Origin of the sequence: Clavibacter lycopersici (assembly GCF_003576405.1) — a bacterium.
Lineage (GTDB): Bacteria > Actinomycetota > Actinomycetes > Actinomycetales > Microbacteriaceae > Clavibacter > Clavibacter lycopersici.
On the sequence record NZ_QWGT01000001.1, the window covers coordinates 1 to 57,671 of the forward strand.

A 57,671-nucleotide genomic window follows, 5' to 3' on the forward strand; every position below is an offset into this window, starting at 1 on the left:
AGCGCGCTCGCGCTGTCGAGCCTCGCCCTCGCCGGCGCGCTCGCCATCGCGGGCCGCGCGCTCCGCGTCGTGCTCGGGATCCTCCAGGTCCTCATCGGCGCGACGGTCGCGCTCACGGCCCTCGCCGCGATCGCGGGCCCCGTCCAGGCGGGCGAGGCCGCGGTCACGACCGTCACCGGGGTCGCGGGATCCGCCCCCGTCGCGGACCTCGTCGTCGGCTGGACCACGACCCCGTGGGGCGTGGTCACGCTGGCCGCGGGCGTCGCGTCCGCGCTGACGGGGCTGTTCGTCGCGATCACCGGACCGCGCTGGCCCACCGGCCGCTCCCGGTACGACGCGCCCGACCAGGAGCCCGCCCGCAGGATCGTCCCGCGCGAGGATCCCGTCGCCGCCTGGGACAGCCTGAGCGGCGGCGCCGACCCCACCCGCCGCGAGGCCGGCGACGCGGACGACGCCCCGCCGGGCGCAGCCTCGTGAGGGTCGGCTGACGTCCCCGCCGGCCCTCCCCACGCCGACGGCCGCGCAGACGCCGCCCGGTAGACTCGACCCGTCCCGACCGCACGATCCCCGAGGAGCACGCATGTCCACAGAGTCCGCAGAACCCGGCCACGGCAACTCGCCAGCGGCCTGGACGGCTGTCGTCATCATGCTCGTCGCGTTCGCCGTCGGCACCATCGCGTTCTGGTTCGCCATCGAGCCCGTCGTGTGGGCGTCCGCGGTCCTCGCGATCCTCGGCTGGATCACCGGCGGCGTCATGAAGAAGATGGGCTTCGGCGTCGACGGGCACCGCACGGTCTCCACGCACTCGAAGGCACGCTCCTAGATGCTGGGCGACCTCCTCGCCGGCGCCCTCGAGGACGCGGCCGCGCGCCGCGAGTCCCGTCCCCTCGCCCAGGTCGAGGCCGACGCGCTCGCGCGTCCCGCGGCCCTCGACGCGCTCAGCGCCCTCGCCCCGTCCGACCGCGTGAAGATCATCGCCGAGGTCAAGCGCTCCAGCCCCTCGCGCGGCGCCCTCGCCGAGATCCCCGATCCCGCGCTCCTCGCCTCCCGCTACGAGACCGGCGGCGCGAGCGCCATCAGCGTCCTCACCGAGGGCCGCAAGTTCGGCGGCTCGCTGCACGACCTCGAGCAGGTGCGCGACACGGTGTCCATCCCCGTGCTCCGCAAGGACTTCATCGGCGAGCCGTACCAGGTGCTGGAGGCGCGCGCCTCGGGCGCCGACCTCGTGCTGCTCATCGTCGCCGCGCTCGACCAGCGGACGCTCGTCGAGCTGCACGCCCTCGTCGGGGAGCTGGGCATGACCGCGCTCGTCGAGACGCACTCGGCCGACGAGGTCTCCCGTGCGCTCGACCTCGGCGCGCAGGTCGTCGGCGTCAACGCCAGGGACCTCACCACCTTCGAGCTCGACCGCGACCTGTTCGGCCGCCTGGCGGACTCCATCCCCGCGGGCGTCGTGCGCATCGCGGAGTCCGCGGTGAAGACCGCCGACGACGTGGCGCACTACCGCCGCTCGGGCGCCGACGTCGTCCTGGTGGGCGAGGCGCTCGTCACGGGCGACCCCGTCCGCACGCTCTCCGAGTTCCTGGACATCCGCGCATGACCGACCTGCGCAGCGTGACCGGCCCCTACTTCGGCGACTTCGGCGGGCGCTACGTGCCCGAGTCGCTCGTCGCCGCCCTCGACGAGCTCTCCACCGCGTGGGACGAGCTCAAGGTCGACCCGGCGTTCATCGCCGAGCTGCAGGAGCTGCACCGCACCTACACCGGCCGCCCGTCGCTCATCACGGAGGTGCCGCGGTTCGCCGAGCACGCCGGCGGCGCGCGCATCATCCTCAAGCGCGAGGACCTCAACCACACCGGCTCGCACAAGATCAACAACGTGCTCGGCCAGGCGCTGCTCACCAAGAAGATCGGCAAGAAGCGGATCATCGCGGAGACGGGCGCGGGCCAGCACGGCGTCGCGACCGCCACGGCCGCCGCCCTCTTCGGCCTGGACTGCGTCATCTACATGGGCGAGGTCGACACCGAGCGCCAGGCGCTGAACGTGGCCCGCATGCGGCTGCTCGGCGCCGAGGTCATCCCGGTCCGCTCGGGATCCCGCACGCTCAAGGACGCCATCAACGACGCCATGCGCGACTGGGTCACCAACGTCGAGACCACGAACTACGTCTTCGGCACGGTCGCGGGCCCGCATCCGTTCCCGGCCATGGTGCGCGACCTGCAGAAGGTCATCGGCGAGGAGGCGCGCGAGCAGGTCCTCGCGCTCACCGGCCGGCTGCCCGACGCCGTCGCCGCGTGCGTCGGCGGCGGATCCAACGCCATCGGAATCTTCCACGCGTTCCTCGACGACGCCGACGTGGCCCTCTACGGCTTCGAGGCCGGCGGCGACGGCGCGGACACCCCGCGCACCGCCGCCACCATCACGAAGGGCCGCCCCGGCATGCTGCACGGCGCGCGCAGCTACCTCCTGCAGGACGAGGACGGCCAGACCATCGACTCGCACTCCATCTCCGCGGGCCTCGACTACCCGGGCGTCGGCCCGGAGCACTCCTGGCTGTCGGACCTCGGCCGCGCGTCGTACCGTCCCGTCACGGACGACCAGGCCATGAGCGCGCTGCGCCTCCTGAGCCGCACCGAGGGCATCATCCCGGCCATCGAGTCGGCGCACGCCCTGGCCGGCGCGCTCGAGCTCGGACGGGAGCTCGGCCCGGAGTCGATCATCCTGGTCAACCTCAGCGGCCGCGGCGATAAGGACATGGAGACCGCGGGGAAGTACTTCGACCTCATCGACGCCGGGGCGGAGCAGTCGTGACCGCGGCAGCCCACGCGGCCGCGCCCACGGGCAGCCCCGTCGAGCGCGCCATCGCCCTCCGCCGCGAGCAGGGGTCGGGCGCCCTCGTCGGCTACCTCCCCGTCGGCTTCCCGGACGTCGCCACGAGCATCGAGGCCGCCGTCGCGCTCGTCGAGAACGGCGTCGACGTCATCGAGCTCGGCCTCCCGTACAGCGATCCCGTGATGGACGGCCCCGTCATCCAGCGCGCCACGCAGACGGCCCTCGCTCAGGGCTTCCGCCTCCGCGACGGCTTCGACGCCCTGCACGCGATCACGCAGCGCGTGGACGCCCCCGTCCTGCTGATGACCTACTGGAACCCCGTCGTGCAGTACGGCGTGGAGCGCTTCGCGGACGACATCGTCGCCGCGGGCGGCGCCGGCCTCATCACGCCCGACCTCATCCCGGACGAGGGCGCCGATTGGCTGGCCGCGTCCGAGCGCACCGGCCTCGACCGCGTCTTCCTCGCGGCCCCGTCCTCCAGCGAGGCGCGCCTGCACCAGGCGGTCGAGCGCAGCCGCGGGTTCGTCTACGCCGTCTCGACCATGGGCATCACGGGCGCGCGCCAGGACGTCGACCAGGCCGCTCGCGGTCTCGTGTCGCGCCTGCGCGACGCGGGATCCACGAGCGCGTGCGTCGGCATCGGGATCTCCACGGGCGACCAGGTGCGCGAGGTCCTCGGCTACGCCGACGGCGCCATCGTCGGGTCGGCCCTCGTGGCGGCCCTCGCCGACGGCGGGGTGCCCGGCGTCGCCCGCGCCGCGGCCGATCTCGCGCGGGGAACCGCGCTACAGTAGCCCCCGGCCCGCGGTCCCGCCGCGCCCGCCGAATCCCCTGCGAAAGTGAGCGCCATCCGTTGTTCGCCCCGATGAGCATCCCCAGCCCGGATCCGTCCGACACCCGGTTCGACGTCACGGCGTGGCTCCAGGGCCTCGGCATCGACCTGCCGCTCACCTTCGTCATCCACGCCTACGCGGTGTGCATCCTCGTCGGCATCCTCATCGCGGCGTACCTCACGAACCGCCGCCTGGTGGCGCGGGGTGTCGAGTCCGGCACGGTCATCGACTTCACGCTGTGCGCGCTCGTCCTCGGCATCGTCGGAGCGCGCGCGTTCCACGTGCTCACGCACCCCGGCGACTACTTCTACGAGGGCGCGAACCTGTGGCGCGTGCTCTACGTCTGGGAGGGCGGCATCGCCATCTTCGGCGCGCTCATCGGCGGCGCAGTGGGCGTCTGGCTCGGATCCAAGTGGACCGGTGTCCGCTTCTGGACCTTCGCCGACGCGCTGGCCCCCGGCCTCCTCCTGGCGCAGGCCGCCGGCCGCATGGGCAACTACTTCAACCAGGAGCTGTTCGGCACGCCCACCACGCTGCCCTGGGGCCTCGAGGTCGACCCGACCAACGCGGCCTTCCCGGCCGGGCTCCCCGCCGGCACGCTGTTCCACCCGACGTTCCTCTACGAGATCGTCTGGAACGTCGCCGGTGCGCTCCTCATCATCGTGCTCGGCCGCGCCGTGCGCCTGCAGTGGGGCCGCGGCCTCGCCGTCTACCTCATGTGGTACGGACTCGGGCGCATGGTCTTCGAGTCGATCCGCATCGACCCGAGCGAGATCTTCTTCGGCATCCGCACCAACGTCTGGGCCGCGTTCTTCGCCGTCGCGCTCGGCCTCGTCCTCTTCATCGTGCAGACCCGGCGCCACGTCGGCAGCGAGCCGAGCCCGTACCTGCCGGGCCGCACCCCGGATGACGTAAGCGCCCGCGCGAAGGCGGGTCGCGACGGGGAGGTAGCATCGGTGTACACGGATTCGGACTTCACCGACGGCGACGACGATCGGGCTTCCACCGGGTCGGACTCCCACGCTCTCACCGCCACAAGCGGACGCGGCGCCTAGTCCCCAGCGCGGGCACCCCCGCGGTCACCGCCTCCTCCTGCGAGGCGGTCCCCACCACAGGGCCAGCGACGTCCCTCCGCAGTGCATCTAGGACGGTTCCCATGGCGTTCTCCTCCACCTCCCCTCCCGGCGGCTCGTTCCCCGCGAAGCAGGGCCTCTACGACCCGGCGTTCGAGAAGGACGCGTGCGGCCTGGCCATGGTGGCCACCCTGCGCGGCACCCCCGGCCACGACATCATCGTCAACGCGCTCGACGCGCTCCGGAACCTCGAGCACCGCGGCGCCATCGGCTCCGACGCGGGCACGGGCGACGGCGCCGGGATCATGACGCAGATCCCCGACGAGTTCCTCCGCGGCGTCGTGGGCTTCGACCTGCCGCCGATGGGGGAGTACGCCGTCGGCATGGCCTTCCTGCCCACGGACGACGCCGAGCGCGAGGAGCTGCAGGCCGGCGTCGAGCGCATCGCGGGCGACGAGCGCCTGCGCGTCCTCGGCTGGCGCGAGGTCCCCGTGGACCCGTCGCACCTGGGCAACCTGGCGCGCAAGGCCATGCCCGCGTTCCGCCAGCTCTTCCTGGCATCCGACGCCGTGCAGCCGTCCGACCGTCCGTCCGGGCTCGCCCTCGACCGCCTCGCCTTCCGCCTGCGCAAGCGCGCGGAGCGGGAGCTCGGCGCGTACTTCATCTCGCTGTCCTCGCGCACGCTCGTGTACAAGGGCATGGTCACCACGCTCCAGCTGGAGCCGTTCTACCCGGACCTCTCCGACGAGCGCTTCGCCTCCAAGCTCGCCATCGTCCACTCGCGCTACTCCACGAACACGTTCCCGTCGTGGCCCCTCGCGCAGCCGCTGCGGATGATGGCGCACAACGGCGAGATCAACACCGTCGCGGGCAACCGCAACTGGATGCGCGCCCGCCAGTCCCAGCTCGAGTCGGAGCTGCTCGGCGACCTCTCGCCGCTGATGCCGATCGTCACGCCCGGCGCGAGCGACTCCGCGTCCTTCGACGAGGTGCTCGAGCTCCTCAGCCTGAGCGGCCGCAGCCTGCCGCACGCGATGATGATGATGGTCCCCGAGGCGTGGGAGAAGCAGACGGACATCGACCCCGTCCGCCGCGACTTCTACGAGTACCACTCCATGGTCATGGAGCCGTGGGACGGCCCGGCCGCGCTCACCTTCACCGACGGCACGCTCGTCGGCGCGACCCTCGACCGCAACGGGCTGCGCCCGGGCCGCTACCTCGTCACGCACGACGGCCTCGTCGTGCTCGGCAGCGAGATCGGCGTGCTCGAGATCGACCCGGCCCGCATCGCCCGCAAGGGCCGCCTGCGTCCGGGCAAGATGTTCCTCGTCGACACCGAGGCCGGCCGCATCATCGAGGACGACGAGATCAAGTCCGAGCTCGCCGCCAGCGCGCCGTGGGGCGAGTGGCTGGAGAACCGCATCCACCTGGCCGACCTGCCGGAGCGCGAGCACGTCGTGCACACGCCCGCCTCCGTCGTCCGTCGCCAGCGCACCTTCGGCTACACCGAGGAGGAGGTGCGGATGCTCCTCATGCCCATGGCGAAGGTCGGCGCAGAGCCCCTCGGCGCCATGGGGTCGGACACGCCCATCGCGGTGCTCTCGCAGCGCCCGCGCCTGCTGTTCGACTACTTCACGCAGCAGTTCGCGCAGGTCACGAACCCGCCGCTCGACTCCATCCGCGAGGAGGTCGTCACCAGCCTCCGCCTCGGCCTCGGCCCGCAGCGCAACCTCCTCGACGCCGGACCCGAGCACACCAAGCAGGTCGTGCTCGACTTCCCGGTCATCGACAACGACGAGCTCGCGAAGGTCATCCACATCGACCACCGCCCGGGCAGCCGCACCACCACGATCGTGAGCGGCCTCTACCGGGTCGACGACGGTCCGCTCGCCATGCAGAAGCGCATCGACGCCATGTGCGACGAGGTCGACCGCGCGATCGCGCACGGCGCGCAGTTCATCGTCCTGTCGGACCGCGACTCCAACCGCGACCTCGCGCCCATCCCGTCGCTGCTCATGATCGCCGCCGTGCACCACCACCTCATCCGCAAGCAGACCCGCATGAAGGTCGGCATCGTGGTCGAGGCCGGCGACGTGCGCGAGGTGCACCACATCGCGCTGCTGATCGGCTACGGCGCCTCCGCCGTCAACCCGTACCTGGCCATGGAGTCGTGCGAGGACCTCGTCCGCAGCGGCATGCTCACGGGCGTGAGCCCGGAGAAGGCCACGCGCAACCTCATCAAGGGGCTCGGCAAGGGCGTCCTGAAGATCATGTCCAAGATGGGCATCTCCACGGTCTCCTCCTATGCCGGCGCGCAGTGCTTCGAGGCCGTCGGCCTGTCGCAGGACCTCGTCGACCAGTACTTCTCGGGCACCACCACGCGCCTCGGCGGCGTCGGCATCGACGTCATCGCGGCCGAGAACGCCGCGCGCCACCGCAGCGCCTACCCGACCGACGGAGCCGTGCTCTCCCACGAGCGCCTGCAGACGGGCGGCGAGTACCAGTGGCGCCGCGACGGATCCCCGCACCTGTTCAACCCGGACACGATCTTCCGGCTGCAGCACGCCACGCGCACCCGCAGGTACGACATCTTCCGCGAGTACACGTCCATGGTCGACGCGCAGTCCAAGGACCTCATGACCCTCCGCGGCATGTTCACGCTGCGCACGGGCACGCGTCCGCCCGTGCCGCTCGACGAGGTCGAGTCCATCTCCGACATCGTGAAGCGCTTCTCCACCGGCGCGATGAGCTACGGCTCGATCTCCGAGGAGGCGCACGAGACCCTCGCGATCGCGATGAACCGCCTGGGCGCGAAGTCGAACACGGGCGAGGGCGGCGAGAACGTGGAGCGCCTGCTCGACCCCGAGCGCCGCAGCTCCATCAAGCAGGTCGCATCGGGGCGCTTCGGCGTCACGAGCATGTACCTCACGCACGCGGACGACATCCAGATCAAGCTCGCGCAGGGCGCCAAGCCCGGCGAGGGCGGCCAGCTGCCGCCCGGCAAGGTCTACCCGTGGGTCGCCCGCACGCGCCACGCGACCGCGGGCGTCGGCCTCATCTCGCCGCCGCCGCACCACGACATCTACTCGATCGAGGACCTCAAGCAGCTGATCTTCGACCTCAAGCGCGCGAACCCGTCCGCCCGGATCCACACGAAGCTCGTCAGCCAGTCGGGCATCGGCGCGGTCGCGGCGGGCGTGGCGAAGGCGCTGAGCGACGTGATCCTCGTCTCGGGCCACGACGGCGGCACGGGCGCGAGCCCCGTCAACTCGCTCAAGCACGCGGGCACCCCGTGGGAGCTCGGCCTCGCCGAGACGCAGCAGACGCTCCGCCTCAACGGCATGCGCGACCGGGTGGTCGTGCAGGTCGACGGGCAGATGAAGTCCGGCCGCGACGTCATCGTCGGCGCCCTGCTCGGGGCCGAGGAGTTCGGCTTCGCCACGGCGCCGCTCGTGGTGTCGGGCTGCATCATGATGCGCGTCTGCCACCTCGACACCTGCCCGGTCGGCGTCGCCACGCAGAACCCGGAGCTGCGCAAGCGCTTCCCCGGCAAGGCCGACCACGTCGTCAACTTCTTCGAGTTCATCGCGCAGGAGGTGCGCGAGCACCTCGCCGCGCTCGGCTACCGCTCGCTCGACGAGATCGTGGGCCGCAACGACCTGCTCGGCGTCGAGGACGCGGTCGACCACTGGAAGGCGTCGGGCCTCGACCTCTCGCCGATCCTCGTGGGGCCGAACTTCGCGGACGACGAGCCCAGGAAGCACGGCCGGTCCCAGGACCACGAGCTCGAGGCGCACTTCGACAACGAGCTCATCCGCCTCAGCCGCGACGTTCTCGACCACGGGGGCCGGGTCGAGATCGACCTGCCCGTGCGGAACACGGCGCGCGCGGTCGGCACCATGCTCGGCCACCTCGTCACGAAGGCCCACGGCGAGGACGGCCTGCCGACGGGATCCATCGACGTCACGCTGCGCGGGTCAGCCGGCCAGTCCTTCGGGGCGTTCATGCCGTCGGGGATCACGCTGCGCCTCGTCGGCGACAGCAACGACTACCTCGGCAAGGGCCTCTCGGGCGGCGACATCGTCGTGCGGCCCGACGAGAGGGCCGGCTTCCCCGCGGAGGAGAACGTCATCGCGGGCAACGTCATCGGCTACGGCGCCACCCAGGGCACCATGTTCATCCGCGGCATGGTGGGGGAGCGGTTCCTCGTCCGCAACTCCGGCGCGACCGCGGTCGTCGAGGCCGTGGGCGACCACGCGCTCGAGTACATGACCGGCGGGCTCGCGCTCGTCCTCGGCGGCACCGGCCGGAACATCGGCGCGGGCATGTCGGGCGGCACGGCGTACGTGATCGACCTCGACCGCGACCGCATCAACACCGACGCCCTCGCCTCGGGCGAGCTCGAGCTGCACCCGCTCGGGAGCGCCGACGCCGAGATCGTGCTCGACCTCCTCCGCCGGCACCTCGCCGAGACCGGATCCACCGTGGCGGAGCGCCTGCTCGCCGACCCGGAGACCTCCATGGAACGCTTCACCAAGATCCTGCCGCGGGACTACGCGGCCGTCCTCGCCACCCGGCAGACCGCGGTGGACGAGGGACTCGACCCCGACGGCGACGTCGCCTGGAAGCGCATCCTGGAGGTGACCGGTGGCTGACCCCAAGGGCTTCCTCAAGGTGACGGAGCGCGAGCTCCCCAAGCGCCGACCCGTCTCGGTGCGGCTCATGGACTGGAAGGAGGTGTACGAGCAGCAGGAGCGCGGCGAGCTCGTGCGCCAGGCCGGCCGGTGCATGGACTGCGGCATCCCGTTCTGCCACCAGGGGTGCCCGCTGGGCAACCTCATCCCGGAGTGGAACGACCTCACGTGGCGCGGCGAGGGCCGCCAGGCCATCGAGCGCCTGCATGCCACGAACAACTTCCCGGAGTTCACCGGCCGGCTGTGCCCCGCGCCGTGCGAGAGCTCGTGCGTGCTCGGCATCAACCAGCCGCCCGTGACGATCAAGCAGGTCGAGGTGTCGATCATCGACGACGCCTTCCAGAACGGCTGGGTCGAGCCGCACCCGCCCGAGCGCCTCACGGGCAAGACCGTGGCGGTCGTGGGATCCGGCCCCGCCGGCCTCGCGGCTGCCCAGCAGCTCACGCGCGCCGGGCACACGGTCGCCGTCTTCGAGCGCGACGACCGCATCGGCGGCCTGCTGCGCTACGGGATCCCCGACTTCAAGATGGAGAAGCGCCACCTCGAGGCGCGCCTCGCCCAGATGACGGCCGAGGGCACCCGCTTCCGCGCCGGCGTCGACATCGGCAAGGACATCACCTGGTCCGACCTGCGGCTGCGCTACGACGCGGTCGTGGTCTGCACGGGCGCGCTGGTGCCCCGCGACCTCGACATCCCGGGGCGCGACGTCGACGGCGTCCACTTCGCCATGGACTACCTGCGCCAGTCGAACCACGCGACGGCAGGCGACCAGGTGCCCGAGCAGATCCACGCGGAGGGCAAGCACGTCGTCGTCCTCGGCGGCGGCGACACCGGCGCCGACTGCATCGGCACCGCGCACCGCCAGAAGGCGGCGTCCGTCACCAACCTCGCCATCGGCCAGCAGCCGCCGGCGGAGCGCCGCCCCGACCAGCCGTGGCCCACGTACCCGACCCTCTTCGAGGTGTCGAGCGCGCACGAGGAGGGCGGCGAGCGCCACTACCTCGCGACCACGGTCGAGTTCCTGAAGGACGACGACGGGCACGTCCGCGCCGTCCGCGTCGCCGAGACCGAGTTCCGCGACGGCCGACGCGTGCCGAAGTCGGGCACCGAGCGCGAGATCCCCGCCGACCTCGTGCTCCTCGCGCTCGGCTTCACCGGTCCCGAGAAGGACGCCCTGGAGAGCCAGCTCGCGGTCCCCTTCGACGAGCGCGGCAACGTCGCGCGCGGCGAGGACTACCAGACCGACCAGGCCGGCGTCTTCGTCGCCGGCGACGCGGGCCGCGGCCAGTCGCTCATCGTGTGGGCCATCGCGGAGGGACGTTCAGCGGCCTCCGCCGTCGACCGGTACCTTGAGGGGGACACGGAGCTCCCGTTCCCGGTCCGTCCCACGGATCGCGCTCTCTCCATCTGACCCGGCCGCCGCGCCATGCGCGCGCTGCCGCGACCACTCACCCGAACCGCGTCCGTGTGCGACGCAGAAACGCGAGACAGACAGAGCATGACGACCAGACGAGCGAAGATCGTCGCGACCCTCGGGCCCGCGACCAGCTCCTACGAGAGCATCCGCGCCATCATCGACGCGGGCGTCGACGTGGCGCGCATGAACCTCAGCCACGGCACGTACGACGTGCACGAGGGCATCTACTCCATCATCCGGAAGGCCGCCGACGACGCGGGCCGCGCGGTCGCGGTCCTGGTCGACCTGCAGGGCCCCAAGATCCGCCTCGGCAAGTTCTCCGACGGCCCGCACGACCTCGCCTTCGGCGACACCTTCGTCATCACGATCGAGGACATCCTCGGCACGAAGGACATCTGCTCCACCACGTACAAGGGCCTCCCGGGCGACGTGAAGCCGGGCGACCCGCTGCTCATCGACGACGGCAAGGTCACGCTCCGCGTGGTCTCCACCGACGGCACGCGCGTCACGACCACCGTCGAGGTGGCCGGCACCGTCAGCAACAACAAGGGCATCAACCTCCCGGGCGTCGCGGTCAACGTGCCCGCCCTCTCCGAGAAGGACGAGGCGGACCTCCGCTGGGGCCTCCGCCTCGGCGCGGACCTCATCGCGCTGAGCTTCGTCCGCGACGCCAGCGACATCGTGCGCGTGCACGAGATCATGGACGAGGAGGGCCGCCGCGTCCCCGTCGTCGCCAAGGTCGAGAAGCCGCAGGCCGTCGACGCGCTCGAGGAGATCGTCGACGCGTTCGACGCGATCATGGTCGCCCGCGGCGACCTCGGCGTCGAGCTGCCGCTCGAGGCCGTGCCGATCGTGCAGAAGCGCGCGGTCGAGCTCGCCCGCCGGAAGGCCAAGCCCGTCATCGTCGCCACGCAGATGCTCGAGTCGATGATCACCAGCCCGCGCCCCACGCGCGCCGAGGCCTCCGACTGCGCCAACGCCGTGCTCGACGGTGCCGACGCGCTCATGCTGAGCGGCGAGACGAGCGTGGGCGAGTTCCCCGTCGTCACCGTGAAGACCATGGCCCGCATCATCGAGTCCACCGAGGAGCACGGGCTGGAGCGCATCCCGAAGCTCGGCACGCGCCCGTTCACGCAGGGCGGCGCCATCACGCTCGCGGCCGCCGAGGTCGCCGAGTTCGTCGAGGCGAAGTACCTCTGCGTCTTCACCGAGTCGGGCGACTCGGTGCGCCGCATGACGCGTCTGCGCAACGGCATCCCGATCCTCGCCTTCACGCCGAACGAGGGCATCCGCCGTCGTCTGGCGCTGTCGTGGGGCGTGCAGACGTACCTCGTGGATCCCGTCACCCACACCGACCAGATGTTCCACCAGGTCGACGACGTGCTCCTCGCGGAGGGCCTCGCGGAGGTCGGCCAGAAGGTCGTCGTCATCGCCGGATCCCCTCCCGGCATCGCGGGCTCGACCAACGAGCTGCGCGTCCACGTCGTCGGCGACGCCGTGAACGAGGCGGCTCCCGCGTACGAGAAGTAGCGGCACGAAGCGGGGGCCCCGGCCCCCGCGGAGACGCCGGAGGGCGGGCGACCACGTGGTCGCCCGCCCTCTCGCGTTCCCTCGCGGGACGTGGTGCCGGATGTGGGACTCGAACCCACACGCCCTCACGGACAGAGCATTTTGAGTGCTCCGCGTCTGCCATTCCGCCAATCCGGCGCACCCGGTCCGCCCGACGATACAGCAGGCATTCCGCCGATCCGGGGCACCCCGGTGGACGCGCGGATCAGGCGGCGATCCGCCGTCCCGGCGCGCACCGGCCCGCCCGACGATACCGTAGGCTCCTATCCGTGAGTGACCAGGAAACAGCCCCCGCAGCCCCCCGCCGTGTCGTCGTCGCCGAGGACGAGTCGCTCATCCGCCTCGACATCGTGGAGACGCTCCGCGACAACGGCTTCGAGGTCGTGGGCGAGGCCGGGGACGGCGAGACCGCCGTCGCACTGGCCACGGAGCTCCGTCCCGACCTCGTCATCATGGACGTCAAGATGCCCCAGCTCGACGGCATCTCCGCGGCCGAGCGGCTGAACCGCAACCACATCGCGCCCGTCGTCCTCCTCACGGCCTTCAGCCAGAAGGAGCTCGTGGAGCGCGCGGGCGAGGCCGGCGCGCTGGCCTACGTCGTCAAGCCGTTCACGCCGAACGACCTGCTGCCCGCCATCGAGATCGCGCTGGCCCGGTACGCCCAGATCATCACGCTCGAGGCCGAGGTGTCCGACCTCGTCGAGCGCTTCGAGACCCGCAAGCTCGTCGACCGGGCCAAGGGCCTGCTCAACGAGAAGATGGGCCTCACCGAGCCCGAGGCGTTCCGCTGGATCCAGAAGGCGTCCATGGACCGCCGCCTCACCATGCACGACGTGGCGCAGGCCATCATCGAGCAGCTGAGCGCCAAGAAGGCCTAGCCGCCCGGGCGCGCCCGGCGCCGCACGTGCCGCTCAGCGGCGCGAGCGCTCGCGGATGATGTTCGTGATCCGCACGGTCGAGAGCCGGCGTCCCTCGTCGTCGGTGAGCACGATCTCGTGCGTCGTCAGCGTGCCGCCGAGGTGGATCGCCGTGCAGGTGCCGGTGATCGTGCCGGACGAGGCCGACCGGGTGTGGCTCGCGTTGAGCTCGATGCCGAAGGCGACCCGGTCGGGTCCCGCGTGCACGTTCGCCGACATGGATCCGAGCGACTCGGCCAGCACGACGTACGCACCGCCGTGCACCACGCCGTACGGCTGCGTGTTGCCCTCCGCGGGCATCGTCGCGACGGATCGCTCCGGGCTCAGCTCCTGGAAGACGATGCCCATCTTCTCGGCCAGCGCGCCCACGTCCTGGGGCTGGCGGAGGAGCCGGGCGGCGCCGTCGTGCTCGGGTGCGGGCTGGGTCAAGGGGATCCTCCAGGGCCGGGTCCGAGGTCGGCAGCCCTCTATAGGCTGGACGCGTGCCGAACACGGAAAAGCCTACCCTCCTCGTCATCGACGGCCATTCCCTGGCGTTCCGGGCCTTCTACGCCCTGCCGGCGGAGAGCTTCCAGAACCGCGAGGGGCAGCACACGAACGCCGTGCACGGCTTCATCGCGATGCTCATCAACCTCCTGCAGAAGGAGAAGCCCACGCACGTGGGCGTGGCGTTCGACATCTCGCGCTTCTCGTTCCGCACGCGCGAGTACCCGGAGTACAAGGGCACGCGCGGCGAGACGCCCGTGGAGTTCACCGGCCAGGTGCCGCTGCTCGAGCGGGCGCTGAAGACCATGAACATCCCCACCCTCACCAAGGAGGACCACGAGGCGGACGACATCCTCGCGACCCTCGCCACGCAGGGTCGCGAGCAGGGCTTCCGGGTGCTCGTCGTCTCGGGCGACCGGGACGCGATCCAGCTCGTCAACGACGACGTCACGCTGCTCTACCCGTCCACGCAGGGCGTCTCGCAGCTCACGCGCTACGACGCCGAGAAGGTGTTCGAGAAGTACGGCGTGCAGCCGGAGATGTACCCGGACATCGCGGCGCTCGTGGGGGAGACGAGCGACAACCTCATCGGCGTCGACAAGGTCGGCCCGAAGACCGCGGTCAAGTGGCTGAACCAGTACGGATCCCTCGACGCCGTCCTCGAGCACCGCGACGAGATCTCCGGCAAGGTCGGCGACAACCTCCGCGCGCAGTACGAGAACGTCATCCGCAACCGCCGCCTCAACCGGCTGCTCACCGACGTCGAGCTGCCGCTCGGACCGGCCGACCTCGAGCGCAAGCCCATCGACGAGCCGGCCCTCCGCGAGGTGTTCGCGGTGCTGGAGTTCAAGCAGCTGCTCGAGCGCGTCCTGAAGCTCGAGGGATCCGGCGCCTCCGCCTCCAGCGAAGGCACGCCGGTGGGCGCGATCGAGCAGGAGCCGTCCACCGCGCCGCAGGCCCCGAAGCCGCAGCAGCTGCTCGACGAGGAGCTCGAGAAGTGGATCCGGACCCAGGGCGCCGCGTCGCCGCACGGCCTGGGGCTCACGGTCGAGACGCAGGACGGGAAGCCCGTCGGCTTCGGCCTCGCCAGCGCGACCGAGGCGGTGACCCTGCCGTGGCAGGAGGGCCGCGCCGACTACGCGCCGTTCGAGCGGTGGCTCGCCAGCGACGCCCCGAAGGTCATGTCCGACGCCAAGGTGCAGGTGAAGGCCATGCGCCGCGCCGGGCTCCAGGTCTCCGGGCTCGCCTTCGACGTGCTCGTCGCCGGTTGGCTGCTGCGTCCGGGCTTCACCGACAAGACCCTGGCCGCGCTCGTCAGCAGGTACCTCCTGGAGGACCTCCCCGAGCCCGACGCCAACCAGCTCGTGCCCGAGACCGAGGCGCTCACCGCCCCCGTCGAGGCCTGGTACACGCTGCGCGTCGAGCACGCGCTCCGCGAGGTGCTCGACGAGCGCACGCTCGGCGTCATGGTCGACATCGAGATGCCGACGCTCCTCGTGCTCGTCGAGATGGAGCTCCGCGGCGTCGCGACCGACCGCGCGGGTCTCGCCGAGCTGTCGGCGCAGCTGCAGGAGCGCATCACCGACCTCGCCCAGCGCGCCTTCGCGGAGATCGGCAAGGAGATCAACCTCGGCTCGCCCAAGCAGCTGCAGGAGGTGCTCTTCGACCAGCTCGGGATGCCGAAGACGCGCGCCAACAAGACCGGCTTCTCCACCGACGCGGGCGCGCTGGCCGACCTCCAGGCGTCGAACCCCCACCCGTTCCTCGACCTGCTGCTCGAGCACCGCGACGCGAGCAAGCTGCGCCAGATCATCCAGACGCTCGAGCGCGGCATCGGCGACGACGAGCGGATCCACACCACCTACGTGCAGACCGGCACCACCACCGGCCGCATCTCGTCGAACGACCCGAACCTGCAGAACATCCCCGTCCGCACCGAGGAGGGCCGCCGCATCCGCAGCGCCATCCGCGTCGGCGAGGGATACGAGACGCTGCTCACGGCCGACTACTCGCAGATCGAGATGCGGATCATGGCGCACCTCTCCGGCGACGAGGGCCTCATCGAGGCGTTCGCGGCGGGGGAGGACCTGCACCGGTTCGTCGGATCACGCATCTTCGGCGTGGAGCCCGCGGAGGTGAGCGCCGAGATGCGCACCAAGGTCAAGGCCATGAGCTACGGCCTCGCGTACGGCCTCAGCGCGTTCGGCCTGTCGAAGCAGCTGCGCATCCCGTCGTCGGAGGCGAAGCAGCTGATGACCGACTACTTCGCGCGCTTCGGCTCGGTGCGCGACTACCTCCGCCAGGTGGTGGAGGAGGCGCGCGCGGCCGGCTACACGGAGACGATCTTCGGCCGCCGCCGCCCGTTCCCCGACCTCAACAGCCCGAACCGCGTGCTCCGCGACAACGCCGAGCGGGCCGCCCTCAACGCCCCCATCCAGGGCTCTGCGGCCGACATCATGAAGATCGCGATGATCCGCATCGAGGCCGACATGCGCGAGCGCGACATGGCCTCGCGCATGCTGCTGCAGGTGCACGACGAGCTCATCCTCGAGGTCGCCGCGGGGGAGTGGGACGCGCTCGAGGCCATCGTCACGGACCGCATGGCCCACGCGGCGGACCTCCGGGTGCCGCTCGAGGTGCAGGTGGGCCGCGGCGACTCGTGGGCCGCCGCCGCGCACTGACCCGCGGATCCTCTTCCCCATCCACACCAGCACGAGGAGCACAGCGCATGACGAAGGCACGACTCTCCGACCTCCTCGCCGACGGCTCCATCCGCCTCGACGCGCGCGCCGACGACCGCGAGGGCGCGATCCGCCAGGCGGGCGATGCCCTCGTCGCGGCCGGCGCCGTGGAGCCCGGCTACGTGGAGGCCATGGTCGAGCGCGAGCGGTCCGTGTCGACGTTCGTGGGCGAGGGCGTCGCGGTGCCGCACGGCACGCTCGCCGCGGGGCGCGACCTCGTCCGCGCCGACGCCATCAGCGTGGTGCGGCTGCCGGACGGCGTCGACTGGGACGGGCACGACGTCCGCATCGTCATCGGCATCGCAGCCACGGGCGGCGGCCACATCGCCCTGCTGTCGCGGCTCGCGGAGATCCTGCTCGACCCCGTGCGCGCCGAGCAGCTGCGCGGGGCGACCGATCCGGCGACGGTCAGGTCCCTCCTGGGAGCCGCTACGGTCGAGGGATGACGACGACGCCGAAGGCCCCCCGACCGCAGACGGACATCGACCGGATCGCCGAGGGGTGGATCGACACGTCGCTCGACCTCCACCCGGAGGAGCGCGTCTACCTCGGCCGGCCCGGCCGCGAGGGCGAGTACGGCGACACCTCGCCCGCGGGCCATGCAGCTCACGCGGACGCGGCGCGCGCGGTGATCCGCCGGCTGCACGCCGCGCAGCCCGTCGACGCCGTCGACGAGGTCACGCGCATGGACCTCACGCGCGAGCTCGAGCTCGACGTCGAGATGCACGACGCCGGGGTGCACCTCTCCGACCTCAACGTGATCGCCTCGCCCGCGCAGGGCATCCGCGAGGTCTTCGACATCTCGCCCACCGCCACCGAGGGCGACTGGGAACACGTCGCCACCCGGCTCGGCAACGTCGCCGGCGCGGTCGACGGCTACATCGAGACGCTCCGCGAGGGCGTCCGCCGCGGCCAGGCGCCCGCGAGGCGCCAGATCCGCGAGGTCCTCGGACAGGTGGAGCGCCAGGCGGCGCCCGACGGCTTCTTCCGCTCCTTCGCGCAGGAGGCGCGCTCCGACGCCGGCGAGCTGCCCGCGTCGCTGCGTCAGGACCTGGGCACGCGCGCCGAGGACGCCCGGGCCGCCTACGAGCGCCTCGCCGCGTTCCTCGGATCCGAGCTGGAGCCCGCCGGCCGCGACGCCGACGCCGTCGGCCGTGAGCAGTACGCCCTCCGGTCGCGCTCCTTCCTCGGCGCCGAGGTCGACCTCGACGAGACGTACGAGTGGGGCGTCGGGGAGCTCGCCCGGATGGTGGAGGAGCAGGAGGCCATCGCCCGCGAGATCCTCCCCGGCGCGAGCGTGCTCGAGGCCATCGCCCACCTCGACGGCGATGCGTCGCGCAAGCTCCACGGCACCGACGCCCTCCGCGCGTGGATGCAGGAGACGAGCGATCGCGCGGTGGAGGAGCTGGGCCGCACCCACTTCGACATCCCCCAGGAGATCCGCGCGCTCGAGTGCATGATCGCCCCCACGCAGGAGGGCGGCATCTACTACTCCGGCCCCGCCGACGACTTCAGCCGCCCCGGCCGCATGTGGTGGTCGGTGCCCGAGGGCGTCACGGAGTTCGACACCTGGCGCGAGCTGACGACGGTGTACCACGAGGGCGTCCCGGGCCACCACCTGCAGATCGCGCAGGCCACGTACAACAAGGCCGAGCTCAACACGTGGCGCCGCTTCGCGGGTACGTCGGGCCACGCGGAGGGTTGGGCCCTCTACGCCGAGCGCCTGATGCAGGAGCTCGGCTACCTCGACGACCCGGCCGACCGCCTCGGCATGCTCGACGGACAGCGCATGCGCGCGGCCCGCGTGGTGCTCGACATCGGCGTGCACCTCGGCAAGGTCCGCCCCGACGGCGAGGCCGTCTGGGACGCGGACTTCGCGTTCGACTTCATGGGACGCAACGTCAACATGGACCCGTCGTTCGTGCGCTTCGAGGTCAACCGCTACCTCGGGTGGCCCGGCCAGGCGCCCTCCTACAAGGTGGGCCAGCGCATCTGGGAGGACCTCCGCGACGAGACCCGCCGCCGCGAGGGCGACGCCTTCGACATCCGGGAGTTCCACCGCCGCGCGCTCGACGTCGGCGGCGTCGGCCTCGACACGCTGCGGGCCGCGGTCCTCCGCTGAGCACGCGCCGCGCCGGCGGGCGCTCGCCGTCCGCGCGGCGCGGTTGTCCCGCCTCCCGGGCCGGGTCTAAGATCGACTGTCGCTCTTCTGCGACGACCCATCCGTCCGCCGCTCGACCGGTACCCGCGCGGGTCCGCGCCAGCGGCCTTATTCATGCCCATCCTGGAGCACTAACTACATGACAATCGCAACGACCGACAAGGCGCCCAAGCAGGTCGCGATCAACGACATCGGATCTGCTGAGGACTTCCTCGCCGCGGTCGAGAAGACACTGAAGTTCTTCAACGACGGAGACCTCATCGAGGGCACCGTCGTGAAGATCGATCGGGACGAGGTCCTGATCGACGTCGGCTACAAGACCGAGGGCGTCATCCCCTCGCGTGAGCTGTCCATCAAGCACGACGTGGATCCCACGGAGGTCGTCAAGGTCGGCGACACCGTCGAGGCCCTCGTCCTCCAGAAGGAGGACAAGGAAGGCCGTCTGATCCTGTCCAAGAAGCGCGCGCAGTACGAGCGTGCGTGGGGCGACGTGGAGAAGATCAAGGAGTCCGACGGCGTCGTCACCGGCACCGTCATCGAGGTCGTCAAGGGCGGCCTCATCGTGGACATCGGCCTCCGCGGCTTCCTGCCCGCGTCGCTCATCGAGCTGCGCCGCGTCCGCGACCTCACGCCGTACCTCGGCCAGGAGATCGAGGCCAAGATCCTCGAGCTCGACAAGAACCGCAACAACGTGGTCCTGTCGCGCCGTGCCCTGCTCGAGCAGACGCAGTCCGAGAGCCGCAGCACGTTCCTCAACAACCTCCAGAAGGGCCAGGTCCGCAAGGGAGTGGTCTCCTCGATCGTCAACTTCGGTGCGTTCGTGGACCTGGGCGGCGTCGACGGACTCGTGCACGTCTCCGAGCTCAGCTGGAAGCACATCGAGCACGCCAGCGAGGTCGTCGAGGTGGGCCAGGAGGTGACCGTCGAGATCCTCGAGGTCGACCTGGACCGCGAGCGCGTCTCGCTGTCGCTCAAGGCGACGCAGGAGGACCCGTGGCAGGTCTTCGCCCGCACGCACGCCATCGGCCAGGTCGCGCCCGGCAAGGTCACCAAGCTGGTGCCGTTCGGTGCGTTCGTCCGCGTGGCCGAGGGCATCGAGGGCCTGGTGCACATCTCCGAGCTCTCCGGCAAGCACGTCGAGCTCGCGGAGCAGGTCGTGTCCGTCGGCGACGAGGTGTTCGTCAAGGTCATCGACATCGACCTCGAGCGTCGCCGCATCTCGCTGAGCCTCAAGCAGGCCAACGACGGCGTCGACCCCGAGGGCACCGAGTTCGACCCGGCCCTCTACGGCATGCTCACCGAGTACGACGACCAGGGGAACTACAAGTACCCCGAGGGCTTCGACCCGGAGACCAACGAGTGGAAGGAAGGCTTCGAGTCGCAGCGCGAGACCTGGGAGCAGCAGTACGCCGCAGCCCAGGCCCGCTGGGAGGCCCACAAGAAGCAGGTCGCGGCGGCAGCCGAGGCCGAGGCGGCCGACACGGGCATCACGTCCGCCGGCCCCGGCTTCACGAGTGACACGACGGGCGCCGGCACGCTGGCGGACGACGAGAGCCTCGCCGCCCTGCGCGAGAAGCTGTCCAGCTCGAAGTAGCACGTCCAGCACGACGCGGGCATCGCCCGCACCACGACGAGGCCGCTCTCCCTTCGGGAGGGCGGCCTCCGTCGTCCCCCGGGCACGGCGCCCGGGTCGGCAGGGCGCGCGCCGCGCCTAGGCTGGATCCATGCAGCTGATCGGACTGACGGGCGGCATCGCCGCGGGCAAGACGGTGGTGGCCGACCGGCTGGCGGAGCTCGGCGCCGTGCGCATCGACGCGGACCGCCTGGCCCGCGAGGTCGTGGAGCCCGGCACGCCGGCCCTCGCGGAGATCGCCCGACGCTTCGGCCCCGGCGTGATCGCCTCCGACGGCTCCCTCGACCGGCCCGCGCTCGGTGCCGTCGTGTTCCAGGATGCGGACGCGCGCCGCGACCTCGAGGCGATCACCCATCCCGCCGTGCGGGCGCTGTCGGCCGAGCGCATGGCCGCGGCGGGGGAGGCGGATCCGGACGCGGTCGTCGTCTACGACATCCCGCTCCTCGTGGAGTCCGGCCGCGTCGACGAGTTCGACCGGATCGTCGTGGTGCACGCGCCTCGCGAGGAGCGTGTCCGCCGCCTCGTCGAGCTCCGCGGGATGCTGCCCGAGGAGGCCGAGCGCCGGATCGCCTCGCAGGCGACCGACGGCGAGCGGCTGGCTGTCGCCGACGACGTCATCGACTCCGGCGTCTCGCTCGCGTCGACGCTCGCGCAGACGGATCGGCTCTGGGCGAACCTGTCCGACGGTGTCGGTGGCCGCTCGTAGGCTGATGACATGCAGCCCACCCGTTCCGTGCGTCCGTTCAAGGTCGTCAGCGACTACTCCCCGAGCGGCGACCAGCCCACGGCCATCGCGGAGCTGGCGGGCCGGGTCAACGCCGGCGAGCCCGACGTCGTGCTCCTCGGCGCCACGGGAACCGGCAAGTCGGCCACGGCTGCCTGGCTCATCGAGCAGGTCCAGCGGCCCACGCTGATCCTCGCGCACAACAAGACGCTGGCCGCCCAGCTCGCCACGGAGTTCCGCGAGCTCATGCCGGACAACGCGGTCGAGTACTTCGTCTCGTACTACGACTACTACCAGCCGGAGGCCTACGTCCCGCAGACGGACACCTTCATCGAGAAGGACTCGTCGGTCAACGCCGAGGTCGAGCGCCTCCGCCACTCCACCACCAACTCGCTGCTCAGCCGCCGCGACGTCGTGGTGGTCAGCACGGTGTCATGCATCTACGGCCTCGGCCAGCCCGAGCAGTACATGAACGCCATGGTCGCGCTGCAGGTGGGCATGCAGATCAACCGCGACACCCTCATCCGCAAGTTCGTCTCCATGCAGTACCAGCGCAACGACGTCGACTTCTCGCGCGGCAACTTCCGCGTGCGCGGCGACACCATCGAGATCATCCCGATGTACGAGGAGCTGGCCATCCGCATCGAGATGTTCGGCGACGAGATCGAGGCGCTGTACCAGCTGCACCCGCTCACGGGAGACGTGGTCCGCAAGATGGACTCCGTGTCGGTGTTCCCGGGCTCGCACTACGTGGCGGAGACCGAGGTCATGCAGCGGGCCATCGGCACCATCCAGCAGGAGCTCGAGGAGCGGCTCGCCGTCCTGGAGCGCGAGGGGAAGCTGCTCGAGGCCCAGCGCCTGCGCATGCGCACCAACTTCGACATCGAGATGATGCAGCAGATCGGCTTCTGCTCCGGCATCGAGAACTACTCGCGGCACATCGACGGGCGCGACGCGGGGGAGGCCCCGCACTGCCTGCTCGACTACTTCCCGGACGACTTCCTCGTCGTCATCGACGAGTCGCACGTCACCGTGCCGCAGATCGGCGCCATGTTCGAGGGCGACTCGTCGCGCAAGCGCACGCTCGTCGAGCACGGCTTCCGCCTGCCCAGCGCCCTCGACAACCGACCGCTGAAGTGGAACGAGTTCACCGAGCGCGTGCCGCAGACCGTGTACATGTCGGCGACGCCCGGCAAGTACGAGCTCGGCATGGGCGACGGGGTCGTGGAGCAGATCATCCGCCCCACCGGCCTCATCGACCCGGCCATCGTCGTCAAGCCCACCAAGGGCCAGATCGACGACCTGCTCGAGCAGATCCGCATCCGCGTGGAGAAGGACGAGCGCATCCTCGTCACCACGCTCACCAAGAAGATGGCGGAGGAGCTCACCGACTACTTCGCCGAGGCGGGTGTGCGGGTGCGCTACCTGCACTCGGACGTCGACACCCTGCGGCGCGTCGAGCTGCTCAGCGAGCTGCGCGCCGGCGTGTACGACGTGCTGGTCGGCATCAACCTCCTCCGCGAGGGCCTCGACCTGCCCGAGGTGTCGCTCGTCGCCATCCTCGACGCGGACAAGGAGGGATTCCTCCGGTCGTCGACGTCGCTCATCCAGACCATCGGCCGCGCGGCCCGCAACGTGTCCGGCGAGGTGCACATGTACGCGGACGTCCTCACCGACAGCATGAAGCGCGCCATCGAGGAGACCGACCGGCGCCGCGAGAAGCAGGTCGCCTACAACACCGAGCACGGCATCGACCCCACGCCGCTGCGGAAGCGGATCGCCGACATCACCGAGATCCTGGCGCGCGAGGGCGAGGACACGAAGAAGATGCTCGAGGGGCGCGGCGGCGGCAAGCGCTCGCCCACCCCCAACCTGCGGCGCGAGGGCAAGGCAGCCGCAGGGGCGAACGAGCTGGAGACGATCATCTCCGACCTCAACGACCAGATGCTGCAGGCCGCCGGCGAGCTGAAGTTCGAGCTGGCCGCGCGCCTCCGCGACGAGCTGGGCGACCTGAAGCGCGAGCTGCGGCAGATGGAGAAGGCCGGCCACCTGTCCTGATCGCGGCGGGCACGGGTCGGGCGGGAGCCGCCTGACCCGTGCCGTCCTCGGTGTCGGTGGCGACGCATACGATGGACGGGTGTCAATCTCCCCCGTCGAGTCCTCCTCCCTCCTCAGCGTCCGCGGTGCTCGCGTCCACAACCTCCGCGACGTCGACCTCGACATCCCGCGCGACTCCCTCGTCGTCTTCACGGGCCTGTCGGGGTCCGGCAAGTCGTCCCTCGCGTTCGACACGATCTTCGCGGAGGGCCAGCGCCGCTACGTCGAGTCGCTCTCCGCGTACGCCCGTCAGTTCCTCGGCCAGGTCGACCGGCCGGACGTCGACTTCATCGAGGGCCTGAGCCCCGCGGTCTCCATCGACCAGAAGTCCACGAACCGCAACCCGCGATCCACGGTCGGCACCATCACCGAGATCTTCGACTACATGCGCCTGCTCTGGGCGCGCATCGGCGTGGCCCACTGCCCCGTGTGCGGGGAGCGCATCTCGCGCCAGACCGTGCAGCAGATCGCCGACCAGCTCATGGAGCTGGAGACGGGCACCAGGTACCAGGTCGTCAGCCCCATCGTGTCGCAGAAGAAGGGCGAGTTCGTCGACCTGTTCGCGGAGCTCGCGTCCGGCGGCTACTCGCGGGCCATCGTCGACGGGGAGCTCATCCAGCTCAGCTCGCCGCCCAAGCTCAAGAAGCAGTACAAGCACGACATCTCGGTCGTGGTCGACCGCCTCGTCGCGAGCGACGACATCCTCGGCCGGCTGACGGACTCGCTCGAGACGGCGCTCCGCCTCACGGACGGCATCGTCATGATCGACTTCGTCGACGTCGATGGCCCGGGCGGCCTGCGCACGTACTCCGAGAAGCTGTCCTGCCCGAACAACCACCCCATCCAGCTCACCGAGATCGAGCCGCGCACGTTCTCGTTCAACGCGCCCTTCGGCGCGTGCCCCGAGTGCTCGGGCCTCGGCACCCGCATGTCGGTGGACCAGGAGCTCCTCATCGGCGACGAGTCGCTGAGCATCGCCGACGGCGTCATCCTCCCGTGGACCACGCAGGGCAAGGGCCTCTTCCAGTACTACGAGAAGCTGCTCGCGGGCCTCGCGCGCGACCTCAAGTTCTCCCTCACGACGCCGTGGCGGAAGCTCTCCGAGGAGGTCCGCGAGGCCGTCCTCCGGGGCAACGACTTCGAGGTGCAGGTCAAGTGGAAGAACCGCTACGGCCGTGAGATGACGTACTCCTCGGGCTTCGAGGGCGTCATGCCCTACATCGAGCGCCAGTTCGCGCAGGCCGAGACCGACAACCAACGGGCGCGCTGGGGCGAGTACCTCCGCGAGATCCCGTGCCCCGTGTGCGACGGCAAGCGCCTGAAGCCCGAGGTCCTCGCGGTCCTCGTGCACGGCGCGAACATCGCCGACGTCGCCGAGATGAGCCTCTCCGACGCGCAGGAGTTCATGGCGCAGCTCGAGCTCACCGACCGCGAGGCGCACATCGCCGCGCAGGTGCTCCGGGAGATCCGCGTGCGCCTCGAGTTCCTCATCGAGGTCGGCCTCAACTACCTCAACCTCGCGCGGGCGGCCGCGTCGCTCTCGGGTGGTGAGGCGCAGCGCATCCGCCTGGCCACGCAGATCGGCTCGGGTCTCACCGGTGTGCTGTACGTGCTGGACGAGCCGTCCATCGGCCTGCACCAGCGCGACAACCGCCGCCTCATCGAGACGCTCGTGAAGCTGCGCGACCTCGGCAACACCCTCATCGTCGTCGAGCACGACGAGGACACCATCCGCACCGCCGACTGGATCGTCGACATCGGCCCGGGCGCCGGCGTCAACGGCGGCAAGGTGGTGCACTCGGGCTCCTACGAGGGCCTCATCGAGAACCGCGAGTCGCTCACGGGGGACTACCTCGCCGGCCGGCGCTCCATAGCGACGCCCACGAAGCGCCGGAAGATCGACCGGAAGCGGCAGATCCAGGTGGTCGGCGCCCGCGCCAACAACCTGCAGAACGTCACCGCTGCGTTCCCGCTCGGCACCCTCACGGCCGTCACGGGCGTCAGCGGATCCGGCAAGTCGTCGCTCGTGAACGACATCCTCTACCGCGTGCTCGCCAACGAGCTCAACGGCGCCCGCAAGGTGCCGGGCAAGCACTCGCGTGTCACGGGCCTCGAGAACCTCGACAAGGTCGTGCACGTCGACCAGAACCCCATCGGCCGCACCCCGCGGTCCAACCCGGCCACCTACACGGGCGTGTTCGACCGGATCCGCAACCTGTTCGCCGAGACCACAGAGGCCAAGGCCCGCGGGTACCTCCCCGGCCGCTTCAGCTTCAACGTCAAGGGCGGGCGCTGCGAGGCGTGCTCGGGCGACGGCACCATCAAGATCGAGATGAACTTCCTGCCCGACGTGTACGTAGCCTGCGAGGTCTGCGGGGGAGCGCGGTACAACCGCGACACCCTCAGCGTGCACTACAAGGGCAAGAGCATCGCCGAGGTGCTCGACATGTCCATCAGCGAGGCGGCCGAGTTCTTCGAGCCGATCCAGGCGATCCACCGGTTCATGAAGACGCTCGTCGACGTGGGCCTCGGATACGTGCGGCTCGGCCAGAGCGCCACGACCCTGTCCGGCGGCGAGGCGCAGCGCGTCAAGCTGTCGACCGAGCTCCAGCGGCGGTCGAACGGCCGGAGCATCTACGTGCTCGACGAGCCGACCACGGGCCTCCACTTCGAGGACGTGCGGAAGCTCCTCCTCGTGCTCAACGGGCTGGTCGACAAGGGCAACACCGTCATCGTCATCGAGCACAACCTCGACGTCATCAAGTCGGCCGACTGGCTCATCGACATGGGTCCCGAGGGCGGCGCGGGCGGCGGCACGGTGCTCGCCACCGGCACGCCCGAGCACCTGGCCACCGTGCCGGAGAGCTACACGGGCGGCTTCCTCAAGGAGGTCCTCGACGCCGAGGCCGAGGCGGCGGCGATCGAGTCCCAGCGTGCGCGCGAGGAGCGCGCGGCCGGCTGATGGCCCGCACCGACACCGTCGGTTACCGTCCGGCGGCCGGGGAGATCCCCACGTCGCCGGGCGTCTACCGCTTCCGCGACGCCGCGGACCGCGTGCTCTACGTGGGCAAGGCGAACAACCTGCGCGCCCGGCTCGCGAACTACTTCGCGCCGCTGGAGAGCCTGCACGAGCGCACCCGGCGCATGGTCACCTCCGCGGCCGGCGTCGAGTGGACCGTGGTCGGCAGCGAGTTCGAGGCGCTCCAACTCGAGTTCACGTGGATCAAGGAGTTCGACCCGCCCTTCAACGTCAAGTTCCGCGACGACAAGTCGTACCCGTACCTGGCGGTCACGCTCGGCGAGGACTACCCGCGGGTCATGGTCACCCGCAACCGCAAGATCCGCGGCGCCAAGTACTTCGGCCCGTACACGAAGGTCTGGGCCATCCGCGAGACGGTCGACCACCTGCTCAAGGTGTTCCCGATGCGGTCCTGCTCGGAGAGCACCTTCAAGCGCGCGCGGCAGACGAACCGCCCGTGCCTGCTCGGCGACATCGGCCGCTGCGCGGCCCCGTGCGTCGGCCGCGTCTCGGAGGAGGAGCACCGCGAGATCGCGGACGACTTCGTGAGCTTCATGGCGGGCAACGACTCGAAGTACGTGGGCCAGCTCACGCAGCGGATGAAGGACGCCGCCGCCGAGATGGACTACGAGGCCGCCGCCCGGCACCGCGACGACATCGGCGCGCTCGAGGCCGCCCTCTCCAAGACCGCGGTCGTGTTCGACGACCGGGTGGACGCGGACGTCTTCGGCATCGCCGCAGACGAGCTCGCGGCCGCCGTCCAGCAGTTCATGGTCCGCGGCGGCCGCATCCGCGGCACGCGCACCTGGGTGGTCGACAAGGAGCTCGACATCGGGATCGGCGAGCTGGTCGAGACGGTCCTGCACAACGCCTACGAGGACGAGGCGCACCCTCCCCGCGAGGTCCTCGTGCCCGAGCTGCCCGCCGACGCCGCCGAGCTCGAGCTGTGGCTCAGCCAGCGCCGCGCCGCGGGGGAGGACGACGGCACCGTGCGCCGCGGTCGCCCGAGCTCGTGGCAGGTCGACCTCCGGGTGGCCCAGCGCGGCGACAAGGCCGCGCTCGCGCACACCGCCGCCACCAACGCGCAGAACGCGCTCATGCTCTACAAGACGCGCCGCAGCTCCGACTTCACCACGCGGTCGAAGGCCCTCGCCGACATCCAGGAGGCGCTCGGCATGCCCGACGCGCCGCTGCGGATGGAGTGCTACGACGTGTCGCACCTCAGCGGCACCAACATCGTCGCGTCCATGGTCGTCTTCGAGGACGGCCTGCCGCGCAAGGACCAGTACCGCCGCTTCAACATCGCCGACTCCACGGACGACACCGAGTCGATCCATCAGGTCATCACCCGCCGGCTCGCCTACCTGGGCAAGGAGGCGGAGGTACCGGCCGACGCCGCTCCGCCCGAGCTCGGCGAGGCGCCGCCCGTGAACAAGTTCTCCTACAGCCCGAACCTGCTCATCGTCGACGGCGGGCAGCCGCAGGTCGCCGCCGCCCAGCGGGCGCTGGAGGAGTCGGGCGTCACCGGGATCCAGCTGGCGGGCATCGCGAAGCGCCTCGAGGAGATCTGGCTGCCGGACTCCGACTACCCGATCATCCTGCCGCGCAACAGCGACGCGCTCTTCCTCATCCAGCGCATCCGCGACGAGGCCCACCGCTTCGCCATCACGCACCAGCGGGCCCGCCGCAAGCGCGACATCACGTCGGTGCTCAACGAGATCCCGGGGCTCGGGCCGTCGCGCGTGCAGCGGCTGCTGCAGCAGTTCGGATCCGTCGCGAAGCTGAAGCAGGCCGAGGTCGAGGAGATCGCCGCGGTCCGCACCATCGGCCCGACGCTCGCGCAGGCTGTCTACGAGCGCCTGCGCACGTGAGCGTCACCGGGATCCCCGTCGGGGGTCCCGCCTAGACTCGGACCCATCGACCCGCACGACGAGAGGTGCATGCCCGCATGAGCGTGGAGATCCCCCAGCAGGACGTCATGATCGTGACGGGGATGTCCGGCGCGGGCCGCTCCACCGTCGGCAACGCGCTGGAGGACCTCGGCTGGTACGTCGTCGACAACCTCCCGCCGCAGATGCTCAAGCCGCTCGTCGAGCTGGCCGGCCGCGCCGGCACCTCGCTGCCGAAGATCGCGGCCGTCGTCGACGTCCGTGGCGGCGACTTCTTCTCGGAGCTCCGCGACATCCTGCAGACCTTCGGCACGGGCCCTCGGCTGCGGGTCCTCTTCCTCGAGGCCACCGATGCGGCGCTCGTGCGGCGCTTCGAGCAGGTGCGCCGCCCGCACCCGCTGCAGGGCAACGGCACGCTCCTCGACGGCATCGCGGCCGAGCGCGCGCGCATGATCGAGATCCGCGAGGCCAGCGACCTCGTCATCGACACGTCCGAGCTCAACATTCACCAGCTCGCCACGACCATCACCGAGCAGTTCAGCGGCGCCGACGACGCGGGCGTGCGCGTCACCGTCATGAGCTTCGGCTTCAAGTACGGCACGCCCGCTGACGCCGACATGGTGGCGGACATGCGCTTCCTCCCCAACCCGTTCTGGACCCCGGAGCTGCGCCCGCTCACCGGCCGGGACAAGGCCGTCAGCGAGTACGTGCTGGGCCAGGAGGGCGCCGAGGAGTTCGTCCACGCGTACGCCAAGGCGCTCGCGCCGGTGCTCGCGGGGTATCAGCGGGAGAACAAGAGACACGCTACGATCGCTATCGGCTGTACCGGCGGCAAGCACCGCTCGGTAGCCGTCGCCGAGGAGCTCTCCAGCCTCCTCCGCGCCCTTCCCGGCGTCGCTGTCAGCACCAAGCACCGCGACCTCGGCCGGGAGTAGGGCACCCATCTCATCAAGGGAGTAAGCATTTGCCTCTGACCTCGGACGTCAAGGAAGAACTGTCACGCGTCGAGGTCAGCAAGACCACGGTGAGGGCTGCCGAGCTGGCCACCATCCTCCGCTTCTCCGGCGGTCTGCACCTCATCTCGAACCGCATCGCCGTCGAGTCCGAGCTGGACACGCCGCTCCTCGCGCGCCGCGTCCGCAAGGACCTCGCCGAGCTCTACGGGGTGCGCAGCGACATCTCCGTCATCCCCGCATCCGGCATGCGCCGCGCCACCCACTACCTGGTCCGGGTCATGGAGGGCGGCGAGACGCTCGCCCGCCAGACCGGCCTGCTCGACGCGCGCCGCCGCCCCATCCGCGGCCTGCCGAACCGCCTCACCACGGGCTCCCGCGAGGAGATCGCGGCCGTCTGGCGCGGCGCGTTCCTCGCCGCGGGCACGCTCACGGATCCCGGTCGCTCGGCCGCGCTCGAGGTCACCTGCCCCGGCAACGAGGCCGCCATGGCGCTCGTCGGCGCGGCAGGCCGCCTCGACGTCAGCGCCAAGGCGCGCGAGGTCCGCGGCGTCCACCGCGTCGTCATCCGCGACGGCGACGCCATCGGCCAGATGCTGCGGGTCATGGGCGCGCAGGGCACGGTCGTGAACTGGGAGGAGATGCGCCAGCGCCGCGAGGTGCGCGCCACCGCGAACCGCCTCGTCAACTTCGACGACGCGAACCTGCGCCGCTCCGCCCAGGCCGCCGTCGCCGCGTGCGCGCGCGTCGAGCGCGCCATGGAGATCCTCGGCCCGGACATCCCCGAGCACCTCAAGTACGCGGGCGACCTGCGCCTGCGCTTCCGCGACTCCAGCCTCGACGAGCTGGGCCACCACGCCGACCCGCCCATGACGAAGGACGCCGTGGCCGGCCGCATCCGCCGCCTCCTCGCCATGGCCGACAAGAAGGCCGTCGACGAGGGCCTGCCCGGCACCGACGCGAACCTGCCCGCCGACCTCGACGACGTCTGATCCGCCGAGCCCACGCCGACGCCGGACGCCTCCCGCGGCGCCCGGTCATCCGGCGGACGCCGGGCGTCATCCGGCCAGGTGGCGCGGAGGGCCGCCGGACTAGACTCGATCCGTCACCCACCCCCGGCCTCAGGCCGGGAGCCCCCGGGCAATGAAGAGGAGATACACCTATGGCTGACTACACTCTCGTCGACCTCCCGTACGACTACTCGGCCCTCGAGCCGAGCATCAGCGGCCGCATCATGGAGCTGCACCACGACAAGCACCACAAGACCTACGTCGACGGCGCGAACACCGCCCTCGTCAAGCTGCAGGAGGCGCGCGACGCTGGCGACCTGACCTTCGTCAACAAGCTGCAGAAGGACCTCGCGTTCAACCTCGCGGGCCACGTCAACCACACGGTGTTCTGGAACAACCTCAGCCCGGACGGCGGCGACAAGCCCACCGGCGAGCTCGCCGCGGCCATCGACGAGTTCTTCGGCTCGTACGAGAAGTTCCAGGCGCACTTCACCGCGTCCGCCCTCGGCATCCAGGGCTCCGGATGGAGCATCCTCGCGTGGGACTCGCTCGGCCAGAAGCTCATCATCGAGCAGCTGTACGACCACCAGGGCAACCTCGCCGCGGCGACGGTGCCGATCCTGCTGCTCGACATGTGGGAGCACGCCTTCTACCTCGACTACGTCAACGTCAAGGCCGACTACGTCAAGGCGTTCTGGAACATCGTCAACTGGGCCGACGTGCAGGCGCGCTTCGAGGCCGCCCGCACCAAGACGCAGGGCCTCTTCCTCCTCTCGTAGCCGCATCCGCGGGCGGCCGGCGGGGAGACCCCGGCCGCCCGCGGATCCCGCACGCCAGGACTCCCGCGCACCCGAACCTCCACCACCCACCGCCGCCCCCGAGCGCGCAGAACAACAGGAGAACACGTGACCGTCAAGATCGGCATCAACGGCTTCGGCCGCATCGGCCGCAACTACTTCCGCGCAGCGCTCGCCAAGGGCAGCGACATCGAGATCGTCGCGGTGAACGACCTCACCGACAACAAGGCTCTCGCGCACCTGCTCAAGTACGACTCCATCACGGGCCGCCTCGACGCGACCGTCGAGCTGGACGGCGACAACATCATCGTCAACGGCAAGGCGATCCGCGTCCTCGAGGAGCGCGACCCCGCGAACCTCCCCTGGGGCGAGCTCGGCGTCGAGATCGTCATCGAGTCGACCGGCCGCTTCACCAAGGCCGAGGACGCGCGCAAGCACATCACCGCCGGCGCCAAGAAGGTCCTCGTCTCCGCGCCCGCCACGGGCGACAACGTCGCGACCCTGGTCCTCGGCGTCAACGAGGGCACCTACGACCCCGCGACCCACGACGTCATCTCCAACGCGTCGTGCACCACGAACTGCCTCGCACCCCTCGCGAAGGTCTTCCTCGACGAGTTCGGCATCGAGCGCGGCCTCATGACGACGGTCCACGCCTACACGGCCGACCAGAACCTGCAGGACGGCCCGCACAGCGACCTCCGTCGCGCGCGCGCCGCCGCGGTCAACATCATCCCCACGTCGACGGGTGCCGCGAAGGCGCTCGGCCTCGTGATCCCGGAGCTCGTCGGCAAGCTCGACGGCTACGCCCTCCGCGTGCCCGTGCCCACCGGCTCGATCACCGACCTCACCATCGAGACCACGGCGAACGTCACGGTCGAGCAGGTCAACGCCGCGTACAAGGCCGCGGCCGACGGCCCCCTCAAGGGCATCCTCAAGTACACCGAGGACCCCATCGTCTCGAGCGACATCGTCAACGACCCGCACTCCTCGATCTTCGACGCCGGCCTCACCAAGGTCATCGGCAACCAGGTCAAGGTCGCGTCGTGGTACGACAACGAGTGGGGCTACTCCAACCGCCTCGTCGACCTCACCGAGTACGTCGCAGATCGCCTGTAACCGGCCGTGGCTCTCCGCACCATCGACTCCCTGGGGGATCTCCGGGGCCGTCGCGTCATCGTGCGCTGCGACCTCAACGTCCCCCTGAAGGACGGCGTGATCGGTGACGACGGACGCATCCGCGCCTCGCTGGGGACCCTCGCGGGTCTCCGCGAGGCGGGTGCCCGCGTCGTCGTGATCTCCCACCTCGGCCGTCCCGACGGCACGCCCGACCAGAAGTACAGCCTGCGCCCCGTGGCGGCCCGCCTCGGCGAGCTGCTCGGCGAGGAGGTCGCGTTCGCGACCGACACCGTCGGCGACTCCGCCCACGCGGCCGTCGAGGCACTCACCGACGGCGACGTGGTCGTGCTCGAGAACCTCCGCTTCCACGCGGAGGAGACGAGCAAGGACGAGGACGTGCGCGGTGGCTTCGCCGAGGCCGTCGCCGAGCTGGGAGACGCGTTCGTGTCCGACGGCTTCGGCGTCGTGCATCGGAAGCAGGCGAGCGTGTTCGAGCTCGCGTCGGCGCTCCCCAGCGCCGCCGGGTCGCTCATCGCGAGCGAGCTCGAGGTCCTCGACCGGCTGACGGAGAACCCGGAGCGTCCCTACACGGTCGTCCTCGGCGGATCCAAGGTGTCGGACAAGCTCGGCGTGATCGGGCATCTGCTGCCGCGCGTCGACTCGCTGCTCATCGGCGGCGGGATGCTGTTCACGTTCCTCAAGGCCCAGGGCCACGAGGTGGGTGCCAGCCTCCTCGAGGAGGACCAGATCGAGACCGTCAAGGGCTACCTGGCCGAGGCCGAGGAGCGCGGAGTGAAGATCGTGCTCCCCACCGACGTGGTCGTGGCCGACGGGTTCTCCGCCGACGCCGCGCACGAGGTCACCCGGGCCGACGCGATCGAGCAGACCCCCGCGGGCGCGAAGGGGCTCGGGCTCGACATCGGCCCCGAGACCGCCGACGCGTTCGCGACCATCATCCGCGGCTCCACGACGGTGTTCTGGAACGGCCCCATGGGCGTCTTCGAGCTGGAGCCGTTCGCGGCCGGCACGAAGACGGTCGCCGAGGCGCTCACGCGCGTCGAGGGGCTCTCCGTGGTCGGCGGCGGCGACAGCGCCTCCGCGGTCCGCGCGCTCGGATTCGATGATGACCGCTTCGGTCACATCTCGACCGGAGGCGGCGCGAGCCTCGAGTTCCTCGAGGGGAAGCGCCTGCCGGGACTGGAGGTCCTCGGATGGCAGTGACCGATCGCCCGCAGGGGCGCACGCCCCTCATCGCGGGCAACTGGAAGATGAACCTGGATCACCTCCAGGCCATCGCCTTCGTGCAGAAGCTCGCGTGGAGCCTCAAGGACGCGAAGCACGACTACCAGGAGGCGGAGGTCGCGGTGTTCCCGCCGGCCACCGACATCCGCAGCGTGCAGACGCTCGTCTCGGCCGACAAGCTCGAGCTGGCCTACGGCGCCCAGGACGTCTCCGAGCACGAGTCCGGCGCGTACACGGGAGAGATCTCGGCGGCGTTCCTGGCGCAGCTCGCCTGCAGGTACGTCATCGTCGGCCACTCCGAGCGGCGCACGCTGCACGGCGAGACCGATGAGCAGGTGGCCGCGAAGTCGGCCGCCGCCGTGAAGCAGGGCATCGTGCCGGTGATCTGCGTGGGCGAGACCGCGGCCGACCTCGAGGAGCACGGCGCCAGCGCCGTCCCCGTGGCCCAGCTGCGCGTCGCGCTCGGGGGGCTCCCGAAGGGCGCCGACGTGGTCGTCGCCTACGAGCCCGTCTGGGCCATCGGGTCCGGCCAGGCTGCCACGCCCGAGCAGGCGCAGCAGGTCGCCGCCCCGCTCCGCGCGGTCGTCGCCGAGCTCCTCGGCGACGAGGCGGCGAAGGCCACGCGGATCCTCTACGGCGGCTCGGTCAAGTCCGGCAACATCGCGGGCTTCCTCCGCGAGCCGGACGTCGACGGGGCCCTCGTCGGCGGCGCCAGCCTCGACGTGCAGGAGTTCTCCGCGATCGCGCGGTTCCGCTCGCACGTCGGCGTCTGATCCACCGCGCTCCCTCGAGCCGCTCGCGTCCATCCGGGCGCGGGCGGTTCGGCGCACCCAGCCGCCCGCTATAATCGACAACGGCCCATCGGCCGTCCAACGGTCGGTCTCGGCCACAGCACCGCGCACCCGAAAGGCCGCACGTGGAAATCCTCCAGGTAGTCCTGCAGGTGGTTCTGGGAATCACCAGCCTCCTGCTGACCATGCTCATCCTCCTGCACAAGGGGCGGGGCGGCGGTCTGTCCGACATGTTCGGGGGCGGCACGACGTCGAGCCTCGGCTCGTCCGGCGTGGCCGAGCGGAACCTGAACCGCATCACCGTCATCCTCGGCCTCGTCTGGGTCACGTGCATCGTGGTCCTCGGGCTGATCACCAAGTTCGACACCGGATTGTAGGGAGCAGCCACATGGCATCAGGAGGAAGCGCCATCCGCGGTTCGCGCGTCGGCGCGGGCCCCATGGGCGAGCAGGACCGAGGCTTCCACGCGGAGCGCATCTCGATCTCGTACTGGGACGCCCTCGGCAACGAGACCGTCCGTCACTTCGCGGCGAACCTGCCCGAGGAGGAGATCCCCGCGACCATCGACTCCCCGCAGTCGGGTCTCCCGGCAGGGCGCGACAAGGCCAACCCGCCGTCGGTCGCCAAGCTCGAGCCGTACAAGACGCACCTCGCGTACGTGAAGGAGCGCCGCAGCGAGGAGGAGGCGAGCCAGCTCCTCGAGGAGGCGCTGGAGCAGCTCCGCGCCCGCCGCGGCACGGTCAAGGCCACCAAGTAGGCCCACCCGCACGACGCCAGAACGCCCCCGTCCAGAAGGACGGGGGCGTTCTCGCGTCTCGCGGAACCGCGCCAGCCGGGCTGGCAGCTCGGAGGACGAGGCGCGTCGGCCCGCGGCGGTCGTCGCGGACGACGAAGGGCAGCCCCGGAGGACCGCCCTTCGTGCCGTGCGCCGACTCTCGCCGGCACCCGGGTCAGTACGTCGACAGCATCAGGTTCTCCGGCACGTCCGCCGCGGCCTCGCGGTCGATGAAGAACACGGTGCGCTTGCGCCCCTTGATGCCCGCGACGGGCACCTCGGTGCGGTCGGCGCCTGCCAGCGCGAGCCCGAGAGCGAACGCCTTGTCCGGCCCCGCCAGCACCATCCAGATGCGCAGCGACGAGTTCAGCACAGGCAGGGTCAGGGAGATGCGCTCCGGCGGGGGCTTCGGCGAGTTGCGCACCGGGATCACCGCAGTGTCCATCGTGCGGATGCCCTCGCTGTCCGGGAACAGCGACGCCACGTGTCCGTCCGGCCCGACGCCGAGGAACGTGATGTCGAAGCGGGGGAGCGAGGTGTCGCCGTTGGCGTGCTCCGCGAGCTCGGCGGTGTACGCCGCGACGGCCTCATCCAGCGTCTGCCCTGCATCGCTCGCGCCCATGGCGTGGACGTTCTCCGCGGGCAGGTCGATGTGGTCGAGCAGGGCCGTGCGCACCGTGGTGTCGTTCCGCTCGGGGTCGCCCTGGGGCAGCCACCGCTCGTCGCCGAACCAGAAGTGGACGCGGGTCCAGTCGACGCTGTCGCGCGCCGCGGACTCGTTGACGGCCGCGAGGATGCTCGGGCCGACCGTCCCCCCGGTGAGGACGACGTTGGCCGTCTCCTCCTCGTCCAGGATGTCGACGAGCTTCGTGAGGAAGCGCGCGGCGACGGAGCCGGTCATGGCCTTCTTGTCGGGGTGCACGAGCACCCTGCGGTCGTTCGTCATCGGTCTCCCGAGTCCTTCCGTGCGGTGGTGGACGCGGTGATGTACCCGTGGCCGGCGGTCGCCTGCTCGAGACCGTGACGGATCACGTCCCCGTAGAGCGAGTCGGGGTCGAGGCGCCGCAGCTCCTCGGCCAGGCAGTCGCGGAGGCTCCGGCGGGGGAGGCTCACATCGTGCGTCGGCTGGTTCGGCTGCTTGAGCGTCGCCACGTTGGCGATGGGGCGGTCGAGGTCGATGACGCCCGACGCGCGGTGGAGGCGCACGCCGTGGATCCCGCTCGAGCCGGTGGCCCGCGTGGTGACCTCGTGCAGCACCGGCACCTGCAGCTGCAGTCCCAGCCACGCGGCGAGCAGCACGGTGGAGGGGGAGTCGGCCGCGCCGGACACCTCCACCTTCGTGACGGGCTCGTACGGCGGCTGGTCGAGCACGGCGGCGAGCAGCGCGCGCCACAGCGTGAGGCGCGTCCAGGCGAAGTCCGTGTCGCCGGGGGCGTACGTCTCCGCCAGGTGCTGCAGGGCGACGCGCGGGTTGCTGCTCGTGGACGAGTCCGTGATGCGGCGCTGCGCGATGCGGCCGAGCGGCGACTGGCTGACGACCGCTGGGGCGTCGTGCGGCCACCAGGCGACGACCGGTGCGTCGGGCAGCAGGAGGCCCGTGACCAGGCTCTCCTCGTCCTCGGCGGCCGCGCCGTACACGCGGAGCACGACGACCTCGCTCGCGCCGGCGTCGCCGCCCACGCGGATCTCGGCGTCGACCCGGGCCGTCTCGGTTGTCGTCTCCCGGGCGGCTCCGCGCTCGGTCGAGATCACGATGACGCGCATGGGGTGCTCGCGCGACGCGTCGTTGGCGGCCTCGATGGCCTCCTCCTCGCTGCCGAGCGAGGTGGAGATCACGAGCGTCAGGACGCGGCCTAGGGCGACGGCGCCGCCCTCCTCGCGGATCTTGACGAGCGCCTTCGAGATCTTGGCGGTGGTGGTGTTCGGCAGATCGACTCTCATGGCCGCCTCCAGGTCCGTCCGTCGCGGGCGAGGAGCTCGTCGGCCGAGGCCGGCCCCCAGGTGCCCGGACGGTACTGCTCGGGCTGGCCCTGCGTGCGCCAGAATTCTTCGATGGGATCCAGGATCTTCCAGCTCAGCTCGACCTCCTGGTGGCGGGGGAAGAGCGGCGGGTCGCCGAGCAGCACATCGAGGATGAGTCGCTCGTACGCCTCCGGGCTCGCCTCGGTGAAGGCGTGGCCGTAGCCGAAGTCCATGGTGACGTCGCGCACCTGCATGCCCGCGCCCGGCACCTTGGAGCCGAAGCGGATGGTGACGCCCTCGTCGGGCTGCACCCGGATCACGAGCGCGTTCTGCCCGAGAGCCGACGTCTGGTCCTCCGCGAACAGGTTCTGCGGCGCGCGCTTGAACACGACCGCGATCTCCGTCACGCGGCGGCCGAGGCGCTTGCCCGCCCGCAGGTAGAACGGCACGCCCGACCAACGGCGCGTGTTGATGTCCAGGCGCATGGCGGCGTAGGTCTCGGTCAGGGACTCGGGGTCCATGCCGTCCTCGTCGAGGAAGCCCACGACCTCCTCACCGCCCTGCCAGCCGCCGGCGTACTGCCCGCGGGCCGTGGCGGTCGAGAGGTCCTTCGGCAGTCGCACCGCGGACAGCACCTTCTCCTTCTCGTCCCGGAGGCTCGACGCGTCGAACGCGACGGGCTCCTCCATGGCCGTGAGGGCGAGGAGCTGCAGGAGGTGGTTCTGGATGACGTCGCGCGCCGCGCCGATGCCGTCGTAGTACCCGGCACGACCGCCCACGCCGATGTCCTCGGCCATGGTGATCTGCACGTGGTCGACGTAGTTGGCGTTCCACAGGGGCTCGTAGAGCTGGTTCGCGAAGCGCAACGCCAGGATGTTCTGGACCGTCTCCTTGCCCAGGTAGTGGTCGATGCGGAACACCGAGTCCGGCGGGAAGACCGACTCGACCACCGCGTTCAGCTCACGGGCCGTCTTGAGGTCGCTGCCGAAGGGCTTCTCGATGACGACCCGGCGCCAGTGGCCCTCCTTCTGGTCCGCGAGGCCCGAGCGGCGGAGCTGCTCGGTGACCAGCGGGAAGGACTTCGGCGGGATCGACAGGTAGAACGCGTGGTTGCCCATCGTGCCCCGCTCGCGGTCGAGCTCCTCGGTGATGTCCTTCAGCGTCTGGAACGCCTCGTCGTCGTCGAAGGTGCCCTGCACGAAGCGGATGCCCTGGGCCAGCTGGCGCCAGACGTCCTCGTCGAACTTGGTGCGCGAGTACTGCTTGACGGCCTCGTACACGACCTGCTCGAAGTCCTGGTCCTCCCAGTCCCTCCGGGCGAAGCCGATGAGCGCGAAGCCGGGGGGCAGGAGCCCCCGGTTGGCGAGGTCGTAGACGGCCGGCATCAGCTTCTTGCGCGACAGGTCACCCGTCACGCCGAAGATGATGAGGCTGCTCGGCCCCGCGATGCGGTTCAGTCGACGATCCGACGGGATCCGCAGGGGATTGAATTCCGGGGTGATTTCCACCGGCGACATGTAACTCCTCGATCTGCCGGACGGATCCGGCGATGCGGTCATTCGAGCGTCGAGAGCAGGGCCCGGGCGTCCGTGGTGGGGTCGGTGAGGTTCAGGCGCAGGACCGGACGGCCGTGCTCGGCGAGCACGGTGGCGTCGCCGGCGGCCTGGGCCTGGATGAGCTCGCCGAAGGTGAAGGGGCGGTCGGGGATCGCGAGGTCCTCGGAGGCGTCCGCGGTGATCTGCAGGAACACGCCGACGGGGGTGCCGCCCTTGTGGAACTGCCCCGTGGAGTGCAGGAACCGGGGCCCCCAGCCGAACGTGACCGGGCGGCCGACCTTGCGGGCGACGGCGTCGCGGAGGCGCTCGAGCTCGGGGAGCGCGAGGCGGTCGACGAAGGCCTGCACGGCGACGTAGCCCGTGGGTCCGACCTGCGCGAGCAGGGCGTCGATGGCGGAGGACACATCGGTGGCGCCGTCGGTGACGTCGCTCGTGCCGCGGACCTCGATGCCGTCCGTCGTGACGACGGGCTCCTGGGGCGCGGGGCGGTCGTCGAGCAGGCCGCGCGCGGCGACCTTGGCGGCCTCCACGTCGGGCTGGTCGAACGGGTTGATCTCGAGCAGGCGGCCCGCGACCGCGACGGCGTACTCCCACGTGAGGATCTGCGCGCCGAGAGTCCCGCTGATGACGATCTCGCCCTCTGCCGCGTCGTGCGCGTCGACGTCGGCGACGAGCCGCGCGATCTGCAGGTCGGCGAGGCCGCGGCCGAGCTCGGGGGCGTCGGTCGGCAGCACGACGGGCAGCAGGCCCGTGCCGAGCTTGCCGGTCGACTCCGCGATGAGCTGCTCGACCCAGTCGCCGAAGCCCACGATGTGCGTGCCGTCGGAGACGATGCCGAGCTTGTCCTTCAGCGGCGACGTGCCGGCGATCGCGGCGCCGAGCACGAGGCCCGGGTTCGACACGTCGTCGACGGCGAGCTGCGCGGACGCGGCCTCCGCCTCGTCGAGCAGGCCGCCGATGTCGGCCCCGGCGAGGCCTGACGGGACCAGGCCGAACGCGGTCAGCGCGCTGTAGCGGCCGCCCACGTCGGGGTCCGCGTTGAACACGCGGTAGCCGTCGGCGCGGGCGGACTCGTCGAGCGGGGAGCCCGGGTCCGTCACGATGACGATGCGCGAGGTCGGGTCGATGCCCGCGTCGCGGAACGACTTCTCGTAGACGCGCTTCTGGCTGTCGGTCTCGAGGGTGGACCCCGACTTGGAGGAGATGACGACCGCGGTGCTGGCGAGGCGGTCGCCGAGGGCGGCGAGCACCTGGCCGGGGTCGGTCGAGTCGAGCACGGTGAGCTCGACGCCCGCGGTGCGGGTGATGACCTCGGGGGCGAGCGAGGATCCGCCCATGCCGCCGAGGACGATGTGGTCGACGCCCTGGCCGCGGAGCTCCTCGCGGAGCGCCGTGATCTCGGCGACCATGGGACGCGATACGGAGACCGCCTGCGTCCATCCGAGGCGCTTCGTCGCCTCCGACTCGGCGTCGGGACCCCACAGGGTCCCGTCGAGCCCGGTGATCCCGGACGCGACGTGCGCCTCCACGAGCGCGGGGACGTGGGTCTCGACGGCCGTGGCCGCCGCGCCGCTCAGCGCGATGCGCACGCTCACTTGGCGCCGTCCAGCGCGGTCGTGACCGTCTCGATGAGCTCGTTCCACGACACCTTGAACTTCTCGACGCCCTCGGACTCGAGGAGCTCCGTGACCTCCTTGTAGGAGATGCCGAGCTCGTCGACCTTGTTCAGCACCTCGTTCGCGGCGTCGTAGGAGCCGGTGATGGTGTCGCCCTCGATGACGCCGTGGTCGAAGGTCGCGTCGAGCGTCTTCTCCGGCATCGTGTTGACGACGTCCGCGGCGACGAGCTGCGTGACGTAGAGCGTGTCGGGCAGGTCCGGGCTCTTGACGCCCGTCGAGGCCCACAGGGGGCGCTGCTTGTTGGCGCCAGCGCCGAGGAGGCCCTGGGCCCGCTCGGACGCGAAGGACTGCTCGAACGCCTGGTAGGCGAGCTGCGCGTTGGCGACGCCGGCCTTGCTCTTGAGCGCGGTGGCCTCGTCGGTGCCGATCGCGTCGAGGCGCTTGTCGATCTCGGTGTCGACGCGCGACACGAAGAACGAGGCGACCGAGTGGATGGTCGACAGGTCGATGCCCGCGGCCTTGGCCTTCTCGAGGCCGGTGAGGTACGCGTTGATGACCTCGCGGTAGCGCTCGAGCGAGAAGATGAGCGTGACGTTGACGCTGATGCCGGCGCCGATGACCTCGGTGATCGCCTCGAGGCCCTCGCGGGTCGCGGGGATCTTGATCATGACGTTCGGCTCGGCGATCTTGTCCCACAGCTTGTGGGCCTCGTCGATGGTGGCCTGCGTCTCGTTCGCGAAGTCGGGGGAGACCTCGATGGAGACGCGGCCGTCGAAGCCGGCGGTGCGGTCGTACACGGGGCGGAAGATGCGCGCGGCCTCGCCGACGTCGCGGGTGGTGATCTCGAAGACCGCGCGGTCGACGTCGGCGCCGTCGGCCGCGAGCTCGCGGACCTGGGCGTCGTAGGCCTCGCCCTTGGCGAGGGCCGAGGCGAAGATCGTGGGGTTCGTCGTGATGCCGACGACGTCGCGCTCGGCGATCACCTTCTCGATGCCCTTGGCGTCGATGCGCTCGCGGGACAGGTCGTCGAGCCAGATGCTGACGCCCGCGGCGGAGAGCTGCGCGGTGGGGGAAGTGGTGTCGGTCATGTTGCCTTCTCCATGCTGGTTGTGAGGTTCGGTGGGGGAGGAGCGCACGCGTCGTGCGCTCCTCCCTGGTCCCGACCGGACGTGCCGGTCGGCGGGCCGGCGGGGAGCGGAGCAGCTCGGCCGCCCCGCTCCTCGTCAGCTTCTAGAGGGAGGCGATGGACTCCTTGGCCGCCTTCACGACGGCCTCCGTGGTGATGCCGAACTCGCGGTACAGGACCTCGTACTCGGCGCTGGCGCCGAAGTGCTCGATCGAGATGCTGCGGCCGTGGTGCCCGACGTACTGCTTCCAGGAGAGCGAGATGCCCGCCTCGACGGAGACGCGCGCGGCGACCGCCTCGGGGAGCACGTGCTCCTTGTACGCCGCGTCCTGCTCCTCGAACCACTCGAGGCTCGGGGCGCTGACCACGCGGGCCTGGACGCCCTCGGCAGCGAGGGCGTCGCGGGCCTCGACGGCGAACTGGACCTCGGAGCCCGTGGCGATGAGGATCACGTCGGGGGTGCCCTCGGTGTCGGCGAGGATGTAGGCGCCCTTGGCGACACCGGCGGCCGAGGCGTACTCGGTGGCCGTCGCCTCGCCCGCGCCGCGCTCCAGGACCGGGAGGTTCTGGCGCGACAGCGCCAGGCCCGCGGGGCCCATGCGGCGGGTGAGGATCGTCTTCCACGCCTGCGCGGTCTCGTTGGCGTCCGCGGGGCGGATGACGTCGAGGCCCGGGATGGCGCGGAGGCTGGCGAGCTGCTCCACCGGCTGGTGCGTCGGCCCGTCGCCGCCGAGGGCGACCGAGTCGTGCGTCCAGACGAAGATCGACGGCGCCTTCATGAGCGCGGCGAGACGGACCGCCGGGCGCATGTAGTCGCTGAAGATGAGGAACGTGCCGCCGAAGGGGCGCGTGTTGCCGTGGAGGACGATGCCGTTGAGGATCGCGCCCATGGCGTGCTCGCGGATGCCGAAGTGGAGCACGCGGCCGTAGGGGTCGCCCTTCCACATGTCGGTCGAACGCTCGGCGGGAACGAAGGACGGCGCCGACTCGATGGTCGTGTTGTTCGACTCGGCGAGGTCGGCGGAGCCGCCCCACAGCTCGGGCATGACCTCGGCGATGGCGTTGATGACCTTGCCGGACGCGGCGCGCGTCGAGACGTCCTTGCCCGCGGCGAACACCGGGAGCGCCTCGTCGAGGCCCTCCGGGGCGTCGCCGGCGAGGACGCGGTCGAGCAGCGTCTTGCGCTCGGGGTTCGCCTCGGCCCACGCGGCGAGCTTCTCGTCCCACTCGCGGTGCTGCTGCTGGCCGCGCTCGATCGCCTGCCGGGTGTGCTCGAGGACGCCGTCCGGCACCTCGAAGCTCTTCTCGGGGTCGAAGCCGACGATCTGCTTGACGGCCGCGAGCTCCTCGGCGCCGAGCGCCGATCCGTGGATCTTGCCCGAGTTCTGCTTCTTCGGGGAGGGCCAGCCGATGATCGTCTTGAGGATGATGAGCGACGGCTTGCGCGTCTCGGCCTTGGCGGCCTCGACGGCGTCGAACAGCTCCTGGACGTCCTCGACGTACTCGCCGGTCTTCTTCCAGTCGACGTGCTGCACGTGCCAGCCGTAGGCCTCGTAGCGCGCGGCGACGTCCTCGGTGAAGGCGATGTCGGTGTCGTCCTCGATCGAGATCTGGTTGCTGTCGTAGATCGCGATGAGGTTGCCGAGCTCCTGGTGCCCCGCGAGGGAGGAGGCCTCGGAGGTGATGCCCTCCTGCATGTCGCCGTCGCCGGCGATGACGTACACGAAGTGGTCGAAGGGGCTCTCGCCCGCGGGCGTCTCCGGGTCGAACAGGCCGCGCTCGTAGCGGGCGGCGTAGGCGAAGCCCACGGAGGAGGCGAGGCCCTGGCCGAGCGGGCCCGTGGTGATCTCGACGCCGTCGGTGTGGCCGTACTCCGGGTGACCCGGGGTCTTGGAGTCCCACGTGCGGAGGGCCTGGAGGTCCTCGATCTCGAGGCCGTAGCCGCCGAGGAAGAACTGCGTGTACTGCGTCAGCGAGCTGTGGCCCACCGAGAGGATGAACCGGTCGCGACCGATCCACGTGCTGTCGGAGGGGTCGCGGCGCATGACCTTCTGGAACAGGAGGTAGGCCGCCGGGGCCAGGCTCATGGCGGTGCCGGGGTGACCGTTTCCGACCTTCTCGACCGCGTCCGCGGCGAGGATCCGTGCGGTGTCGACCGCCTTGCTGTCGATGGGGTCCCATTGCAATGCTGCCACTTGGTTCTAGCCCTTCTGAAGATGGGGGAGGCCCAGCCGGACCGCCTATCAGTATATGGAACACCCACCTGGTCCTCGGTGTTCCGAGCCCGCCCGGACGCCCCCGGTCGGCTCGGCTCGCAGGGGCGGTGGCCTACCATGGGGAGGGAATGTCCGGCGAGTTAGAGGTGCGATGAACGTTGCGGTGCAGAGTCGGGTCGATCGGGAGACGATCGGCGTGGCGAGGAAGACCAAGGCGTACGTCGCACTGACGAAGCCGCGCGTCATCGAGCTCCTGCTCGTGACCACCGCGCCCGTCATGATCCTCGCCCAGGGCGGGTGGCCGAACCCGTGGCTGATCCTCGGCGTCCTCGTCGGCGGCACGCTCAGCGCCGGCAGCGCCAACGCCTTCAACTGCTACATCGACCGCGACATCGACCGCGTCATGAAGCGCACGCAGCGCAGGCCCCTGGTGACGGGGGAGCTCACGGATCGCGAGGCCCTCGTCTTCGCGTGGATCATCGGCGTCGCCAGCATCATCTGGCTCGGGGTCATCTCCAACTGGCTGGCCGCGGCGCTCTCGCTCGCCGCCATCCTCTTCTACGTCTTCGTCTACACGCTGTGGCTGAAGCGCCGCACGCCGCAGAACATCGTCTGGGGCGGGGCCGCGGGCTGCATGCCGGTCCTCATCGGCTGGGCCGCCGTCACGGGGGACATCTCCTGGGCGCCCGTGATCCTCTTCATGATCGTCTTCCTCTGGACCCCGCCGCACTACTGGCCGCTGTCCATGAAGTACCGCGACGACTACGCGTCCGTCAACGTGCCGATGCTCGCCGTAGTGCGCGGGCGCGCCGCCGTCGGTCTGCAGACGATCCTGTACGCCTGGGCCACGCTCGCCTGCTCCCTGCTGCTCATCCCGGTCGCCGGCATGGGCCTCGTCTACACGCTCGCGGCCTTGGCTGGCGGCGGCTGGTTCGTCTACGAGACGCACCGCCTGTACGACCTGGCGGTGCGGCACGAGCCCATCAAGCCGATGCGCGTCTTCCACGCGTCCATCTCGTACCTCTCGCTGCTCTTCCTCGCGGTCGGCATCGACCCGCTCCTGCCCTTCTGATCCCCGAGGCCGTCGTCGGCCGCGATGCGTCGACCCGGCCGGTCCACCTCGCCGTCGGCCCGACTCGGCCCCGGACCCTCGCGGGACGGTCGACAGGGACGGTCGACAGGGACGGCGACCGCTGAGGGCCCCCCGTGCGCCCGGCCGGAGCGGTGTCGGAGCCCGGACGCGACGACGCCCGCCGCGAGCGCTGCTCGGGCGGGCGTCGACGGGACGGACGGGGATCAGCCCACGTGGGCGGAGCGCCGCACCTCCGCTGGCGTGAGGCGCAGGCTGTCCGCGCGCCGCGTCGTGCTGAGCAGCGTGGCGGTCATCGCGGAGGCGAGCAGGCAGGCGAGCACCATGTGCAGCCCCACGAGGAACTCGGGGAGCCCGGTCCGGGCCTGGATGAGGCCCACGGCGATCTGGACGACCTCGACCGCGAGCAGCACCCGGGTCCACCGCGAGACGGCCGTCCACCGGTTCCGCGCCGCGATCACCACGAGGGCGATGGTGAGGCCGAAGGTCGCGTACGCCGGCCAGCTGTGGACGTGCTGCAGGAGCTCGGGGTCGAGCCCGTTGCGCGCCGCGCCCTGGTCGCCCGCGTGGGGGCCGGACCCGGTCACGACGATGCCCACGAGGATCGTGATGCCCACGACGACCGCGGTGATGCGCGCGAGGGCCGCGAACGAGGACGGGACCGACCGCTCCGCCTCGTCGAGCGGGTGGTAGGTGCGCCACACCAGCACGGTCGACAGCACGACGAGCACCACGGACACCACGAAGTGAAGGCCGACGACGTACGGGTTCAGCCCGGTGAGGACGGTGATCCCGCCGATGACGCCCTGGGCGGGGATGCCGAGGCCGATGGCGAGTGCGATCGAGAACAGGCCGCGTCCGCGGTTCCGGAGCCGCAGCACGGCGAGGAACGTGGCGATGGCGACGATGACCAGCACGAAGGTGAGCAGGCGGTTGCCGAACTCGATGATCCCGTGCACGCCCATCTCGGGCGTCGAGACGAAGGAGTCGGCGGTGCACCGCGGCCACGTCGGGCAGCCGAGCCCGGAGCCCGTGAGCCGGACGAGCCCGCCGGTGCCGACGACGAGCGTCTGCACGGCGAGCGTGGTCCAGACGAGGATCCGCGTGGCGCGGGTGATCCCGTCCGGCAGCCGCTCCCGCAACCGCCTCCCGACCATGAGGGTCTGACCTAGCACGCTCCCACTGGGAGACTGCCCCGCATCGGTGCCGTGAGTCACTGCCTGCCTTCCGTGCCCGCTGGATTGCCCGTAGAATCGGGTGGTTCATGGAACACGTCGGGTCTTGCAGCATCCGGCACGTCAGCGAGGACGGCGGGAACAAGTCCACCCGCGTTCGTGTTCATCCTAAGAGGGGTGCGAGGCGTGAAGCCGCCGCATCCCTGAGACCCACAGTCTTCCCCCCGTCACCGAAGCGGCCTCGCCGTGCGGGGGGTGCATGCCGATACGGCGCTGATACGCCCAGATCGTCAGGAAAGCAGGTAGCCATGTCAGATGTGCTCATCGACCGACCGGAGCTCGAGAGCCTGGGGCAGTACGAGTTCGGCTGGTCCGACTCGGATGTCGCCGGTGCCTCGGCCAAGCGCGGCATCTCCCCGCAGGTCGTCGCCGACATCTCGCGGCGCAAGGACGAGCCCGAGTGGATGCTCGCCAACCGCATGAAGGGCTACGAGCTCTTCGGCAAGAAGCCCATGCCGACCTGGGGCGCCGACCTCTCCGGCATCGACTTCGACAACATCAAGTACTTCGTGCGCTCCACGGAGAAGCAGGCCCAGACGTGGGAGGACCTGCCCGACGACATCAAGAACACGTACGAGCGGCTCGGCATCCCCGAGGCGGAGCGCCAGCGCCTCGTCTCCGGCGTCGCGGCCCAGTACGAGTCCGAGGTCGTCTTCCACTCCATCCAGAAGGAGCTCGAGGACCAGGGCGTCATCTTCATGGACACCGACACCGCGCTGCGCGAGCACCCGGAGCTGTTCAAGGAGTACTTCGGCACCGTGATCCCCGCCGGCGACAACAAGTTCGCGGCGCTGAACACGGCCGTCTGGTCCGGCGGCTCGTTCGTGTACGTGCCCAAGGGCGTCCATGTGGAGATCCCGCTGCAGGCGTACTTCCGCATCAACACCGAGAACATGGGCCAGTTCGAGCGGACGCTGATCATCGCGGACGAGGGCAGCTACGTCCACTACATCGAGGGCTGCACCGCCCCCATCTACAAGTCCGACTCGCTGCACTCCGCGGTCGTCGAGATCATCGTGAAGAAGGACGCCCGCGTCCGCTACACGACCATCCAGAACTGGTCGAACAACGTCTACAACCTCGTGACCAAGCGCGCGACGGCGGCAGAGGGCGCGACCATGGAGTGGATCGACGGCAACATCGGCTCCAAGGTCACGATGAAGTACCCCTCCATCTACCTCATGGGCGAGCGCGCCAAGGGCGAGACCCTCTCCGTCGCGTTCGCGGGCCCTGGCCAGCACCAAGACGCCGGCGCGAAGATGGTGCACATGGCGCCGTACACGCAGTCGTCGATCGTCTCGAAGTCCATCGCGCGCGGCGGCGGCCGGGCCGGCTACCGCGGCGAGATCCGCGTGGACGCCGCGGCGCACCACTCCGCCAACACCGTCCGCTGCGACGCGCTGCTGGTCGACACCATCTCCCGCTCCGACACGTACCCCGCGATCGACATCCGCGTCGACGACGTGCAGCTCGGCCACGAGGCCACGGTCTCGCGCGTCAGCGAGGAGCAGCTGTTCTACCTGATGAGCCGGGGCATGCCCGAGGACGAGGCCATGGCCATGATCGTCCGCGGCTTCATCGAGCCCATCGCCCGAGAGCTGCCCATGGAGTACGCGCTCGAACTCAACAAGCTCATCGAGATGGGCATGGAAGGATCCGTCGGCTAGATGACGACCCCACTCGCCACCACAGAAGCCCCCGTCCCCGCCGACCAGCACGGCAGCCGGGCGCACACCGACGGAGGGTGGGCGGCAGTCCCCATCCAGACCCGCTCCGAGCGCTTCACGTCCACGGACGTCGAGGCGTTCGACGCCGTCACCGGCCGTGAGGCCGTCTGGAAGCTGACGCCCGTCCGCAAGCTCGACGACCTCACCTCCGGGGAGCTCGACGGCTCGCGCTACCCGCTCACGCACAGCGACGCCGCGGGCACGTCCGTCTCCTGGATCCCCCGGGACGACGCGCGCGTCGGCACCGCGGGGGCTCCCGAGGACCGCGCCCAGGCCAACGCCTGGTCGTCGTTCGGCGAGGCGCTCGCGATCGACGTCTCGGGGGAGGAGCGCGTCACCGTCACGGTCGGCCGCTCCGAGCTCGGCTCGACGCCCCGCGCGGCGCACACCGTCATCACGGCGGCGCCGTTCAGCCGCGGCGTGGTCATCCTCGACAACGGCGGATCGGCGTCCCTCGTCGAGAACGTCGAGATCGTCGTCGGCGACCAGGCCGAGCTCACGGTCGTGACCGTGCAGCAGTGGGACGACGAGGCGCGCCACCTCGCGGCGCACCAGGCCGTCGTCGGCCGCGACGCGAAGCTCAAGCACGTGGTGGTGACGCTCGGCGGATCCATCGTCCGGGTCAACCCGTCGGCCCACCTCTCGAACGAGGGCGCCGACGGCGAGCTGCTCGGCGTGTACTTCGCGGACGCGGGCCAGCACCTCGAGCAGCAGGTGTACGTCGACCACGACGCCCCGAACACCCGCAGCCGGGTCACCTACAAGGGTGCCCTGCAGGGGAAGGGCGCCCGCACGGTCTGGATCGGCGACGTCCTCATCCGCCGCTCGGCGCCCGGCACCGACAGCTACGAGCAGAACCGCAACCTCGTCCTCACGGACGGCACGCGGGCCGACTCGGTCCCGAACCTCGAGATCGAGACCGGCGACATCGCCGGCGCCGGTCACGCGAGCGCCACGGGCCGCTTCGACGACGAGCAGCTGTTCTACCTGCAGGCCCGCGGGATCACGGAGGAGGAGGCCCGGCGCCTCGTCGTCCGCGGGTTCCTGAGCGAGATCGTCCAGCAGATCGGCGTCCCCGACCTCGAGGAGCGGCTGCAGTCCGCCATCGAGGCCGAGCTCTCCGCGTCCGGCGCCGTGGCCGGGGCGGTCGCGCGATGACCGCGGTCCGCATCTGCGCCGTCGACGACCTCGGCGAGAACGAGGCCCTCCGCATCGAGATCGAGGGCCTCGCCATCGCGCTGGTCAAGGACTCCTCGGGCACGGTGCACGCCATCGGCGACACCTGCACGCACGGCGACATCTCGCTGGCCGAGGGCTTCGTCGAGGGCGACACCCTGGAGTGCTGGGCGCACGGGTCCAAGTTCTCCCTCGAGACGGGCAAGCCGCGCACGCTGCCGGCCTACGAGCCCGTCCCCGTCTACCCCGTGTCCATCGTGGACGGCGACATCCACATCGACACCACCCCGAAGAGCTAGAGGAACGCACCGATGTCAACACTCACCATCACCGACCTGCACGTCAGCGTCGACACCGAGCAGGGCCGCAAGCAGATCCTCAAGGGCGTCGACCTCACGATCAACGAGGGCGAGATCCACGCGATCATGGGCCCCAACGGCTCCGGGAAGTCCACCCTGGCGTACACGATCTCGGGTCACCCGAAGTACCACGTCGACTCCGGCTCGATCACGCTCGACGGCGTCGAGGTCCTCGACATGACGGTGGACGAGCGCGCCCGTGCGGGGCTCTTCCTCGCCATGCAGTACCCGGTCGAGATCCCCGGCGTCACCACCACCAACTTCCTCCGCACAGCGAAGACCGCGATCGACGGCGAGGCCCCGGCGATCCGCGGCTGGATCAAGGACGTCCGCACCTCCATGGCGGCGCTCAAGATGGATCCCGCGTTCGCAGAGCGCAACGTCAACGAGGGCTTCTCGGGCGGCGAGAAGAAGCGCAACGAGGTCCTGCAGCTCGAGCTGCTGAAGCCGAAGTTCGCGGTGCTCGACGAGACCGACTCCGGCCTCGACGTCGACGCGCTCAAGATCGTCTCCGAGGGCGTCAACCGCGCCAAGGCGAACACGGGCCTCGGGCTCCTGCTCATCACGCACTACACGCGCATCCTCCGCTACATCCAGCCCGACTTCGTGCACGTCTTCGTCGCGGGCCGGGTCGCCGAGCAGGGCGGCCGCGAGCTGGCCGACCGGCTCGAGGAGGAGGGCTACGACCGCTTCCTCGCTCCCTCCACGACGGTGACGGCGTGAGCACGCAGAGCACGCTGACCCCGCAGAAGTTCGACGAGGTCGAGGAGGCGCTCAAGGACGTCATGGATCCCGAGCTCGGGATCAACGTGGTCGACCTCGGGCTCATCTACGACCTGGCCTGGGACGACGAGAACGACGCCCTCATCATCCACATGACGCTGACGTCGGCGGGCTGCCCGCTCACGGACGTGCTCGAGGAGCAGACGGCCGAGGCGCTGGACGGCGTGGTGGCCGCGTTCCGCATCAACTGGGTGTGGATGCCGCCGTGGGGCCCCGACCGGATCACGGACGACGGCCGCGACATGATGCGGGCCCTCGGCTTCTCCATGTGATCCGCGTCACGACCCGCTCGTCCACGACGGCCCCACCCGCTCCGGGTGGGGCCGTCGTCGCGTGGCCGTCCGCCGCGAGGAGGGTCGCGGAGCCGTCGTCTCGTACACTGGACGGGTCGGGTCCGATGGACGCCCTCGACCGACCGGGCTCGACCCCCTCTGCTGCGGGTCGCCCACCTCCCACGGACCGTGGGACATCCGCTGATCAGAAGGACCTCTCACCGTGCTCGCTGTACACGACCTGGAGCTGCGCGTCGGCGCCCGCGTCCTCATGGAGGACGTCTCGTTCCGGGTGAGCCCGGGGGACAAGATCGGCCTCGTCGGACGCAACGGCGCCGGCAAGACCACGCTCACGAAGATCCTCGCGGGGGAGGGCCAGCCGACGGGCGGCCGCATCGACCGCTCCGGCGAGATCGGCTACCTCCCGCAGGACCCGCGCTCCGGCAACCCCGAGGACCTGGCGCGCACGCGCATCCTCGACGCCCGCGGGCTCGGCACGCTGTCGCTCGACATGCAGCGCGCGATGCTCGACATGGCGTCCACGGACGAGAAGGTCTCCGCGAAGGCGATGAAGGACTACGGCCGGCTCGAGGAGCGCTTCGTCGCGCTCGGCGGGTACGCGGCCGAGGCCGAGGCCGCGTCGATCGCGAGCAACCTCAGCCTGCCCGACCGGATCCTCGACCAGCCCCTCAGCACGCTCTCCGGCGGTCAGCGCCGCCGCATCGAGCTCGCGCGGATCCTGTTCTCCGGCGCCGACACGATGCTCCTCGACGAGCCCACCAACCACCTCGACGCCGACTCGGTCACCTGGCTCCGCGAGTTCCTCAAGGGGTACCAGGGCGGGCTGATCGTGATCAGCCACGACGTGGAGCTCGTGGGCGACACCGTGAACCGCGTCTTCTACCTCGACGCGAACCGCATGGTCATCGACATCTACAACATGGGCTGGAAGCACTACCAGCGCCAGCGCGCCGCCGACGAGGAGCGCCGCAAGAAGGAGCGCGCCAACGTCGAGAAGAAGGCGGGCGTCCTCCAGCTCCAGGCGGCGAAGTTCGGCGCGAAGGCGTCGAAGGCCGCGGCCGCCCACCAGATGGTGCGTCGCGCGGAGAAGATGCTGTCCGGGCTCGAGGAGGTGCGCGCGGTCGACCGCGTCGCCAAGCTGCGCTTCCCGGAGCCCGTCGCCTGCGGGCGCACGCCGCTCATGGCGAGCGACCTCAGCAAGAACTACGGCTCGCTCGAGATCTTCACTGCCGTGGACCTCGCCATCGACCGCGGCAGCAAGGTCGTGATCCTCGGCCTCAACGGCGCGGGCAAGACGACGCTGCTGCGGATCCTCGCGGGCGTCGACCAGCCCGACACCGGCCGTCTCGAGCCCGGCCACGGCCTGCGCGTCGGCTACTACGCGCAGGAGCACGAGACCATCGACGTCAAGCGGAGCGTGCTGGAGAACATGGTGTCCTCCTCGCCCGACATCTCGGAGATGGAGGCGCGCCGCGTGCTCGGCTCGTTCCTCTTCACGGGCGACGACTCGGCGAAGCCCGCCGGCGTGCTCTCGGGCGGCGAGAAGACGCGCCTGGCGCTGGCGATGATCGTCGTGTCCGGTGCCAACGTGCTGCTGCTCGACGAGCCCACCAACAACCTCGACCCGGCGAGCCGCGAGGAGATCCTCGGGGCGCTCAACACGTACTCGGGTGCGGTGGTGCTGGTCAGCCACGACGCGGGTGCGGTCGAGGCGCTGAACCCGGAGCGGGTGCTCATCATGCCGGACGGCACCGAGGACCACTGGAGCCCGGACTACATGGAGCTCATCGAGCTGGCCTGAGGCTCACCGCGTCCGCGGACGGTCGCGGCGATTACCGTCAGCGCGCCTCAGCGCGCCTCGTCGAGGATGCGGTCCTCGACGTCGGCGTCCGACGGCTGCTTCCTGGCGCGCTTGGCCTGACGGGCGCGCTCGCGGTCCTGCTCGTCGGGGTCGTCCTGGTTGATGATGCGGTACTCGTTGCGGATCGCGACGCCGAGCCCGACGAACGCGATGATCGCGAAGACGATCCACTGGAAGGCGTACGACAGGTGCGGACCCTCGTCCTCCTCGGGGCGCGGCGTCGCGAACGGCGCGGCCTCCGCGGGGGCGGGGTCCTCCGAGATGAGCAGGCCGTAGGCGCCCGTGAACGTCGGCGACCCGACGCGGTCCGCGATGTCGGGCAGGTTCACGGTGGCGATCTGCCCCTCGGGCGCCGAGCGTCCCGGCAGCTCCGGCTCGCCGGCCTTCAGCCTGGCGGTGACCGTGACCTCGCCGGCGGGCGCCGCGGGGACGGAGTCGGGGGAGTCCTGCGAGTTGCCGATGGGCACCCAGCCGCGGTCGACCACGAACACCCGTCCGTCGTCGAGCCGGAGGGGCGTGAGGACCTCGAAGCCGGGCTGCCCGTTGAAGGGACGGTTGCGGGCCAGCAGCTGCTCATCGACGAGGTAGGTGCCGGTCATCGTGACCGGGGTCCACTTCTGCGTGTCCACGTAGGCCGAGGTGTCGGCGAGCACCTGGTCGACGGGCTGCGGAGCGCGGTCCCAGTTGTCCTCGACCTTGGCGATCTCGGCGAGGGCCTCGTCGCGTCGGGCGAACTGCCAGTGGCTGAGCAGGACGCACGCGATGGCGAAGACGACGGCGACCAGGAGGTAGCCGGCCCACCTGCGGTTGAGGACGAAGCGCCAGCGGCTCACGCGATCGCCCCCTCGACGGGCGCGTCGATCGCTGCCACGCGCACCGGGAAGTCGCGGCCCGCGAGGAAGTCGCGCAGGAAGCCGACGTGCTCGTCGCACGCGGTCCACGTCTTCACCCGGTCGGGCGTGTGGATCCGGGGATTCCGCCACTCGACGCGCCAGCCGGCGTCCGCGCGGCAGCCGGCCCGCGAGCACTCGACGACATCGGACGACGGCCCGGCGGATCCGAGGCCCCAGGAGGCGAGCCCGTTCACGCGTCGGTCGGGGTGTCGGGGGCCGTCGGCGTGCCCGCGTCCGACGACCGCGCGTCGGATGCGGGGGTGGGCTCGGGTGCGCGCCCGGTCTCGTACGTGGTGAATGGCTCGGGCGTCGTGAACGGCTCGGACGCGCGGAAGGGCTCCGAGGGCACGTACGGCTCGGCGGGCGGCGGGAATCCCGAGTGGCGCGCCGACACGACGACCACGCCGCCCGGCCGCTCGACCGCGGTGCCCTGGTTGCCGCCCACGTTCGCGAGGATGACCGCGAAGTACGGAAGCACGATGGCTCCGATGGCGGCGACAGCCAGCCACCAGCCCTGCAGGAAGAGGCACGACAGGATGCAGACCATGCGGATGCTCATCGCGATGGTGTACTTCACCATGCGGGCGTGGCGGTCCTCCTGCGGGGACCGGGGGAGGCTGGTGACCGACTGCTGCGGAGCTGGCATGCGTGGATGGCGTCCTTCGAGGGAGCGACGCGCTCCCCATCGAGACCAGGGTACGCCGCGCCACCGATAGGCTCGTCCGCGTCCGCAAGCCCCCTCCAAGCCGTAATGGAAGGTCCCCCATGAGCACCGCACGCACCGTCGTCGTCACCGGAGGCAACAGGGGGATCGGGTACGCGATCGCCGAGGAGATGCTGCGCCGCGGACACCGCGTCGCCGTCACCGCGCGGTCCGGCCAGGGCCCCGATGGCTCGCTGACGGTGCGCGCCGACGTCACCGACGCCGCGTCCGTCGACGCCGCGTTCACCGAGGTCGAGGGCGCGTACGGACCCGTCGAGGTCGTCGTCGCCAACGCCGGCATCACGCGGGACATGCTGATGATGCGGATGAGCGACGACGACTTCACCGAGGTCGTCGACACGAACCTCGGCGGCGCGTTCCGCGTCGTCAAGCGCGCGTCGAAGGGCATGCTCAAGGCGCGCTTCGGCCGCATCGTCCTCATCTCCAGCGTGGTCGGGCTCTACGGCTCAGGCGGCCAGGTCAACTACGCGGCGTCGAAGAGCGGCCTGGTGGGCCTCGCCCGCTCGGTCACGCGCGAGCTCGGCGGTCGCGGCATCACGGCGAACGTCGTCGCGCCGGGCTTCATCGAGACCGACATGACCGCGGAGCTCCCCGAGGCGACGGCGGCCGAGTACAGGAAGTCGATCCCGGCCGGCCGCTACGGCACCGCCGCCGAGGTCGCGGGCGTCGTGGCGTGGGTCTCCTCGGACGAGGCCGCGTACATCTCGGGCGCCGTGATCCCCGTCGACGGCGGCCTCGGCATGGGCCACTGACGCCGCCCGCCGAGGAGACCGCCGTGTCCGACCTCCTGGCGGCCTGGGACACGGGTCCCGCCGCGCTCACCGAGCTGGGGGCCACGCACAACCACGCCTACCGCGTCGACGTCGACGGGGGATCCCGCTACCTCCTGCGCCTGCACGTGGCGCGCCGGAAGCAGCACGAGATCGACCTGGAGCTCGACTGGCTGGACATGCTGGCCGGGCGCGGCGGCCCGTCCGTGCCCGAGCCGCAGCGCACGCGCGACGGGACCTGGACGGCGACCGTGGAGGCCGCTGTCCCGGACGACGACGAGGTCGGCCTCCGCCGCGCGGTCGTGGGCGCGTCCGGCGAGCGCGTCGAGCGGCGGCTCGCGAGCCTGCTCACGTGGCACGACGGGGAGATGCTGAGCAGCCTGCCCGCCACGTCGGACGCGGGCCCGTTCGCGGAGACGCTCGCGTCCCTGCACGCGGCGGGCGCGGACCCGGCCGCCGTCGCCCTCGCGGGGCAGCGCCGCCGCTACGACGCGGACTACGCGACCGTCCGCCTGGAGCGCCTGGTCGAGGGGTACCCGGGGATCATGGCCGACGGCTCCACCGCGGACGCGCTGGCCGGCGCGATCGCGGAGCTCCGCGCCACGCTGGCGGAGGCCGGCCCGCCGATCATGGTGCACGGCGACTACCACCCGGGGAACCTGATCCAGGGGCCGGCGGGCGTCTCCGTCATCGACTTCGACCGATGCGGCCTCGGGCCGGCGGGGCTCGACGTCGCCGCGGCGATCATGTACCTCGCACCCCGCCAGCGGGCGCAGTTCCACCGCGCCTACACGGCGGCGGGCGGCAGCACGGGGGTCCCGGACGAGCGCTTCGGCGCCTTCATCTTCCTGGCGTACCTCGACAACGTCACGCACCTCGCGAGCCTGCCGTCCGAGCGGGAGCGGATGCCGGCGAACATCGCGCAGCTCGCGGCGATCGCGCGGGCGGTCGTCGCCGGCTGAGGTCGCGGGCCGCGACGGATCAGCGGGGCAGGCCGAGCAGCGCGAGCACCTGCGCGAGGTCCCGGCGGTCGACGCACACGTCGGCGCGCCGGCGGACGGCGGGCTTCGCGTCGAAGGCGACCGAGAGGCCCGCGACGGCCATCATCTCGAGGTCGTTCGCGCCGTCGCCCACCGCCACGACGCGCGAGAGCGGGATCCCCAGCTCTCGGCTCCACTCCTCGACGGCGGCCCGCTTCGCGGCGGCGTCGATGACCGGACCCATGACGCGACCCGTGAGCCGGTCCTCGGACGTCTCGAGCCGGTTCGCGCGCCACCGGTCGAGCCCGAGGCGCTCGGCCAGCGGATCCAGCAGCTCGTGGAACCCGCCCGAGACCACGGCGACCACGTGGCCGCTTTCGTGCAGCCCGGCGACGAGCCGCTCCGCTCCGGGGGTGAGGCGGATTCGTGCGCCCACCGCCGCGTGGACCGACACGGGCAGCCCGGCGAGCGTCGCGACGCGCGACCGCAGGCTCTCCGCGAAGTCCAGCTCGCCGCGCATCGCGCGGTCCGTGACGGCGGCGACCTCGTCGAGCGACCCCGCCTCGGCGGCGAGCAGCTCGATGGCCTCGTCCTCGATGAGGGTCGAGTCCACGTCGAGCACCACGAGCATGCGCGGGAGGACGCGGGGGACGGGGGGCGCCGACGAGGCGACGGGCGCCGTCATCGGGCGGATCGCGCTCACGGGGTGACGCGCACGCCCTTGCCGACGACCGTGATGCCGCCCTCGGTGACGGTGAAGCCGCGGGCGCGGTCGCGGTCGTGGTCGACGCCGACCGATGCGCCGGGCTCGACCTCCACGTCCTTGTCGAGGATGGCGCGCGTGATGACCGCGCCCGCCCCGATGTGCACCTTGTCGAACACGATGCTGTCGACGATGCGGGCGCCCGACTCCGCGATGACCCAGGGTCCGAGCACGCTCCGCTCGACGTGAGCGCCGCTGATGACGCCGCCGAGCGAGGTGATCGAGTCGATCATGGTGCCCGTGTTGCCCTGCGCGTCGCGGACGAACTTCGCCGGCGGGCTGTTGAGCTGCTGGCTGAAGATCGGCCAGTCCTTGTTGTAGAGGTTGAAGACCGGCAACGCCGAGATGAGGTCCTGGTGGGCGTCGAAGAACGACTCGATCGTGCCGACGTCGCGCCAGTAGTAGCGGTCGCGGTCGTTGGCGCCCGGCACCTCGTTGCGGTTGAGGTCGTAGACGCCGGCGTTCCCCTGCTCGACGAACCACGGGACGATGTCGCCGCCCATGTCGTGCGCGGACTCGGCGTTCTCGCCGTCGCGGCGCACGGCGTCGATGAGCTGGTCGGTGTCGAAGACGTAGTTGCCCATCGACGCGAGCACCTCGCCGGGGGAGTCGTCGAGGCCCTGCGGGTCCTTCGGCTTCTCGAGGAAGGCGCGGATGGCGTAGGGGTTCGCCGGATCCACGTCGATGACCCCGAACTGGTCGGCGAGCTCGATGGGCTGGCGGATCGCCGCCACCGTGGCGCCGTGGCCGGACGCGATGTGCGCGTCGATCATCTGGCTGAAGTCCATGCGGTACACGTGGTCGGCGCCGACCACGACGACGATGTCGGGCTTCTCGTCGTTGATGAGGTTGAGGCTCTGCAGGATGGCGTCGGCCGACCCGCTGAACCAGCGCTTGCCGAGGCGCTGCTGCGCGGGCACCGACGCGATGTAGGAGTTGAGCATCTGGTTGAGGCGCCAGGTCTGCGACACATGGCGGTCGAGCGAGTGCGACTTGTACTGCGTCAGCACGACGATCTGCGTCAGCCCCGAGTTGATGAGGTTGGACAGCGCGAAGTCGATGAGCCGGTACTGCCCGCCGAAGGGGACGGCGGGCTTGGCCCGATCCGCGGTGAGGGGCATGAGCCGCTTGCCCTCGCCGCCGGCGAGCACGATTCCAAAGATCTTCTTCGATGCCATTGCTCCAGCGTAGATGCACGTCGGGGCATGTACTAGCGTTCGACCAATGCGAGCAGACGTGATCACCAAGGAGTATCCGCCCGAGGTCTACGGGGGTGCCGGAGTGCACGTCACCGAGCTCGTGAAGGCCATGCGGCAGCGGACGGAGGTGGTCGTCCGGGCATTCGGGGCGCCGCGCGACGAGCCGGGCGTCTTCTCCTACCCGGTCCCCGCCGAGCTTGGCGGTGCCAACGCGACGCTGCAGACGATGGCCGTCGACCTCGCCATCGCGAGCGACGTGGCGGGCGCCGACGTCGTCCACTCGCACACCTGGTACGCGAACCACGCGGGCCACGTCGCGTCGATGCTGCACGGGATCCCGCACGTCGTCACCGCGCACAGCCTCGAGCCGCTGCGCCCCTGGAAGGCCGAGCAGCTGGGCGGCGGCTACCGCGTCTCCAGCTGGATCGAGCGCACCGCGTACGAGGCGGCCGACGCCGTCATCGCCGTGAGCGACGGCATGAAGCGCGACATCCTCCGCTCGTACCCGGCGCTCGACGAGGCGCGCGTGCACACGGTCTACAACGGCATCGACCTGGAGTCGTGGGCTCC

At 70.9% G+C, this 57,671-nt stretch carries 49 protein-coding genes and 1 tRNA gene (1 of these 50 running past the window's edge); 36 read left to right on the forward strand and 14 right to left on the reverse strand.

The features are described from left to right. The 9 genes from DZG00_RS00005 to pyk all read left to right on the forward strand — a co-directional run. On the forward strand, positions 1-477 hold a 477-nt coding region (locus DZG00_RS00005), incomplete at its 5' end, for a Trp biosynthesis-associated membrane protein (protein WP_119455301.1). Positions 478-580: 103 nt separating this feature from the next. Beyond that, positions 581-823 (forward strand): DUF6704 family protein, encoded by a 243-nt coding sequence (locus DZG00_RS00010; RefSeq protein ID WP_119382085.1) that lies wholly within the window; start codon positions 581-583, stop codon positions 821-823. Further along, positions 824-1,600 (forward strand): indole-3-glycerol phosphate synthase TrpC, encoded by a 777-nt coding sequence (trpC, locus tag DZG00_RS00015; protein ID WP_119382084.1) that lies wholly within the window; start codon positions 824-826, stop codon positions 1,598-1,600. Beyond that, positions 1,597-2,811: a tryptophan synthase subunit beta gene (trpB, locus tag DZG00_RS00020; RefSeq protein ID WP_119382083.1), complete on the forward strand. Its 1,215-nt coding sequence runs from the start codon at positions 1,597-1,599 to the stop codon at positions 2,809-2,811. The genes trpC and trpB overlap by 4 nt, the downstream gene beginning before the upstream one ends. Then, positions 2,808-3,626 carry a tryptophan synthase subunit alpha gene (trpA, locus tag DZG00_RS00025; protein ID WP_119382082.1) on the forward strand — a complete coding sequence of 273 codons (819 nt, stop codon included), beginning with the start codon at positions 2,808-2,810 and terminating at the stop codon, positions 3,624-3,626. The genes trpB and trpA overlap by 4 nt, the downstream gene beginning before the upstream one ends. Positions 3,627-3,697: 71 nt before the next feature. Next, positions 3,698-4,720, forward strand: a complete 1,023-nt coding sequence (lgt, locus tag DZG00_RS00030; RefSeq protein WP_119382081.1) for a prolipoprotein diacylglyceryl transferase — start codon at positions 3,698-3,700, stop codon at positions 4,718-4,720. A 101-nt stretch (positions 4,721-4,821) separates the two neighbouring features. Then, entirely contained in the window at positions 4,822-9,393 is a 4,572-nt protein-coding gene (gltB, locus tag DZG00_RS00035) for a glutamate synthase large subunit (protein WP_119455302.1), read from the forward strand. Then, on the forward strand, positions 9,386-10,843 hold the full coding sequence (locus DZG00_RS00040) for a glutamate synthase subunit beta (RefSeq protein WP_119381024.1): 1,458 nt from the start codon (positions 9,386-9,388) through the stop codon (positions 10,841-10,843). Before gltB ends, DZG00_RS00040 begins: the two co-directional genes overlap by 8 nt. A gap of 87 nt (positions 10,844-10,930) precedes the next feature. Beyond that, positions 10,931-12,379, forward strand: coding sequence for a pyruvate kinase (gene pyk, locus DZG00_RS00045; RefSeq protein WP_119381023.1), 1,449 nt, complete (start codon positions 10,931-10,933; stop codon positions 12,377-12,379). Positions 12,380-12,470: 91 nt separating this feature from the next. Here the strand turns inward: pyk and DZG00_RS00050 are convergent. Further along, a tRNA-Leu gene (locus tag DZG00_RS00050) sits at positions 12,471-12,556 on the reverse strand. A gap of 131 nt (positions 12,557-12,687) precedes the next feature. Here DZG00_RS00050 and DZG00_RS00055 point away from each other — a divergent pair. Next, the gene (locus tag DZG00_RS00055) at positions 12,688-13,296 is read left to right on the forward strand and encodes an ANTAR domain-containing response regulator (protein WP_015490426.1); all 609 of its coding nucleotides are present in this window, start codon (positions 12,688-12,690) and stop codon (positions 13,294-13,296) included. 33 nt (positions 13,297-13,329) lie between these two features. On the opposite strand, the gene DZG00_RS00060 is transcribed toward DZG00_RS00055, so the two are convergent. Next, the gene (locus tag DZG00_RS00060; protein WP_119381022.1) at positions 13,330-13,764 is read right to left on the reverse strand and encodes a PaaI family thioesterase; all 435 of its coding nucleotides are present in this window, start codon (positions 13,762-13,764) and stop codon (positions 13,330-13,332) included. A 53-nt stretch (positions 13,765-13,817) separates the two neighbouring features. Between DZG00_RS00060 and polA the strand changes: the two genes are divergently transcribed. From polA to DZG00_RS00140, 16 genes are all read left to right on the forward strand, one after another. Then, entirely contained in the window at positions 13,818-16,502 is a 2,685-nt protein-coding gene (gene polA, locus DZG00_RS00065) for a DNA polymerase I (RefSeq protein ID WP_119381021.1), read from the forward strand. 47 nt (positions 16,503-16,549) lie between these two features. Beyond that, positions 16,550-17,008 (forward strand): PTS mannitol transporter subunit IIA, encoded by a 459-nt coding sequence (locus DZG00_RS00070; protein WP_119381020.1) that lies wholly within the window; start codon positions 16,550-16,552, stop codon positions 17,006-17,008. Beyond that, the gene (locus DZG00_RS00075; RefSeq protein WP_119381019.1) at positions 17,005-18,684 is read left to right on the forward strand and encodes a DUF885 domain-containing protein; all 1,680 of its coding nucleotides are present in this window, start codon (positions 17,005-17,007) and stop codon (positions 18,682-18,684) included. The genes DZG00_RS00070 and DZG00_RS00075 overlap by 4 nt, the downstream gene beginning before the upstream one ends. Positions 18,685-18,862: 178 nt before the next feature. Next, positions 18,863-20,317 (forward strand): 30S ribosomal protein S1, encoded by a 1,455-nt coding sequence (rpsA, locus tag DZG00_RS00080; protein WP_119381018.1) that lies wholly within the window; start codon positions 18,863-18,865, stop codon positions 20,315-20,317. A 130-nt stretch (positions 20,318-20,447) separates the two neighbouring features. Beyond that, positions 20,448-21,062, forward strand: a complete 615-nt coding sequence (gene coaE, locus DZG00_RS00085) for a dephospho-CoA kinase (protein ID WP_119381017.1) — start codon at positions 20,448-20,450, stop codon at positions 21,060-21,062. Positions 21,063-21,071: 9 nt separating this feature from the next. Further along, entirely contained in the window at positions 21,072-23,138 is a 2,067-nt protein-coding gene (gene uvrB / locus DZG00_RS00090) for an excinuclease ABC subunit UvrB (RefSeq protein ID WP_119381016.1), read from the forward strand. Positions 23,139-23,217: 79 nt separating this feature from the next. Beyond that, positions 23,218-26,139 (forward strand): excinuclease ABC subunit UvrA, encoded by a 2,922-nt coding sequence (gene uvrA / locus DZG00_RS00095; protein ID WP_119381015.1) that lies wholly within the window; start codon positions 23,218-23,220, stop codon positions 26,137-26,139. Further along, positions 26,139-28,067, forward strand: coding sequence for an excinuclease ABC subunit UvrC (gene uvrC / locus DZG00_RS00100; RefSeq protein ID WP_119381014.1), 1,929 nt, complete (start codon positions 26,139-26,141; stop codon positions 28,065-28,067). The genes uvrA and uvrC overlap by 1 nt, the downstream gene beginning before the upstream one ends. Before the next feature lie 77 nt (positions 28,068-28,144). Next, positions 28,145-29,020 carry an RNase adapter RapZ gene (rapZ, locus tag DZG00_RS00105; protein WP_119381013.1) on the forward strand — a complete coding sequence of 292 codons (876 nt, stop codon included), beginning with the start codon at positions 28,145-28,147 and terminating at the stop codon, positions 29,018-29,020. A gap of 29 nt (positions 29,021-29,049) precedes the next feature. Next, positions 29,050-30,030: a DNA-binding protein WhiA gene (gene whiA, locus DZG00_RS00110; RefSeq protein WP_012038434.1), complete on the forward strand. Its 981-nt coding sequence runs from the start codon at positions 29,050-29,052 to the stop codon at positions 30,028-30,030. 170 nt (positions 30,031-30,200) lie between these two features. Next, complete coding sequence (locus DZG00_RS00115; protein ID WP_086513553.1) at positions 30,201-30,827, forward strand: superoxide dismutase; 627 nt, start codon at positions 30,201-30,203, stop codon at positions 30,825-30,827. A gap of 126 nt (positions 30,828-30,953) precedes the next feature. After that, entirely contained in the window at positions 30,954-31,961 is a 1,008-nt protein-coding gene (gene gap, locus DZG00_RS00120) for a type I glyceraldehyde-3-phosphate dehydrogenase (protein WP_119381012.1), read from the forward strand. Positions 31,962-31,967: 6 nt separating this feature from the next. Then, positions 31,968-33,182 (forward strand): phosphoglycerate kinase, encoded by a 1,215-nt coding sequence (locus DZG00_RS00125; protein ID WP_119381011.1) that lies wholly within the window; start codon positions 31,968-31,970, stop codon positions 33,180-33,182. Continuing rightward, on the forward strand, positions 33,173-33,976 hold the full coding sequence (tpiA, locus tag DZG00_RS00130) for a triose-phosphate isomerase (protein WP_119381010.1): 804 nt from the start codon (positions 33,173-33,175) through the stop codon (positions 33,974-33,976). The genes DZG00_RS00125 and tpiA overlap by 10 nt, the downstream gene beginning before the upstream one ends. Before the next feature lie 143 nt (positions 33,977-34,119). After that, positions 34,120-34,371, forward strand: a complete 252-nt coding sequence (gene secG / locus DZG00_RS00135; protein ID WP_012038429.1) for a preprotein translocase subunit SecG — start codon at positions 34,120-34,122, stop codon at positions 34,369-34,371. Positions 34,372-34,382: 11 nt separating this feature from the next. After that, complete coding sequence (locus DZG00_RS00140; RefSeq protein WP_043669577.1) at positions 34,383-34,751, forward strand: RNA polymerase-binding protein RbpA; 369 nt, start codon at positions 34,383-34,385, stop codon at positions 34,749-34,751. A gap of 193 nt (positions 34,752-34,944) precedes the next feature. Here DZG00_RS00140 and pgl read toward each other — a convergent pair whose 3' ends face one another. The 6 genes from pgl to tkt all read right to left on the reverse strand — a co-directional run bounded on the left by pgl (position 34,945) and on the right by tkt (position 43,227). Beyond that, positions 34,945-35,715 carry a 6-phosphogluconolactonase gene (gene pgl, locus DZG00_RS00145; protein ID WP_119381009.1) on the reverse strand — a complete coding sequence of 257 codons (771 nt, stop codon included), beginning with the start codon at positions 35,713-35,715 and terminating at the stop codon, positions 34,945-34,947. Then, positions 35,712-36,710: a glucose-6-phosphate dehydrogenase assembly protein OpcA gene (locus tag DZG00_RS00150; RefSeq protein ID WP_119381008.1), complete on the reverse strand. Its 999-nt coding sequence runs from the start codon at positions 36,708-36,710 to the stop codon at positions 35,712-35,714. Before DZG00_RS00150 ends, pgl begins: the two co-directional genes overlap by 4 nt. Beyond that, positions 36,707-38,248 carry a glucose-6-phosphate dehydrogenase gene (gene zwf, locus DZG00_RS00155; RefSeq protein WP_119381007.1) on the reverse strand — a complete coding sequence of 514 codons (1,542 nt, stop codon included), beginning with the start codon at positions 38,246-38,248 and terminating at the stop codon, positions 36,707-36,709. Before zwf ends, DZG00_RS00150 begins: the two co-directional genes overlap by 4 nt. A 38-nt stretch (positions 38,249-38,286) precedes the next feature. Further along, positions 38,287-39,882: a glucose-6-phosphate isomerase gene (locus tag DZG00_RS00160; RefSeq protein ID WP_119381006.1), complete on the reverse strand. Its 1,596-nt coding sequence runs from the start codon at positions 39,880-39,882 to the stop codon at positions 38,287-38,289. Further along, positions 39,879-40,994 carry a transaldolase gene (tal, locus tag DZG00_RS00165; protein WP_119381005.1) on the reverse strand — a complete coding sequence of 372 codons (1,116 nt, stop codon included), beginning with the start codon at positions 40,992-40,994 and terminating at the stop codon, positions 39,879-39,881. The genes DZG00_RS00160 and tal overlap by 4 nt, the downstream gene beginning before the upstream one ends. Before the next feature lie 142 nt (positions 40,995-41,136). After that, a complete protein-coding gene (tkt, locus tag DZG00_RS00170; protein ID WP_119381004.1) occupies positions 41,137-43,227 on the reverse strand; it encodes a transketolase in 2,091 nt (696 codons plus the stop codon). A 172-nt stretch (positions 43,228-43,399) separates the two neighbouring features. On the opposite strand from tkt, the gene DZG00_RS00175 reads away from it, so the two are divergent. Beyond that, a complete protein-coding gene (locus DZG00_RS00175) occupies positions 43,400-44,320 on the forward strand; it encodes a heme o synthase (protein ID WP_119381003.1) in 921 nt (306 codons plus the stop codon). Positions 44,321-44,544: 224 nt separating this feature from the next. On the opposite strand, the gene DZG00_RS00180 is transcribed toward DZG00_RS00175, so the two are convergent. Next, complete coding sequence (locus DZG00_RS00180; RefSeq protein WP_119381698.1) at positions 44,545-45,555, reverse strand: COX15/CtaA family protein; 1,011 nt, start codon at positions 45,553-45,555, stop codon at positions 44,545-44,547. 266 nt (positions 45,556-45,821) lie between these two features. Here DZG00_RS00180 and sufB point away from each other — a divergent pair, with 266 nt between their 5' ends. The 6 genes from sufB to DZG00_RS00210 all read left to right on the forward strand — a co-directional run bounded on the left by sufB (position 45,822) and on the right by DZG00_RS00210 (position 51,712). Continuing rightward, entirely contained in the window at positions 45,822-47,240 is a 1,419-nt protein-coding gene (gene sufB, locus DZG00_RS00185) for a Fe-S cluster assembly protein SufB (protein WP_045528109.1), read from the forward strand. Further along, complete coding sequence (sufD, locus tag DZG00_RS00190; RefSeq protein WP_119381699.1) at positions 47,241-48,458, forward strand: Fe-S cluster assembly protein SufD; 1,218 nt, start codon at positions 47,241-47,243, stop codon at positions 48,456-48,458. Then, entirely contained in the window at positions 48,455-48,775 is a 321-nt protein-coding gene (locus DZG00_RS00195; RefSeq protein WP_119381700.1) for a non-heme iron oxygenase ferredoxin subunit, read from the forward strand. Before sufD ends, DZG00_RS00195 begins: the two co-directional genes overlap by 4 nt. A 12-nt stretch (positions 48,776-48,787) precedes the next feature. Then, positions 48,788-49,558, forward strand: coding sequence for a Fe-S cluster assembly ATPase SufC (sufC, locus tag DZG00_RS00200; protein ID WP_045528103.1), 771 nt, complete (start codon positions 48,788-48,790; stop codon positions 49,556-49,558). Next, complete coding sequence (locus DZG00_RS00205; RefSeq protein WP_012299299.1) at positions 49,555-49,890, forward strand: metal-sulfur cluster assembly factor; 336 nt, start codon at positions 49,555-49,557, stop codon at positions 49,888-49,890. The genes sufC and DZG00_RS00205 overlap by 4 nt, the downstream gene beginning before the upstream one ends. A gap of 223 nt (positions 49,891-50,113) precedes the next feature. After that, entirely contained in the window at positions 50,114-51,712 is a 1,599-nt protein-coding gene (locus tag DZG00_RS00210) for an ABC-F family ATP-binding cassette domain-containing protein (protein WP_086513537.1), read from the forward strand. A 47-nt stretch (positions 51,713-51,759) separates the two neighbouring features. Here DZG00_RS00210 and DZG00_RS00215 read toward each other — a convergent pair whose 3' ends face one another. Genes DZG00_RS00215 through DZG00_RS00225 form a run of 3 tightly spaced genes read right to left on the reverse strand, consistent with a single transcriptional unit; the run spans position 51,760 to position 53,311 of the window. Next, on the reverse strand, positions 51,760-52,605 hold the full coding sequence (locus tag DZG00_RS00215; RefSeq protein WP_119381701.1) for an SURF1 family cytochrome oxidase biogenesis protein: 846 nt from the start codon (positions 52,603-52,605) through the stop codon (positions 51,760-51,762). Then, entirely contained in the window at positions 52,602-52,859 is a 258-nt protein-coding gene (locus DZG00_RS00220) for a hypothetical protein (protein WP_119381702.1), read from the reverse strand. The genes DZG00_RS00215 and DZG00_RS00220 overlap by 4 nt, the downstream gene beginning before the upstream one ends. Further along, positions 52,856-53,311, reverse strand: coding sequence for a DUF3099 domain-containing protein (locus DZG00_RS00225; RefSeq protein WP_119381703.1), 456 nt, complete (start codon positions 53,309-53,311; stop codon positions 52,856-52,858). Before DZG00_RS00225 ends, DZG00_RS00220 begins: the two co-directional genes overlap by 4 nt. Positions 53,312-53,430: 119 nt before the next feature. Between DZG00_RS00225 and fabG the strand changes: the two genes are divergently transcribed. Together fabG and DZG00_RS00235 are read left to right on the forward strand one after the other, a co-directional pair. Further along, on the forward strand, positions 53,431-54,141 hold the full coding sequence (fabG, locus tag DZG00_RS00230; protein ID WP_119381704.1) for a 3-oxoacyl-ACP reductase FabG: 711 nt from the start codon (positions 53,431-53,433) through the stop codon (positions 54,139-54,141). 23 nt (positions 54,142-54,164) lie between these two features. Further along, positions 54,165-55,121, forward strand: coding sequence for a phosphotransferase enzyme family protein (locus DZG00_RS00235; RefSeq protein WP_119455303.1), 957 nt, complete (start codon positions 54,165-54,167; stop codon positions 55,119-55,121). A 19-nt stretch (positions 55,122-55,140) separates the two neighbouring features. Here DZG00_RS00235 and serB read toward each other — a convergent pair whose 3' ends face one another. Continuing rightward, entirely contained in the window at positions 55,141-55,824 is a 684-nt protein-coding gene (gene serB / locus DZG00_RS00240; RefSeq protein ID WP_119381784.1) for a phosphoserine phosphatase SerB, read from the reverse strand. Positions 55,825-55,838: 14 nt separating this feature from the next. Beyond that, positions 55,839-57,080: a glucose-1-phosphate adenylyltransferase gene (locus DZG00_RS00245; protein WP_119381783.1), complete on the reverse strand. Its 1,242-nt coding sequence runs from the start codon at positions 57,078-57,080 to the stop codon at positions 55,839-55,841. A 46-nt stretch (positions 57,081-57,126) separates the two neighbouring features. Here DZG00_RS00245 and glgA point away from each other — a divergent pair, with 46 nt between their 5' ends. After that, on the forward strand, positions 57,127-57,671 hold the 5' end (the start) of the coding sequence (gene glgA / locus DZG00_RS00250; protein ID WP_119381782.1) for a glycogen synthase. The gene runs 640 nt beyond the window's last position; the window shows 545 of its 1,185 coding nt (coding positions 1-545); the start codon lies at positions 57,127-57,129; its stop codon lies off the right edge, out of view.

Coding starts and splice junctions, on each gene's coding strand:
- zwf (WP_119381007.1), bottom strand. CDS start 38,248: ATGTCGCCGGTGGAAATCACCCCGGAATTCAATCCCCTGCGGATCCCG.
- DZG00_RS00175 (WP_119381003.1), top strand. CDS start 43,400: ATGAACGTTGCGGTGCAGAGTCGGGTCGATCGGGAGACGATCGGCGTG.
- lgt (WP_119382081.1), top strand. CDS start 3,698: ATGAGCATCCCCAGCCCGGATCCGTCCGACACCCGGTTCGACGTCACG.
- trpB (WP_119382083.1), top strand. CDS start 1,597: ATGACCGACCTGCGCAGCGTGACCGGCCCCTACTTCGGCGACTTCGGC.
- DZG00_RS00075 (WP_119381019.1), top strand. CDS start 17,005: ATGACGACGACGCCGAAGGCCCCCCGACCGCAGACGGACATCGACCGG.
- gltB (WP_119455302.1), top strand. CDS start 4,822: ATGGCGTTCTCCTCCACCTCCCCTCCCGGCGGCTCGTTCCCCGCGAAG.
- tpiA (WP_119381010.1), top strand. CDS start 33,173: ATGGCAGTGACCGATCGCCCGCAGGGGCGCACGCCCCTCATCGCGGGC.
- rapZ (WP_119381013.1), top strand. CDS start 28,145: ATGAGCGTGGAGATCCCCCAGCAGGACGTCATGATCGTGACGGGGATG.
- DZG00_RS00225 (WP_119381703.1), bottom strand. CDS start 53,311: ATGCCAGCTCCGCAGCAGTCGGTCACCAGCCTCCCCCGGTCCCCGCAG.
- fabG (WP_119381704.1), top strand. CDS start 53,431: ATGAGCACCGCACGCACCGTCGTCGTCACCGGAGGCAACAGGGGGATC.
- DZG00_RS00245 (WP_119381783.1), bottom strand. CDS start 57,080: ATGGCATCGAAGAAGATCTTTGGAATCGTGCTCGCCGGCGGCGAGGGC.
- pgl (WP_119381009.1), bottom strand. CDS start 35,715: ATGACGAACGACCGCAGGGTGCTCGTGCACCCCGACAAGAAGGCCATG.
- pyk (WP_119381023.1), top strand. CDS start 10,931: ATGACGACCAGACGAGCGAAGATCGTCGCGACCCTCGGGCCCGCGACC.
- coaE (WP_119381017.1), top strand. CDS start 20,448: ATGCAGCTGATCGGACTGACGGGCGGCATCGCCGCGGGCAAGACGGTG.
- trpC (WP_119382084.1), top strand. CDS start 824: ATGCTGGGCGACCTCCTCGCCGGCGCCCTCGAGGACGCGGCCGCGCGC.
- DZG00_RS00195 (WP_119381700.1), top strand. CDS start 48,455: ATGACCGCGGTCCGCATCTGCGCCGTCGACGACCTCGGCGAGAACGAG.
- DZG00_RS00140 (WP_043669577.1), top strand. CDS start 34,383: ATGGCATCAGGAGGAAGCGCCATCCGCGGTTCGCGCGTCGGCGCGGGC.
- sufD (WP_119381699.1), top strand. CDS start 47,241: ATGACGACCCCACTCGCCACCACAGAAGCCCCCGTCCCCGCCGACCAG.
- uvrB (WP_119381016.1), top strand. CDS start 21,072: ATGCAGCCCACCCGTTCCGTGCGTCCGTTCAAGGTCGTCAGCGACTAC.
- sufB (WP_045528109.1), top strand. CDS start 45,822: ATGTCAGATGTGCTCATCGACCGACCGGAGCTCGAGAGCCTGGGGCAG.
- rpsA (WP_119381018.1), top strand. CDS start 18,863: ATGACAATCGCAACGACCGACAAGGCGCCCAAGCAGGTCGCGATCAAC.
- DZG00_RS00150 (WP_119381008.1), bottom strand. CDS start 36,710: ATGAGAGTCGATCTGCCGAACACCACCACCGCCAAGATCTCGAAGGCG.
- serB (WP_119381784.1), bottom strand. CDS start 55,824: ATGACGGCGCCCGTCGCCTCGTCGGCGCCCCCCGTCCCCCGCGTCCTC.
- DZG00_RS00010 (WP_119382085.1), top strand. CDS start 581: ATGTCCACAGAGTCCGCAGAACCCGGCCACGGCAACTCGCCAGCGGCC.
- DZG00_RS00070 (WP_119381020.1), top strand. CDS start 16,550: ATGACGAAGGCACGACTCTCCGACCTCCTCGCCGACGGCTCCATCCGC.
- sufC (WP_045528103.1), top strand. CDS start 48,788: ATGTCAACACTCACCATCACCGACCTGCACGTCAGCGTCGACACCGAG.
- uvrC (WP_119381014.1), top strand. CDS start 26,139: ATGGCCCGCACCGACACCGTCGGTTACCGTCCGGCGGCCGGGGAGATC.
- DZG00_RS00115 (WP_086513553.1), top strand. CDS start 30,201: ATGGCTGACTACACTCTCGTCGACCTCCCGTACGACTACTCGGCCCTC.
- tal (WP_119381005.1), bottom strand. CDS start 40,994: ATGACCGACACCACTTCCCCCACCGCGCAGCTCTCCGCCGCGGGCGTC.